The organism is Paenibacillus sp. P32E (assembly GCF_001909085.1).
Lineage (GTDB): Bacteria > Bacillota > Bacilli > Paenibacillales > Paenibacillaceae > Paenibacillus_AQ > Paenibacillus_AQ helianthi.
The window spans coordinates 1-57,671 of sequence record NZ_LVYY01000018.1 but is presented as its reverse complement, the minus strand read 5'-3'; the positions used below and the strand labels follow the sequence as shown (position 1 = coordinate 57,671).

Sequence of the window (57,671 nt, the reverse complement as noted above, 5' to 3'; positions counted from 1 at the left end):
TCTCCAGTGCTTCGCAGGTATGCAGCACCGCGTGATGCTCAACAGCTGTCGTAATGATATGTTTCCCTTGTTGGGCAGAGGCCGCAGCCGCTCCGAACAGGGCAAGATTATCGCTCTCCGTGCCGCCGCTGGTGAACACCCATTCATCTGGCGCACAGCCCAAAAAGCCCGCGATGGTATCGCGCGCGCCATTGATAATCTTTTTGGCGGAACGTCCGTACGTGTGCACACTGGACGCATTGCCATATTGCTCAAGCAGCATATTATACATGACCTTGGCCACCTCCGGATGAACCGGGGTTGATGCAGCGTGGTCCAAATAGATCGGTTTCATAACGATGATCTCCGCTTCTGGTTATTCAGGATTTTCATACAGGACTACTCGATTATACTGCTGAACCTGGTCTTTTACCACCTGTCAATAAACACAATATTGTAACATTTTAGGAGGGCCAGAACCAATACTTTCAGCTGGGCTTCAGCTTTTTTTCAGCTTTCTTTCCGATATAGTAATGTGGGCTTTTAGGAAAATAGAGGAACATCTACTGAGAGGGGACAGCAAATGTCACTATCCATTAACAACTATTACAATAAGAAGTATTACGAGAACTACGGTCTCACCAGTGGCAACACAACCGCTGCCCGGACACGTTCCTCCTCCATCGGAGAAGTAAAAGGCACAGGCCGTACAGATGCTGCAGATTTCAATGAAATCGCCAAGCTGTTCTTCAATTTGGATGGAACGGATGAAACTGGAGGGGAAGACTTCACGAATAACTATTCCCCAGCCTCGCTGGGCTCCATACAGAGCTCCTTGTACGGCGGCGGGGATATGAAAGCCCAGTTAGCACAAATTCAAATGGGCTTAGGCTCTACCGGTATGGATTCAACCGCTTTGGCAGCTACTGATGAATCCGGCAGCAGCCTGAGCTCATTGCAGAATCTGCTCGGCAGCAATGGTCTCTCCTATTTAAGCGGAGACGCGCTTTCTTCACTCCTTCAATCCGTTTCATCTGATTCTTCTGTGGCCGGTTATAACGGTGTCAATACTTTGAATAGAGCCAATGCATCTACCGGAATTCCTGCAATGCTGCAAGCCATGGGCGGATTCACCCCTGCTTTTGCCTGGGGTCTGAATAGCTTGGACAACTCAGACAGCTCTGATCATGCAGATAATATGGCCCGTACAAACGGGCTAAGCGGGTTAACATCACTGGAGGCGGGTCTGACTTCAGAGGATATGAAGTCCGTACTGGCCCATCTGAAGAGCAGTCTTGAATCGGCTGCAAGCAACAGAAGCACATCTGCGGGCAAATCCAATCCACTGGCCACAGTCCAAACGATGTTGTCCCCGGTGAACTTCTCCAAGGTGACAAACAGTGAACTGTCTAACCTGTTCGGCAAGGTCTTGGGGACGTTGGCTTAAGCAGGATCGGAACAGTTTGCAGAGGGAAAGTGAAGAGTAAAAGAAATTAATAATGATTTCCTCCAGTTGATCAGGAGCCCACTTCCAAAAAAGGCCGTTGCACAGGTTCGAAGCCTCTGCAGCAGCCTTTTTGTGCAGAACCCGCAGCTTATTTCTATAGAGGGTCCAATTCCTTCAATCTGGAAGCAAGCTGTTCCTCGGAAATGACCTCAATGCCACTGCGTCTAAGCAGCGCAGAGGTCACACCCTGGCCGGGAATCTTCAGGCCGGTGAAAGTCCCGTTGTAAATCATGGAGCTGCCGCAGGAAGGGCTGTTCTCCTTAAGAACTACGATTGTCGCCTCAACCCTCCGTGCTTGCTCAAGTGCCTCATAGGCACCTTGAATATACATTCCGGTGACGTCATTTCCGAGCCGGTCTATGACCTTAGCCATTCCGTCAAGCACCGCATCCCCGTCTCCGCCGACCATCTCTGCCGGTTCTCTCGGAGTGGAGAACCCGCCAAGGAGCTCAGGGCAGACGGCAACCGCCTGATTGTTGTCCAGCAGCTTCTGAATGGTCTCATCCAGGCAAGCCGTGCCGTTGTATCTTACTTTCATGCCTGCCAGGCAGGAGCTTACTATAATCATAGGATGCACTCCTTCGCTATTATCCGCATCTTCCTTTATAATGGATGCTGAGAAATACAAAGAGCATAGCATGAGGGCTTCAACACTGTAAACAAGCCCCTGCCATAACTTCATAAATCTGGGGAGGCCACTGCAAGATGTGCGGAAGATATACCATTATGGTAAGCATGGAAGAATTGATGCTCCATTATTTTATCGAGGAAACCACCATTGTCTATTATGCACCGAAATACAATGCAGCCCCCATGCAGAATCTCCCGGCAGTCATTCATGACGGTAAGCAGAACAGACTCGGAGAGCTGCGCTGGGGGCTGGTGCCCTCCTGGTCAAAAGATGACAAGCAAGGCAGCAAAATGATTAATGCGCGCCAGGAGTCGCTTCAGGACAAACCCTCCTTCAGGAACCTGATCAGCTCGCGCCGCTGCATCATTCCGGCAGACGGCTTCTACGAATGGAAACGGCAAGCCGGCAACAAACAGCCGATGCGGATCGTGATGAAGAGCGGTGAGCTTTTCTCTATGGCGGGTCTGTACGATATCTGGATGGATACCAGCGGCAACCGGCTTGGCACCTGCACTATTATTACCACCGGGCCCAACCGTCTGATGGCAGATATTCATGACCGAATGCCGGTGATTCTCAGCCGTGAAGCGGAATCGGAGTGGCTTGACCGTAATAATCATGAGGTTCCGAACCTGATGAAGCTGCTACGGCCCTATGCTGCAGAAGAAATGCGGGCGTATCCGGTATCAGCGGCGGTAGGCAATGTGCGCAATGACTATAAGGCATTGGTTGATGAAGTGAATGAAACGGCAGGATAGAAAAAACAGCATGTTTAGCCCCGCAACGCCAAGGGTATTTAATTACACACTCCGATGAATACCGGTCGCATGGATTGCAGAGTCCCGGTTTACCATCTGGATGAACAATTCGCTGCATCCCCTGACCCTCTCGCAGGAAATGACCTTTATCAAACAAATTTTGAAAAATTCTCTCGGGTAAGTTATCTTGATACTTATCGACTAGCAAATTAGCATGTAAATGTAGCTGATTAATAACAATGAGAATTTTTGTGTTTTACTCGTTGAATTCTTGCCTTGAATGGAGGATGTCATGATTCGCCCGATTCTTAAAGAAACCCATTTTCATGAAGTACCTGAAGAAAACAAGGATTTTTGTACATCTGTCGTGCTAGATATTGGAGTTGAACAAAAATCTGGATCTGATCATTTTTATGCTACTGTAGCAACAGCTAATGGACTTAAAGACTATTTTGCTGATGAAGCCGTAATTGTTATTCGTGGTCTACTTCTTGTTAATTCTTTTGATTTTGATTAAGGCTGAAATCCAAAAAATTTTGGACCGTTGTTCCAAAGCTACTTGGGATGAAATTGCTATTTCATTTAACAGATATTTCCTTCGGGAAATGATGAGATGAAATGAAATTAACAAGATGAGGTGAATCAAACAAGAATAACCCGTCGGGTCCACCGGCTATCTTGATACTTTCCGGGGAATACCCCTCTATATTCCTCTGTAGTCCATTACACGCGCATCCGAAGCGCTCCCTTTAAGCTATGTATCCAATTTGTTCATTATTTTCCATTTGAGGACTTTGCTGTCGTTTGTTAATAGAGAAGCAGCGATGTCCTTTAACTTCAATTCACCACCGCTCTCCAGCCACATCTGCTTTGCCTTATCCCGCTCGGGACTACGTTCTCTGGTCATGCTAATGTCACCACCAAAAAAAATAACGAGCACACCAAATGGTACACTCGTTATTATCATTATTTGACCGTATAGAATAAATCAGTTCTGATTAATTTGCGCTTCTTCTTTGTCTTTAATTACCTTCAGATATTCTCCCCATGCTTCGACATGTTTCTCCTCTCTTATCTCACGCTCCTTAATAACCAGCATCAATAATTCGTTTATTAGATTTAATTTCCTTGTATTCATTGAAAACCCCTTTAATACTTTTAACAAGGCAAGCAAGAGTCCCCCTAAATATAATACAAAAAAAACAATTGCTCCAGATTGACTGACCTCCATAAAATAGTCTTTCATGATATTCACAATAAGTGTAAATATTGCAATGACCATAGTCAGTGTTCCAGTAATTAAAGCAGTCTGTTTATTGTCTTCTACGAGTGTACTTACCTCGGTTTGAATTACTTTTAAATCAGTTAAGCTTTTTAGTAGAAAATTATTTTTACCTTTTTTTAATTTTTTCACGGCTTCCTCGAGATCAGGTTCCTTCTCTAATTCTAAATCCTTAACTATCCTAATGTATTTGTCAGCTGGGGTCTTATTAAACAAACGTACTCACTCCTAATCCATTTGTATCCCTTTCTTTTATGTATCGTCCTGTGAAACCATATACTGAAGATTAAGTGTTAAAACTGCTTGAATCAGATCCTACAGAGGAGGCTATTATTCCCAAAGACATCAGCCAGCACAAAAGCCAGTAGAAAAAAGACAAGTCCTTCCCAAATTTCTTGAGAAGGACTTGTTAAAAGCATTTCTTTAATTATTCAGGTTTGTCCTTACCACCATTATGTGGGCTTTGTTCGTAGTCTTGGCCTACACAGGCCTTAGAACCAGTGAAGCAGCCGGTCTGCAGTGGGGGGACATCGACATGAAGAAAAGAACGATAGATGTAAACAAACAGCTTTAAGGTTCGAGTGTCCAGAACTACTCTTTCATCGCGCTTAAGAACGAACAAAGCGAACGAGTGGTAAGCTTTGGAGACACCGTGGCCATAGCGCTCAAACTATTTAAAGAATGGCAACAAGAAGAAAGCTTATTTAGTGTGCGATGAATAACTAAACGAACCGTTGCGGATAAATTACGGGTAACGTTTCGTGAAAAAGCTTCATATCCCCTTGAACAACGCGGATTTTCTGATATCTGTTAAATGTAAAACATGTAATTATCCGCTTGACTTTCTTCTTTAAAGTTGATCAGGTCGGACAAGGTTGTCGAATCCAGCACATCAGCGATGCTGTCGCGGATGCGCAGCCAGAGGTCGCGCTTCGCCGGGTCGTCCTCTTCAGTGAAATCCACAGGTGAAATAGGTCCTTCCAGCACGCGGATGATATCTCCAGCGGTGATTGTGCCGGATTCACGGGACAAAATATATCCGCCGTAGGCTCCGCGGATACTCTTCACCAGTCCCGCGTTGCGCAGCGGTGCGATCAGCTGCTCCAGGTAATGCTCGGATAGTCCGTTTTTCTCGGCAATGCTCTTAAGGGATGTGGGACCTTCGCCAAATTTCAGGGCGAGCTCCATCATAATGGTTAATCCATAGCGTCCTTTTGTCGATATTTTCAAAGGTGCACCTCTTTCGGTTTAGTTGCTAGCGTTAGTTAATCTAATCGTTGCATCACATGAGAAATGTCATATCAACGTATTCCGATGTTTGCTCTCAGCTTATGTTATCATATCCTTGGACACATTTGGAGCGGAAACCGTAATTTTTTGCAAGAATGTTCGCCAGTGGTGGACAAATTGTCAATTATTCCGTTAGATCTGCTACAATTTGCAGTTGGCTAATGCAGTCTGGGGTAGACAGGTATGTTATAATACACATTGAACCGGGTTCTGCAACCTACCGGTATTTTTTGCATAGAAAATGGTGATTTCGATGACAAAGGCAAATCAGGATACACGTGTCGTTGTCGGCATGTCGGGAGGCGTCGATTCCTCCGTTACGGCACTTCTGCTCAAGCAGCAGGGCTATGACGTCATCGGCATCTTCATGAAGAATTGGGACGATACTGATGAGTTCGGCGTATGCACAGCCGAGACCGACGCCGAGGATGTCCGCCGCGTATGCGAGCAGATTGATATTCCTTACTATACCGTTAATTTCGAGAAGGAATACTTTGATAAAGTCTTTTCCTATTTCCTCGATGAATATAAGGCTGGGCGGACACCCAATCCGGATGTCATGTGCAACCGCGAGATCAAGTTTGGGGAATTCCTCAACAAAGCGCTTCAGCTTGGTGCGGATTATGTTGCCACAGGCCACTACGCACGGGTCATTGAAGAAGACGGCGTCTTCAAGCTGCTGCGCGGCGTGGACAACAACAAGGACCAGACCTATTTCCTGAATGCGCTGAATCAATATCAGCTCTCTAAGGCCATGTTCCCGATCGGACATCTGCCGAAGCCTGAAGTGCGCCGGATTGCCGAGGAAGCCGGTCTCTACACCGCGAAGAAAAAAGACAGCACCGGCGTCTGCTTCATCGGCGAACGCAACTTCCGCGAATTCCTCAGCCAGTACCTGCCGGCTCAATCCGGTGACATGGTGGATATCGCCACCGGCGAAGTCAAAGGCCGGCATGATGGACTCATGTACTATACGCTGGGCCAGCGCCAGGGTCTTGGCATCGGAGGTTCCGGTACAGGAGAACCCTGGTTCGTTGCCGAGAAGGATCTGGAACGCAATGTTCTATATGTGGTTCAAGGAGACAAGCACCACAGTCTGTACTCGACAAGTCTGATAGCTTCCGGTGTGAACTGGATCGAAGCAGGCACACTCGGAACTGCCCCGGTGAAGTGTACCGCGAAGTTCCGCTATCGCCAGCCTGATCAGGGTGTAACCCTGACCGCGCGTGAAGACGGTACGGTACATGTAGCTTTTGATGTGCCGCAAAAGGCGATCACACCAGGACAGGCTGTCGTGTTCTACCTTGGCGAGCAATGCCTGGGCGGTGGGATTATCGAGACTGCCGAGAAAGTCGTGCCGCAGCCGCAAGTGTAATTTTGCCGCATTAATGATATAGCCGTATGCAAAAGAACCTTCAAGACCACAGAACTGTGGGTTGAAGGTTCTTTTGCATGATTTTACATAAAAATGTGCTGGCTCTTCATCCCTCTATCGGGATTCCAATCCAATTATGGCTGGAGCCCCCATACCAATACGCCATTCAAATACAGCGGCACCCGGTTCCAGTCGGTATAGGCTGTTTTGGTTGGATCGTAAGAATAATCTCCTGTCTCATTGTAATTGCTCCAGTCCGTTTTGTTGATCCGCAGCTGAATCTCCCCGGTGTTCGCACCAGGTGCCAGGCTGCCGGCTGCCGAACTGAATGAAATCTCAACGTAATAATCCGCTCCGGCTACAGCAGGAACAAGCTTCACGAAGCTGCCCTGCACATTACCGTTGCCTACCGTAGCATAATCCACATTGAACTGCTGGGCCTTTTCCCCGTCAATGGTGTAATAATAACGAAGCTTGAGTTTGCTGAGATCAACCGCTGTAGTTCCGTTATTGATGATCCGCAGTTGTGGACGGAACTGTGAGTCGCCGGCATTCGTATCCGTTGTGCGGTACTGTACCACCAAATCTCCCACTGTCGGTACAGGCACAGCTGTAGGTTTGGCAGAGACTTCCGGAGAATCCGGGCTGGTCCCCACTTCGTTAGTGGCGCTCACTACATAATAATAGGTTGTATCATTATGCACATTAATATCGCTATAGGTGGCCTGAGTGACAACACTAAGTGTAGTGTAAGGTCCGCCGCTCGTGGTTGACCGCTTAACCGTATAGCTATCTGCACCTGTCACCTTGTTCCAGCTAAGCGCAACCTTTTTGTCGCCGGCTGCTGCCGCTGGTTTGGATGGGGCTTTTGGTATAGTGGGTTCCACATTGCCATTGTTGATCAGACGGTCATATTCGGCATAGGCGGTGGCCATATCCACCTGTGACCAGAACCGGTGATAGGTGAATTCAGGGGCTCCATTCTCCCATGTCTTGGTTACTGGATTGTAGGAGCTGTTATATTTCGATTGCAGATAACTCCACTTCGGATCATTTTTGATGTCCGGAAGTACATCCGTATAGCTTGCATATACTCCATTTCCGCCTTTAGCCGGATCAGAGGCTACGGTAGAACTGCCCGGTATGGTGTTTCCCTGTCCAAAAGTACCCGTCCAGCCCGCAGGGAAATACACTTCTTTGGTGAAGTAGCGGGAATAATCCGCCCGCTTCTCTACTGTAGTGATACCAACCCCGTCATTATAGCTCCATGCTGTATCCAGCAGTGATTTGGCCAGCTGTGAAGCCGTTCCGCCAAGCGCAGTATTGCTGCCATGCTCTGCTTTATTTCCAGCAGCAAAGAACGTGAGTGCTTTGATATAGCTGCCCAGCACGCCTGTATCCTGGCCCGGATTCTTGGTGACGGCCTTCAAATTGCTGTTGCCGCTGAAATTACTGAAGCCGTTCCAGGTATTCGGCTGTCCCTGCCACTCCACATTGCCCGGAATCCAGAACTCACCGGGTGCGGATACAGTAGCCACTTGCGGGTTAGCACCGCCCATAATCCGTTGTCCTTGTTTGTTCAGATAATACCCCTCGGAATCTGTCACCGGACGGCTGCCGGCAAAAGCATAGTCAGTAGACCAGTCGATCCAGTTCTCTACGACGCGTTTGGCCATTTGGAAATTAGCCGAAGTGGTATCTCCGCTGGAAGCCAGAATATAATATAGTTCAGCTACCCGCTCTACACTCCATGCCTGCATTCCGAACCAATTATTGGACGGAGGATCATGGTAGACGGGCGCTTCATCATAGGCCATGCCATAAAATGTGCTTGTACCCGCTGGATAAGCGCTGTATGAGCCCTTATAGCTGTTAGTGGCTCCACCCGCTATTGCCCCTTCGGACGACTGCAGCCAATTGTAGAATTCCAGTTGGCGGGTCAGCGATTTGCTCCAATCCTGTCCCGCCGTTGCTGAAGCCGGGACGAGGCCCCCGGCCGGATCAGAAAGGGCATACGCAGCAACTACGTTCTGGTAGCCCTGATGAGTATGACTGGCGCCAATTCTCCACGCCCAGTTCCCGTTTGCGCCAAGGCCGCCGCCCCATGCGGTATACCAAGCCATCAGATAATGGCTGGCATCCTTGCCGGTTCCGGCTTCCGGCGTACCGTCTGCCGCACTGCCGATCTTTTGAAAATACTTGTCGTACATGCCGTAGCGCAGATAGTCGCCCATTTTTTTGGCTTTGTTCAAATAAAGCGGATTGTTGTAGCCAAGCTCTTTAGCCCAGTACATAGCCTGTACTGCTCGTGCGTCAGCGTCCGTCGCATCGGTGTACCGCCACTGTGCCGAAGGGACATTGCTTTCTTTGGTGAACAGGCTCATGAAGCCTTCATTGGTTTTGCCGAATGATTTGTCATCCTGAGATGGATGCGGGACCGCCTCCCACACGGATTCCTGCTCGCCCCGCTGAAAAGTATTCACATAAGCGGCTGTATGCGAAGGATTCAGTAAATTGCCGAACCCGTACCAGTTGTCCACGTCTACAAGCCAGTGCATCAGATAGGTCTGATTGTTGCCATAGGTAGACTTTAGTTCGGTATCCAGCGGATCTTTACCCGCAGTGTACTTGCCGTTCAGGGGGCTTGGATATTGATCCGGCTGACCGAACTCGGAAGCGTAAGTCGCCGGACTGTTCGGGTTGTAGTTGCTCATTGTCGGCTGTTCCTGCACACCATCGCCTTCATTAACAGGTATGATGTATTTCTCCATGTTGTCCCAGGCAGCCTCCAGCTTGCTCCAGTCCCCGGTATGATAGCCATACAACACCTCAAGCCACATCCAGTAGCTGTAGGCCTCCGAGGTAGTCATATGCCCATAATTGGGCGCTTCGCTGAGCAAGGTCTCTACCGAATGATACGGGACGCCTTCAGCCGAGAAATAGCCGCTTGCCGGGTTTTTCAGTTGGGTGTAAAGTTGCAGGAACCGCGTCTGTTCCACCGAAGCAGCTTTTGCTGTTGCGGGTCTGAAATTAAAGGTACCGGTCATAAGGGTGAGAATCAGGACTGCAGCCATGGCCAAGGAAATAGGTTTCTTGATTGAACTTAGCTTTATCATTTTGGCATGCTCCCTCTCTGGATCAATTTATGGTTCCAATCCCCAAACCAATTTCCCTTCATGGTGAAGCGTGACTTTATCCCAATCTGCGAAGGTCTGCTGGGTTCCGCCATAGGAATAATCGTTGTTTTCATTGTAGGCTGTCCAATCTGCTTTGTTGAAGCGCACCTGGATTTCACCGGTATCCGCGCCTGGAGCAAGATTTCCGGCACCTGCAGCAAAAGAAATCTCCACATAAGAATCTGCCGTCGCGCCAGGAGCAGCCAGCTTCGCAAAGCTGCCGCTTAGATTCCCGCTGCCCACGACAGCGTAGTCACAATGAAATTCCTGAGGCTTGTCTCCGTCAACCGTGTAATAGTAGCGGAGCTTCAGTCCGCTAAGTGCTACCGCCTGGGTTCCTGTATTCACGATCCGGAACTGGCTGCGGATCTGCGAATCCCCGGGACTCGTATCATTCGTGCGGTATTGCACCCGCAGATCTCCCTTGGCAGGTATCGGAGTCTCACGCGGCCGGGCAGAGGCCTGTGAGGATGCTGTACTCTCCCCTACTGTATTTGAAGCGGTTACAACATAATAATAATCCACTCCGTTCACCAGCCCGCTGTCACTGTAGGCTGTTCCTGTTACTGTTCCAATAACCGTATATGGTCCGCCGCTGACCAGTCCACGTTTGATGTTGTACTGTGCTGCGCCGCTAACCGCATTCCAGGTCAACGAAACACTGGCATTTCCTGCGGCTGCCTGCAGTCCAGTTGGACGGCCCGGAACCTTGGGTTCACTGGGATTTCCGCCGGACGGCAGCTCTCCGTAGACCTTAACACCTGCGTCGAACACCGGAATATACGGATTCTTCACAGGAGCGGAGGCACTTGAAGCCACGCCCTGGAAGGAGAAATCATTTGTGTTATCCCAGAAAGACGTGTTCAGTGGAGCACTAATCCGGAACTGGATCTCCTTGTGGTAGGCCGATTGCCCACCAGGATAAACCGGTGTGCCGGTGAAGTCAATTTTCGTGTAATAAATATGATTCGCTTCGTCAAAGGGCAGCAGCGGCGAAACGGTCCCGCCCTGGTTGTAGCCTCCTGCTTTGACCGTGATATCCTCCGGTCCATACCCTGCGGCCTGAGCTTCACTTAGGTCCACATAGTAATTAAATGACATCGAGCTGCTGGAACGTGCCGGCCAGCCGGAACGGTTATTGATCAGCGCCCGGATTTCCACAAAATTGCTGCCGCTCGCATTCACCGAAGTCTCGGCGAACATTTCATCCTCCCGCGTTTCCGCCGGAGGGAAGTTGCTAAGCGGCTGCTGCCCCTGCCCGTGCAAGAGCATCATTTTGGCCAAAGCGCCTGTAAAAGCTGAATTGTAATCCGTCGCAACTTCATTCGAGACATAATCGCCGATCGAATCCGTATAGCTGTCGGTCTTGGAGGGTCCACCCACCAGTGCACCATACAGAACATGGCGGTGGTTGACAGGGGTTGTCTGGCTGTCGCTCCAGGAGCCATGTGAAGTCCGGTGATGCGGATGCTGCGGTGCATTACTGCCGAAGCCGATGACATAGCTGCTGCTGCGCGGATTATCACCCAGCATATAGGTCATCTGCCGCTCGGCAAACGTCCGGGTTGTATTCCGCTTTACCGGATCGGTTACCCAGTCTGCATAGACAAAGGCCAGAAACGCCTGATTTGCCGCATATCGCAGTGCCCCCCACTGGTCCAGATGCGCAAGCCCCCCCGGTGTATAGGCTACACGGTCGGTTGTCCCGTTCACCCCAGTTGTCCAATACTGCATATTCCGTTCAGTAGATTGAATGAACCGGGGATCGCCTGTGATACGCGCGAGCAGCAGCTGTGCACCATAATGCTTGTCATCCCAGGACTGGGTCCACTGATAGCCCCACTGACCGGATTGATTGGTGCCCCACGAGTTGCTGGCGGCTACGGCTTTGTCCAGATAAGTCTGTTCACCAGTCGCCATATAGAGCCAAACTCCACCCCAGCTTAGTTCGTCGGCATAGCCGCTCCAGGAATTGTAATACTGCTTGGCGTCAGTGATACTATCGGAGTATACCCCACGGTACGTATCGGCAAAATTGTACAGCTGCTTCGCATGCAGCAGCAGCTTGTCCGCATATGCCGCATCCGAGTCCCTGAAAATGATTGATGCCGATGCTAAGGCTGCAGCAGTTTCTGCCGCCAGATCCGAGCCGGGATGAGCAGCATCAATCTTGTACGACGGACGCGCCATAGGCATGACCTCCGCCGGCCCCCACCAATTGTGATCCGCCGTACCGTTACCGACCTGTCCCCACAGCTCATTGGGAGCGGTATGCGCTTTCACAAAATAATCTGTTGCCCAGCGGATGTTGCCAAGAATCTCATCCAACTGGCCTGATTGCACATAACCATCCTTGTACTCATAGACTGACCATGCCAGCATGGTGGCTGTGTACGCCATAGGAAACCCGAATTTAACATGGTCTCCCGCATCATACCAGCCTCCGGTCAGATCGTGACCAACATCCGCACCGTCCTGCAGCCCGGAGTCACCTCTCCATTCCACACGGTTATTACCCGGCAGGTCCCCGGATCGCTGAGCTTCATAGAAATAGATAGATTTCTGCAGTGCCTCTGCATAATTGAATCCACTTCCCTCCGCTTTGCTGACTGACGGGTGAAATGCTGCTCCTGAGACCAACGTGCATGATAACATTACACATAATGATAAGATTAGGCCTTGCTTCCGTTTCTTCAGGTTCATCCAAGCCCAGCTCCCTTCTTCTTCCTCATCTTACATGCCTGCTCGATCCCTTTCATCACGGACCAATACCTCCCCAGTGTCCAGACTGTAATCGTGTTCATTCGCCAGATTCATCTCCCACCTCCCACAATCATGTCAGGATATACTCATCCCATATACACATATACCATATACAGGGATTTAATTCTATATATTTACAATAAAAAATCTCTCGAAAACAGTATTTTTTGTAAAAATATTTCCATTTCGATCATATTTTCGCGTGGATATTCGACTTCTATCCAATCTCCACAAAAAAAACCATTCTCTTACGAGAGGCCATGCTGCCCCATTTCGTAAAAGAACGGTTCTGTGCAAATATTTTCTACCTCTTGATGTACGCTACTGTCCGCGCCGCAACCCTTGGTTATGGCGGATCTTCGCCTCATTACCCTGTTCGGTAGCCTGATAAAAGACCCTTCGGGCAATCGCCTTCGGCAAATATTCCTGCTTCACATAATGGCCGGGAAAATCATGCGGATACTGGTATCCTTCGTGGCCAAGCACCGATGATCCCTTATAATGCGTATCCCTTAGATGGAGCGGTACCTCGGCGGATTTCAGTTCCTCAATACTATCCAGCGCGTTCGAAATCGCCATCACGACGGCATTCGACTTCGGACTCTCCACGGCGAACAGAATGGCCTGTGCGATGTTCAGCCTGGCCTCCGGCCAGCCATTATTGCGGTAGGCCTCGAGAGCACTGACCGCCTGTACCATCGCCTGCGGATTGGCCAAGCCGATATCCTCGCTGCTGGCCGCAATCAGGCGCCGGATGAACGTCATCGGGTCCATGCCAAGCTTCTCCACGGCATAGAGGAACCAGAACAGAGCAGCATCGCTGGACCCGCGGATGCTCTTATGAAAAGCCGACAGGATGTCGTACTGCGTCGATTCATCGGCTTTGACAATCGGACGGCGGATGGATTCCTCCGCTACCGCAAGGGTAATATGAACGCTACCGTCAGCCTCCGGTGCTGTTGTCATGGCAGCCAGCTCCAGCGCATTCAGTGCGCGCCGGATGTCGCCGTTGGCCATGCCGGCAATATGCTGCAGCGCTTCTTCATCCGCCTGCAGCTGCATGAATCCCAGCCCCCGCTTCTCATCAGCCAGCGCTCTGTGCATCGCAACCAAGCTATGCTCACTTGTCAGTGATTCCAGCTGAAACAGCGTGGAGCGGCTCAAAAGGGCTCCGTTTACATAATGGAACGGGTTCTCGGTAGTCGCTCCGATAAAAATTATCGTGCCCTTCTCTACAGCAGGCAGCAGCGCATCCTGGCGGGAACTGTTAAAACGGTGCACCTCGTCCAGGAACAATATCGTCTTCGAGCCGTACAAAGATTTATTGCTCTGGGCACGCTCAATGACCTCACGCACATCCTTAACCGATGCCTCCACCGCATTAAGACGTACAAATTCCCCCTGCGTATGATGGGATATAATATGGGCCAAGGTCGTCTTGCCGCAGCCGGGCGGGCCATAGAGCAGAATGGAAGACACCTGGTCGGCTTCAATCGCACGGCGAAGCAGCTTGCCTGGTCCCACAATATGCTCCTGGCCGATATATTCATCGAGATTCTCCGGGCGCATCCGGTCTGCAAGCAGACGTCCGCCCGCGGGTTCCTCACCGAAAGAAAATAAATCCATGATTCCACTTCCTTGCTATGATCTTGTAGGCGTTGTAAAGCATTTCCGCTCTCTATCATACCACACGGCAGCAGCAAGCGAAGTGGAAACGGCTTCGTCGTCCTATAAAAGGACGATATCCGTTTCAGCGAGAAATAGAAGGATCATTTATAGCGTGAAACATATAAATACTTATATTTAAATAAAAGAGCATGACCTCGCTCTCCTGGCGGGTGCCATGCTCTTTGTTCAAAGTTCAGGCTAGCGGTTCATCGCCAGCCGTGTTTTTGAAATAATCTTGCGGATGCTTTCTTCAGATAAGTGATACCTCTTCTGCAGCTCGTTCACCGAGCAGCCGCTGCTGTGACTGCAGAAAATTTCCTCGTTCCGGCTGGCAATCTCTTGCCTGGAGCCGCTGTTCTCGCCCCATTTTACCCGCTCTTCCGTTTTCTTCGGGATGTAGAGCAGTTCACCCTGGATGTATCCCTGTAGCTCTTCGAGCAGACCCGGGGGGAGCACATCCTTTCCATTTACATAACTCACGTACCGTTTCCTCCTTCAACAGGTGTGTTCCCTTGTGTCCGATCACTGCGCTGTTCATCAGCTTCATGTCACCTGCCTCCTTTCTTCTCCTCAAATTTGGTAAAACCGTAATTTCATTATATAAAACCCTGTGGTTAGCGTCTACATTCAATGTAATATACTCTTCATAAATGATAAGGAGGCCTCGCGGCCTCCTCGTATACAGGCTTCCGCACTAGACGGAAACCACCTCGTATTCTGAAAACATTCCAATCAGCCTCCTTCCAGAAGTAATCTTGCCCGGCCGGACACTTATTATTAAGCCATAGGGAAGCCCCGGTTACAAGTTCAAGAATAGTTATAATCGTTCTCCACCAGAACGGAGGGGAAAGAAAATTACGGAATTTCTTATTCAGGCCACCCTAGTGCAGTCCCATCCCCATTCCGAAGATATGGCGGAAGACTGCCGCCGTGGAGCATCCACAGCTCGTGGAGAGCACGGGTACAGCCTACATACATCAGCTTCGCATCCCAAGCCGCGTCACCGTAATGGTCTGAATCCGCATCAGCGAGGATTACAGCGTCGAACTCCAGCCCCTTGGACAGGTAGACCGGCAGCACGGACAGCCCGCCCCGGTATTCGGTCATGCTGCCGTCGATCAGATGAATATCATCGAACGACCCTGCAAGCTCTGTGTACAGCTCTGCGGCTTCCCGCAGGCTGCGGGTCAATACAGCCACTGTCCTGTATTCCCGGCCCGAGAGCGATGCCAGCGCCGTTCTAACGGCCTCCATGCGGCTGTCCCCGCCTGCTGTATGCTCCGGCTTCTCTTCTGCGTATGGAATCAGCCGAACCGGATTTCCGCTGCGGAAGACGGGTACGGCCAGCAGGCTGCTGCCGACTCCGGCGGACAGAATGCCGTTGGCGAATTCGATAATCTCCATGGTTGAACGGTAGCTGCGCGTCAGCGCATGGTAAGCCGTGTGCTCAGGGGCGAACAGAGTCTGCATTTCTTCCCAGGCATGCACGCCTTTATAAGCATGAATCCCCTGGGACAAATCGCCCAGAATGGTAAAGGAATGACCTTTTACATACAAATCCAGTACTGCAATCTGAAAAGGTGAAAAATCCTGCGCTTCATCAATAACAATATGGTCAAAGCGGCTGCTGCCTTCATTTCCGTTCAGCAAATAATGAATGTACAGCAGCGGCGGCAGATCCTCTTCATGCAAAATGCCTTTTTTGAGGTCCTTGACCGTCAGCTTCAGCACACCTTGCGGAATTCTGTCCGGCGCCTCTGCCGGCCAATCCTCAGGGACCTTTACGGCACGGAAAATCTGCTTGTAGATCATCAGCGGATCATACTTCGGCCATTTTGTGCTGTAGGCCTTTTCGCGCGCCGCACTTTTCTTCTTCCGGTCCTTAAGTGCCGCAGCCGAGGGACTCTTCTTCAGCTCCATTTCAATCCAGCGGTGAATCCGCGCCATGACCCGTTCCTTGCGCTTGGCTGGCGGATACGGAGCGTACTCCTCATTATGCCAGCGCAAAATCATGGACCGGCGCAGCACTGAGCCTTCCCAGGGACTGAAGTCGCCTTCCGGCACCGCACCGTTCTCCAGGAGGCCAATAGCAGACTCAATAATTCCCATCAAGGCAGTCGATCCCTTGAAACGGCCTGGTGTTTCTTCCGTAATCTCCGGCATACCGCCTTCGCGTTCAAACCAAAGATTCATAGTATCTGCTGCATTCTGCTCGGGCAGCACAACCCCCAGCACATCTGCTGCCCAGTCCGGGAAGGTGCTCTGGGCGATATTGCCGACGCCAAGCTCCGGCAGCACATCCGAAATATAATCCAGGAACATCCGGTTTGGCGCAAAAATAATCATTTTCTCCGCTAATACCTGATCCTTGTATTGATACAGCAGGAACGCCAGCCGGTGCAGAGCGACCGTGGTTTTCCCACTGCCCGCCACGCCTTGGATAATGAGCGCGGTGTTCTTTGCCGCCCGGATAATCCTGTCCTGCTCCTCCTGAATCGTTGAGACGATGTCACGGAGCCGGTTGTCCTTGTTCTCACCCAGCCGGTAGACTAGAAATTCATCCGATACGGCCGGAGCGTCGCTGTCGCGGTTATAGGTATCTGCTACCCGCTCCAGAATCTGCTTGCGGATCACTACGTTCCGCTTCAGGTACACCAGCCCTTCGATCAGCCCCTCCGGAGCTTCGTAGGAGGCTGGTTCCGTCCCGCCGGTAAACGAATAGAACAGGCTCGCTACCGGAGCACGCCAGTCGATCACCAGCGGACGGTCGCTTACCTGTTCCCGGTCTACACCGATTTTACCGATATAGAGCGCCTTGCGTTCATCCTCATCCTTGCCCTGAAAATCAAGCCGTCCGAAATAAGGCTCCTGCCGCAGCTTGGCAAGATCTTTGCGCCGCTGCTCTCTTGAGTCCTCCAGCACCTGCTCCGTATACTCATGCCCAGTGTATACCGGAATGCCCCGCAGTCTCTCAAGAACGGTGTCAATCTCCGTAAGCGCGCTGTTCAGCCTGTCTTCTTCCTCTTGATAGGCACTTTGAAAGTTGTCCTCCAATTTCAGTTACCTCCTAAAAGTCTATGGGTTACGCCTGCTCCCGGCAAGCGCACACCCTGATTTGCCCCGTGCAAGACTGGCTTCACTCACACAAAAAGGATATTCATCATATCACAACAGATTCTGGAATACCATCCCTTTTGAACCAAGCAGAAGCGGGGTCCGTTTCTGCTTGGAATAGACCTATCCCATCAAAGCATGCAGCACAAAGTTAGCCACAAACAAACCGGCGATGCCATACAGCGCGGGCGGAACCTCTTTGCCTTTGCCCATAGCCAGCTTCACAATCGGATAGGTGATGAAACCAAAAGCCATACCGTCCACGATACTGTAGGTGAACGGAATCATCACCATAATCAGGAATGCGGGGAACAGCTCGGTCAAGTCGCTGAGATCCATCTCGCGTACACTCTGCACCATCAGGCCGCCGATGACAATCAGAATCGGCGCAATGGCGCTGTCCGGCACGTAGGCCAGCAGCGGAATGAAGAGAAACGTGGCACTGAACAGGAGGCCTGTGACCAGTGAGGTCAGGCCGGAGCGGCCGCCTGCAGCAATCCCTGCCGTAGATTCAGCAGCCGCAACCACAGGGCTGCTGCCGAACAGTCCGGCAGCGATATTAGCGATGGATAGCGCACGGAGGCTGCTTTTGAAGCGCTCCGGACGGCCTGCCATCAGCGTCTGGGACGAGATGAGTCCGATATTTTCAAACACGACAATCAGCAGCAGTAGGAATACAGCGATCCAGAAGACCAGGCTGATCCCCCGGCTCCAGTCCATTCCGACAAACACATCACCATATCCAGCAAAAATATGCCCTGAATCTGCCTTTTCCGGTGCATGTGCCGCCCCCAGCAGGTAAGCCAGCCCCGTACCTGTCAGCATACTGATCAGCAGTCCGCCCCTTGTACCACGGATGAACAGCACCAGCGCAAGAATAAGAGTCACACAGGAGGTGATAACAGCCGGATTACTAAAGTGGCCGATGGCGACAAAGGTCGTGCGATGGGCAATAACGATGCCGCTTTTTTGCAGACCGATAAACGTCAGAAACAGCCCGATCCCGACCGTAATCGCATGCTGCAAATTATGGGGAATCGCATCGCTTAAAATCCGGTACAGCGAGGTAAATGCCACAATGGCGAACAGCACTCCTGTTACGACTACTACTGCGAGCGCTTCACGCCAGTCCAGCTTCATGGAATGCACCAGCGTATAGGTGAAAAAAGCATTGATGCCCATACCCGGCACCACTATAATCGGCGTTTTGCCACCAAAGGCCATCAGGAGACAGCCTGCAACTGCCGTCAGCAGTGTTGCCACCATCCCTGCCCGCAGCGGCATCCCTGCATCATGCAGAATTGCCGCGTTGACCATCACAATATATACAGAAGCAAAATAGGACAGAATACCTGCCGAGAGTTCCCTTTTCCAGTTGTCGCCCGGCTCCAGGCCTACACTATTTCGCCAAACCTTCGATTTCATAAAAAAACCTCCACTAATCATTGAATCACGGGTAAGCCTCTGTTGCATTAATAAACCGCAAGTGGAAACGGCTTCGCCGTCCTTTTAAGGACGGTATCCGTTACAGCGAGAAATATAAGGATAATTTATAGCATGAAACATATAAATTCTTATATTTCAATAAAAGGGCGTAAACAGCCGGATGGCGGCTGTACGCCCTTTGTTCTACAAATCATTCATCCCCTAGTACCTTGCGGTCATCCTTCACAATCAGCGTTTCTTATACAGTGATGCCGCCTGCCTCCAGCAAGTCGCGTACGGTGACACTAACCATAATGAGACCAACGACCGGGGGCACAAACGAGTTGCTGGCCGGAGGTTGTTTGGCTTTGCGCCGGTCCGGCGCATTGGCGGGAACAATCTGTTCTGTAACATCCTCACGCGGCTTCACCGGTTCTTCCGTTGAGAACACAACCTTAACGCCTTTCTTGATACCTTCCTTGCGCAGCTTCTGGCGTACGACACGGGCAATCGGGTCCATGCTGGTCTTTGAAATGTCAGCCACCTGAAAACGGGTTGGATCCATTTTGTTGGCTGCGCCCATGCTTGAAATCATCGGAATTCCCCGGGCCAGGCATTCCTTGATGATATGAATCTTATAGATAATGGTATCCGAAGCATCGATTACAAAATCAGGATTATACTTGAACAGCTCCTCATACGTTTCGTCCGTATAGAACATGTTCAGCGCAATCGCTTCGCATTCCGGATTGATCAGCTTGATGCGCTCCACCATCAGATCCGTTTTGTTCTGGCCAACGGTTGTGGTCAGTGCATGGATCTGGCGGTTGATATTCGTGATATCTACCGTATCCTTGTCTATCAGGATAATCCGGCCGATTCCGGTGCGGGCTAGAGCTTCAACAGCCATAGCACCCACACCGCCGATCCCGAGCACTGCCACTGTGCTATTTTTCATGATCTCCAGACCTTCTGGTCCAATAGCCAGCTCCGTACGTGAGAACTGATGCAGCATAACGTACAGCCTCCTATCAAAGTTTTGTAAGCATAAGCTTACAGAACTTCAAAATGATTTATTTCTTTTCTTTGTCTGGCTTAGGAGCCAGTCTAATATGAAGCTGCTCCAATTGACTAGCGTCTACCGGTGCAGGTGCATCCATCAGCAAATCGGTTGCACTTGCTGTTTTTGGGAAAGCAATTGTTTCACGGAGATTGGTACGGCCTGCCAGCAGCATAATCAGACGGTCGAACCCAAACGCGATTCCGCCATGCGGAGGCGTGCCGTATTCGAAGGCATCCATCAAGTAACCGAATTTCTCATAGGCTACTTCTGTTGTGAAGCCAAGGGCATCGAACATTTTCTCCTGAACATCGCGCTTGTATATACGCTGCGAGCCGCCGCCGACTTCATAGCCGTTAAGTACAATATCATAGGCTTGCGCGCGGATAGCACCAGGATCTGTGTCGAACAAATGCAGGTCTTCGTCCATAGGACGGGTGAACGGGTGGTGTTCCGCTACATAACGCTTTTGGTCTTCATCATAGCCGAGAAGCGGGAATTCAGTTACCCAGGCAAATTTGAATACACTGTCATCGATCAAGCCAAGCTGGCGGCCGATCTTCAGGCGCAACGCCCCAAGAACATCTGCCACAACTTTCTTATTGTCAGCCGAGAAGAGCAGAAGGTCACCTTCTTCAGCGCCTGTGCGCTCCTTCACAGCAGCGATCTCTTCTTCCGTGAAAAATTTGACGATTGGGCCTTTGAACTCGCCGTCTTTTACTTGAATCCAAGCCAGGCCCTTCGCGCCGTAACGTGCAGCATAAGGTCCCAGGTCATCGATTTCCTTACGGGTCCAGGTGCCGCAGCCTTTGGCGTTGAGGCACTTCACTTCTCCGCCCTTTTCAATGACAGAGGCGAACACTTTCACTCCGCTGGCGGCTACGATATCGTTCATTTCTACCAGTTCGAGACCAAAACGCAGGTCCGGCTTATCGGAGCCATATTTGCCCATAGCTTCGGCATAGGTCAGGCGCTGGAACGGAGTGGAGACTTCTACGCCAATTGTTTCTTTCAGGAGACGCTGCATCAGCGATTCCATCATGGACAGGAGTTCGTCCTGAGGCATAAATGAGGTCTCGATGTCGAACTGGGTGAATTCCGGCTGACGGTCCGCGCGAAGGTCCTCATCACGGAAGCAGCGGGCCATTTGGTAATAGCGTTCAATGCCGCCAACCATCAGCAGCTGCTTGTAGATTTGCGGCGACTGCGGAAGCGCGAAGAATTCACCGTCATGCACCCGGCTTGGCACCAGATAATCACGTGCGCCTTCCGGGGAGCTTTTGGTCAGTATTGGGGTTTCGATATCGATAAAACCTTCGCTGTCCAGGAAGTCGCGGAAGATTTTGGCCGCTTTGGAACGGAGCAGCATGGTCTTGTACATTTCCGGACGGCGCAGGTCGAGGTAACGGTATTTCATTCGGAGGGACTCATCGACTTCCACTCCATCTTCAATGAAGAATGGTGGAGTCTTGGCTGCATTCAGTACTTCGATTTCTGTAATCTGTACTTCAATCTCGCCGGTAGGCAGATTGCGGTTAATGGTTTCTTCATCTCTCTTCACAACTTTGCCTGTAACGGACAGCACATATTCACTGCGAACCTTGTCAGCAGTCTGCAGCGCTTCACCGGAGTAGTCCGGGTTGAACACGATTTGCACAATTCCGCTGCGGTCGCGCAGGTCGATAAACAGCACGCCCCCCAGATCGCGGCGGGTCTGCACCCAGCCGTTCAGTGTTACCGTCTCGCCAATATGCCCTAATGTCAGCTGTCCACAGTTATGACTTCTACTCATAATTTATCCTACCCCTTTATGGTTAAAATACCTATTTGGTCTCATTAATTGCTGTGCATTCCTATCCATGTCAATCCTAAGTCAGTGATGCTGCCAGGTCTTCCAGCCTTACAGTCCGCTGTTCACCTGTTTCCATCGATTTCAGGGCTATGACGCCGCTGCTCAGCTCATCTTCGCCCAGAATCGCTGTATACCGTGCATTCATACGGTCTGCCGATTTCATCTGCGCCTTCATCTTGCGTCCAAGGTAATCCCGTTCCGCAGAGTACCCCAGGCTTCGCAACGTGAACAGCTGCTTTGTAATTTCCATGTCTGCAGCTTCCCCGAGAGCGACAAAATACACATCCAGCGGCTTGGCTGGCTCCAGTTCTACACCCTGATTCTCCAGAATCAGCAGAATCCGCTCCAATCCGATTCCAAAGCCGATGCCCGGCTGATCCGGCCCGCCGATTTCTTCCACCAGACCGTTGTAACGGCCGCCGCCGCCAACAGTATCAATCGAGCCGATACCAGCCGCTTTATATTCAAACGCGGTATGCGTGTAATAATCGAGACCACGTACAAGACGGGGGTTAATACTGTATTCAACACCCATAACATCCAGATGTGCTTTGACCTGCTCAAAATGTGTGGTGCACTCCTCATCCAGACTATCGAGAATGGATGGTGCGCCGCCAAATTTATCCTGGTCCACCTTGCAGTCCAGCACGCGCAGCGGATTGCGCTCCATCCGGCGCTGACAGTCACTGCACAGGGTATCCCGCATTGGCCGCAGGAAGTTCAGGAGTTTCTCGCGGTAAGCCGCACGGCTGGGCGCATTCCCTACAGAATTCAGCTCCACCTTTACATCCTTCAGTCCCAGATCCTTGTAGAACTGATAGCCCATAGATACTACTTCCGCGTCAATAGCCGGGTCTACCGCTCCAAAGGCTTCAATACCAAACTGGTGGAACTGGCGGTATCTTCCTGCCTGCGGCCGTTCGTAACGAAACATAGGTCCGATATAGTACAGCTTGCTGACATCCGGTTCACCATACAGCTTGTTCTGAACATAGGCACGCACTACACCGGCTGTTCCTTCCGGACGAAGCGCCAGATCGCGGTCTCCCTTATCCTTGAAGGTGTACATTTCACCTTCCACGATGTCTGTTGTTTCCCCCACGCCGCGTTCAAAGAGCCCTGTGTGCTCGAACATCGGTGTGCGGATCTCACGGTAATTGAACCGCCGGCAGAGATCTCTCGCCTTGCTCTCAACAACCTGCCATTTCTCCACTGCACCCGGAAGCACATCCTGCGTGCCCGTAGGCTTCTCAAATCTTTCCTTTGCCACAGCCAATCCCTCCTGAAAATAACAAAAAATCCCTCGTCTCTGTTTGTTACAAACAGGGACGAGGGATTATCATAACCAATAATTCACCCGTGGTACCACCCACATTCCGGATTCAGGATAACCATCCCTAAACCCGCTCTAAGCGGTTAACGCCCGCCTACGCGCTCCGGCTACTGACCTGCGGCAATCCTGTGATTGCCTGCTTTCGCCGTGCGTTCTCGGGGAAGTCATTCATCCGTTCATCAACAGAATCCTTACAGCCAGCGCGTAAACAGTGTGTTAATCCTTCTAATGGACTACACTGATTCAGCGGGGATTCTTCTCTGGGGTTGTGGGTTACGGATTACTTGGTCCCGTCATCAAAACACTATAACATATCGTATATTGTTAGATTCTACTGAACCACTGCGCTAAAGTCAAGGCATGGAACAAAATACATCCTCTCTATATGCCTCTGGACACGCGGGTAAAAAAAAATGACCTGCAGCCGATTGCTGCAGGTCCATCATCATATATTATAAAAAAGGGGGTCATGCCTCTATTATAAACACGCTATATTAAGGAATCATGAATGGAATATTACGGTTACATTACAGAAAAGAAAGCGTTCTATTGCCCAGGACATTCCCCAATTCTTGCCCACAAATCACTTTACACTACAACATTATTCTCTGTCTAGAGATATAGTACATATTTTGGGTATTAACCAATAAAAAAACTCCGCAAGCCCTTTACGAAGGGTTACGGAGCCTTTCAGATGTTCAGCAACCTTCTTTCCCTAATCACGCTCTTGTCCGGAGACCGTTAGCCTGAACCTACATTAATCTTCAAAAATCTCCACAAAGGCATGTTTGCCGCGCAGAACCTCAACGACCTCATTATGCTTTTCTTCAGGTACCTTGAGGGCCATCACATAATGCAGATCGTCCAAATTACGGTCATCTGCATCCGATCCGCTGCGTACATCACCGGCACTACGTGCATCTGTGTTGTCGTCCAGATCATCGTCCACCCGGATGCCCGGTACGATGGCCGCTCCAGAAAGCGAACCTGTCGCGCCTGCAACCCCAAAAGCCCCCCCGGCCATGGATGAATTGTTGTAAGGCACCAGCGGCAGCAGAATATTACGGCTGCGGTGGTCTCCTTTGTCCAGAGGATCTGTTAATGGAGATACTTCTATGCCTTCCACACCGTAAGGGATCAAAGCTGTCTTCGCACCTTCCGCTTCACTTTCGGTTCTGAAATACGCCTGAATTCTTGTACTCATGGTCGTTCCCTCCTTATGAATGGTAAGATCACTGAATTCCTGGCACTGATCAGGATTTGCGGACCATTACAGATGGATGCAATAAGTTTCGTCTTCGTCTTCGTCTTTCTATTACCCGCATTAACAGGCTTTCTAACGACCCGGGTACAACTCCGGGATATTTACCTTCAAGAACGAAGCTGTGAACTGAAGACACACACAGGAAAAACCGCACTCCCTAATCCTCAGGTGCGCGGCAAAAGACTGCGGCTGTTTCCTTTTAACACTTGAGGTTCTCTATAATCATCGGAACCCTTGGCTGCCGCCATAGCTTCAGCACAGCAGCCTGCACTGCATGCAGGAATGCTGCTCCAGCTCCGCGACTTTTCTGATTGTCTCATGACCTGATTCCCCGCTATCTGCATATACTCGATCCCTTCTAGTTTATCCAGCCCAAGTAGGGTCTATCCGTACGAAAGAAGGGGGGGCCCATGAAACCAGATTCCTTTACAAAAACAAAAAAAGTGCCTCACGCCAATTCCTTACGGAACTTCGTATGACACTTTGGATCATTCAATACCTATTGTTCTGTGGTTCATTTTGATACTAAGGATTAGCCACGGCTGTCGAGCAGAAGCGTTACCGGCCCCCAGTTGGTCAGCGACACATCCATCATAGCGCCGAAGACACCGGTCTCCACCTGCAGCCCTCCGGCTCTCAGCTCTTGATTAAAGTAATCATATAGCCGCTCTGCCTCGGCAGGCGCAGCTGCGGCCATAAAGTTCGGACGGCGGCCTTTGCGGCAGTCCCCATATAGCGTGAACTGGGACACGGATAATATAGCTCCTCCTGTATCGGTGACACTGAAGTTCATTTTACCGGCCTCATCCTCAAAAATGCGAAGTCCGGCTATTTTATCTGCCAAATACTTGGCGTCCTTCTCTGTATCCTCATGGGTAACGCCGACCAGCAGCATCAGGCCTTCACCAATGGCTCCGGTCACAGCACTGTCTACGCTCACCCTGGCTTCCTTGCAGCGCTGCACTACAACTCTCATTAGCCTTTCAGCTCCTTGCCCTATCCTGAAATAACGATGTCCGAACGGAGGACATTGTTATGAAAGCCTCGAATTTGGCGAAGCCAAATGGAGGGCACCATCTATGAAACCTCATCGTCTGAAGTACCGCGAAAGAGCGGCATGGATGTCTACTGCATAATCCGGTTTACTGTGTATACATCCTTGACCCGCTTCACCTTATCGACCACAGACTGCAGATGATCGGTGTTGCGAATCAGAATCGTCATATGAATCATCGCCATTTTGTTCTTGTCGCTTCGTCCGGTGACAGCCGAGATATTCGTCTTGCTCTCCGACACGGCCTGCAGCACTTCATTGAGAAGTCCATTCCGGTCATGGCCGGTAATCTCAATATCCACGCTATAGTTGGCCTCCATGCTGCCTTCCCAATCCACTTCGATCACCCGTGCCGATTCTTCGCCATCCCCTTCGGCAGGAATATTCGGGCAGTCTTCACGATGGACGGAAACGCCGCGGCCGCGGGTCACATAGCCGATAATATCGTCGCCTGGTACCGGATTGCAACATCGCGCAAAACGCACAAGAAGATTATCAATGCCTTTTACACGTACTCCGTTGGTCGGCTGATTGCGCTTCTCCCCACTTGATTTGATTTCTTTCATTTGGGAAGTTAGCTCCAGATGGCCGGCTGCTTCTTCCTGTTCCTTACGCAGCTTCTCTGTAAGCTTGGAAGCAATTTGGGCGGCGGTAATTCCGCCAAATCCCACTGCCGAGAGCATATCTTCTACATCATTGAACGCGAATTTTTTGGCCACTTCCGACAATTTGTCTTCCGTGAGCCAATCCGAAACTTCCACGTTCAGACGTTTCAGCTCACGCTCAATCGCTTCCCGGCCCTTTTCAACGTTCTCCTCGCGTTTCTCCTTCTTGAACCATTGCTTGATCTTGCTGCGGGCATGAGAGGATTGGGCAATCTTCAGCCAGTCACGGCTCGGGCCGTAAGAGTTCTTCGAGGTTAGAATCTCCACGATATCCCCGGTCTTCAGCTTATGGTCCAGCGGCACAATACGCCCGTTCACCTTGGAGCCGATCGTCCGGTTCCCCACCTCTGTATGAATCCGGAAGGCAAAGTCAAGCGGTACAGAACCTGCCGGGAGCTCTACAACCTCACCCTTAGGGGTAAACACAAATACGAGATCGGAGAAAAAGTCCATCTTGAGTGATTCTACAAACTCCTCGGCATCCTTCGCCTCATGCTGGAGCTCCAGAATCTCGCGGAAAAATGGCATACGGTTCTCCGGATTGACATTATTACCGCTGCCTTCTTTGTAAGCCCAGTGGGCCGCAATCCCGAACTCAGCCGTACGGTGCATCTCCCATGTGCGGATTTGCACTTCAGTCGGTTCTCCGCCCGGACCCACCACGGTGGTGTGCAGCGACTGGTACATGTTTGCTTTGGGCATGGCAATATAATCCTTGAAACGGCCAGGCATCGGCTTCCAAAGAGTATGAATAATGCCGAGTGTGGCATAACAATCCTTAATATTGTCGACGATAATGCGGATGGCAAGCAAATCATAAATTTCATTGAACTGCTTGTTCTTCGTACTCATCTTGTTATACACGCTGTAAATATGCTTCGGACGGCCCGAAAGATCGCCTTCGATGCCCATTTCGTCCAGTTTGGAACGGATACGGCCGATAACGCTATCGATGAACTGCTCCCGTTCTGCACGTTTCTTGTGGACCAGGTTAGCAATACGGTAATACTGCTGCGGGTTCAGATACCGGAGGGCAATATCCTCCATCTCCCATTTGATCGCAGAAATCCCCAGCCGGTCCGCAATGGGACAAAAAATCTCCAGCGTTTCATAAGAAATACGTCGCTGGCTTTCTTCCGACTGGTACTTAAGTGTACGCATATTGTGCAGACGGTCTGCCAGCTTGATTACAATGACCCGGATATCCTGAGCCATGGCGATGAACATCTTGCGGTAGTTCTCGTTCTGCTGCTCTTCCTTGGAGCGGAAACGAATCCGTTCCAGCTTGGTCAGTCCGTCTACCAGCATCGCGCAGGTATCGCCAAATTTCTCACGGATCTGCTCCAGGGAAACGGTCGTATCCTCTACAACATCATGCAACAGCGCTGCAATAATGGAAATGACATCCATTTGCATATTGACGACAATATCTGCGACCGCGAGCGGATGCAGAATGTATGGCTCCCCCGATTTCCGAACCTGCCCGTGATGAGCCTGATCGGCAAATTCATAAGCTTCCCGGATGCGGAGAAGATCTTTTTCTTTTATATAGGCGCCGGCCTTTTCGGTTAATTGCTCTATGCCCATTCTCGTCGTATCCGTTTCCTTTCTATAATAAAATGAACCCGCAAGCGCTCGCTGAATTTGCAGGTTCCATATGTTTCAAATCTGCGCTACCCGCAGTGTAAAGTTGTCTATAATTATGACGCTTGTGATGGATTACGTCAACACTTGCCATAGCGTGGCATCCGGGTAATGAATGGTATCAAGAATAGACAATTTCGTGGCACTTGCAAAAATGTTGTTGTAAAAAGACGCCGTTCTATTTAATCTAGTAAAGGCGGTTTTTTGGAACCTCACATAAATTAGACATGAAAGAGAAGTGAATACCATTGCAACGCGAAATTCAAGTTAACCAAAAGCTCCCTTGGGGCCCGGGCTTTCTGCTGAGCCTTCAGCATTTGTTCGCCATGTTCGGCAGCACGGTGCTTGTCCCTAATCTGTTCGGGGTAGACCCCGGCATGATCCTGCTGATGAACGGTATTGGCACACTGCTGTACATCCTGATCTGCCGCGGCAAAATCCCAGCATACCTCGGATCAAGCTTTGCCTTCATCTCACCGGTGCTTAGCGTATTGGATAAACACCAGGCGGATCACCAGCATGGATATTCGCTTGCTCTGGGTGCTTTTATCGTTACAGGGGTTATTTTCATTCTAGTCGCATTGATCGTCCGTTATGCCGGAACCGGCTGGATTGATGTGGTATTTCCTCCGGCGGTTATGGGCGCTATCGTAGCAACCATCGGACTGGAACTGGTACCCGTAGCGGCGCGCATGGCTGGACTGATTGCCCCTGAAGGCGTGAGTGTGACCGACTGGACCCCTGATACCAAAGCTATCACCCTTTCCATGGTAACTCTGGGCGTAACTGTCATTGGCGCAGTGCTATTCCGCGGCTTCCCCAAAATCATTCATATCCTCATCGGTATCGTAACCGGTTATGTTCTGGCCTATATTATGCAAGTGGTGAATACAGACGCAATCTCAAAAGCGCATTTCTTTTCCCACCCCACCATTATTACCCCTTCCTTTGACTGGCAGGTTATCCTGACCATTATTCCAGTCTCCCTTGTAGTCATTGTGGAGCACATTGGCCACTTACTCGTTACCAGCAACATTGTCGGCAAAGACCTGACCAAAGATCCCGGGCTGGACCGTTCACTGATGGGCAACGGGATTTCCACTATTTTTTCCGGCTTCTTCGGTTCTACCCCAAATACGACTTATGGTGAAAATATCGGCGTTATGGCGCTGACCAAAGTATATTCGGTCTATGTGATCGGCGGCGCAGCAGTAATTGCAATTCTGCTCTCGTTCTCCGGAACATTCTCCTCTATTATTGCCAATATCCCGCAGCCTGTTATGGGTGGCGTCTCACTGCTGCTGTTCGGTGTCATCGCGGCTTCCGGTCTGCGCATCTTTGTCGAGCAAAAAGTTGATTTCTCTAAAGCAACCAACATGATTCTGGCTACTTTGGTCCTTGTGGTCGGCATTAGTGGTATTTCACTTACTATTGGCGGTGTAGTGCTTAAAGGTATGGCGCTAGCAACCATTGTCGGCATGGTTCTGTCCCTGCTATTCAAATTAATTGAAGTACTCGGCTTATCCAATGAACAGAGCAGTGACAAAACAGCACATTAACAATAATTAATACGATAAATATACTCTATAAAAAAGCGGACTGCTGTCTATAATCGACAGCAGTCCGCTTTTTATTTCCCGGGAAAAGAACACTGGTTTTAATTAGTCTTCGTAGGTAAGGAGCGAATGAACCCCGATACCGGAGAGCTTATTCCGTCCGGCAAGCTGGGTCAATTCGATCAGGAAGGCCGCTCCGACCACATTGCCGCCCAGTTGCTCGATCAGGCTGACCGAAGTGGCAATGGTGCCTCCCGTTGCCAGCAAATCATCAGCAATAAGTACGTTTTGTCCAGGCTTGACCGCATCCGTGTGAACCGCCAGCGTGTCTTTACCGTATTCCAGATCATACCCTACCTCAATCGTTTCATACGGCAGCTTGCCGCTTTTGCGGATCGGTACAAAACCGACACCCAGCGCGTAAGCAAGGGGGGCGCCAACCACAAATCCACGGGCCTCTGGACCGGCAATCACGTCGATCTGCAGATGTGATACCAGAGCCTTCAGCTCATCAATCGCCCGGCGGTAAGCTTCGCCATCCTTAAGCAAAGTAGTAATATCTTTGAAGCTGATGCCCGGTTGCGGGAAATCCGGAATCACACGAATACTGTCTTTAAAATCCACACTATCATCTCCTCAAAAGTTTGTGAGCGTTACCTCACTGAATTGACTTCGAATTAACCCGGTTCGGAAAGCATTTGACTTATCCCACCCGGGATACATCCGGGCGGCGGGACAGCATCCACTCCTGCAGCTCGCTGCGGCTGCTTTCCATGAAATAGCGTTCCATTTCCGCAGTCTGACCCAGTCTCACAAATTGCTGTGAAGCAGTAAGACTCTTGGCGGCGGGCTGCGTAACAAAGGTAACATTCCCGTAAGTACGCTCGATAAAATCAAGCTCCTCGAATACATCGAGCATTTTGGCCAGCATTCGCATCCCCATGGAAGACTGCCGGGTGAGCCGAAGCAGCAGTTCATGCTCGGGTATTGGAGCTGCTGCAAGCGCAGCCAATGATTTATATAGCACTTTGAAGTGGTCTCTTGTCGGCATCTGCAGCCGGTCCCGGCCATCCCTGATCGAATGCAGTAAGGCAATATTATCCACATGGGGGAAAGCGGCGAACAACGCATCCAGCTGCTCCGGTGTTTCCGGCATATCTAGCAGGCATAGTAGAGATACCTGTGTGTCTTCTGAAACTGCCGGTTCATGCCGAACTGGTGTTATACCAGCATCCTCATCATATACCCATAGTGACATGCCTTGGAGCGCGCTCATTGGCGACAAGCGGCTGTTCTGGAATACAGCAGCTGTTCTGAGCGGCTCACCACCACAATAGGGCTGCAGGAGTTCTGTAAGCTGTGAGGCTTGCTTCACCGCATCGGCTGCACCGCGAAGGTCAAAGAGCTGCGGACTGGGCACCGACAGATCCTGCAGCATGAGCTGCGGTTTCCGTGAGCCATTCCACTCATTGACCGACAGCTCAGCCAGAATGTCGATCAGCGTTCCATCCGGGAGCAGTTCAGCAAGCCCTCCTTTGCCAAAGGCAACCACTTCAATGGTATGGTTGCCCTGCTGGAGGACAAGCTTTAGATGCTTGCCTTCCTGCCCCATCTTTCGGGTCTCCTTCACCGCAGCACCACGAACAATGAATTTCGGCACCGGGTTGGCCATTCCAAATGGAGCCAGCCGGTCCAGTTCAAGTGCAGCCTGCAGGGACAAATCAGCAATGGCCGTCTCTTCATCTGCTGAAGTCACCGGCAGAAAGTGCTCCGGCTTCAGTACCTTCGCAGCATAATCATTTAGAGCCGCTGCAAAATCCTCAATTTTTTCCTGATGCAGACTCATCCCGGCCGCAGCCGGATGTCCCCCGAAATGATCCATTAAGTCCGCGCAGGAGGCTAAGGCTTCATAGATATCCAGGCCGGGAATAGATCGGGCCGAACCCTTGCACATACCTGTCTCCGGGTGAATATCCAGAATAATCACAGGGCGATAATAACGTTCCAGCAGCTTGGAGGCCACTATGCCTACTACCCCTACATTCCACCCCTGATGGGCAAGCACTATAATATCAGGCAACTTGTCCTTCTGAACCTGTAGTTCCAGCATAGCAGTGGCTTCGGTCACAATTCTCTCTACAACCAGCTGGCGTTCTTTGTTCAGCAGATCCAGCTCTCCGGCAAGCTTCTCTGCCTCATCCGTTTGCTCTGTAGTCAGCAGAGTAACAGCGCGTCCAGCGTGATCCAGCCGTCCACTAGCATTGATTCGCGGAGCCATGCCAAAAGCAATATTCATTGCACTGACTGTATCCATCGTTATCCCGCTAACCCCAAGCAGGGCACGTATTCCAGGGAATGGTGAGTTCCGCATGCTGGAGAGGCCTCTACGAACAATACTGCGGTTTTCGTCCAGAAGAGGCATCAAGTCAGCGACTGTTCCAATCGCAGCGATCTCGCTCCACTCCTCAGGCACCTCGTCCCCAAGCAGTGCCTGAGCCAGCTTGTAGGCCACCCCTACACCAGCCAACCCTTTGAACGGATAAGGGCAGTCTGGCAGCTTGGGATTGATCAGCGCATAAGCTTCAGGCAAAAGCTCCGGCGGTTCATGGTGATCCGTAACGATCACATCCATCCCAAGCCTGCTAGCGTATGCAATTTGATGATAGGCACTAATACCAGTATCTACCGTGATGATAAGCGATACTCCTTGCTGCTTCGCCCAATCCAACGCATGATTATGCAATCCGTAGCCTTCATTTGCGCGGTGCGGAATATAAATATCAAAAGAAGCGCCCAGGTAGCGCAGCAGATAGATCATCAGCGCAGTACTGGACACTCCGTCCGCATCATAGTCGCCATATACAAGGATATGCTCTTCTTCTTGTAGAGCCTTTCTAATCCGGGGTACCGCTTCGGTCATCCCCTTAAGCAGAAAGGGATCATGCCCTTCCTGGTCTCCGCCTTCCATGAACATAAGCGCCTTGTCCGGCGTGTTCATTCCTCTCTTCACAAGCAGCGACGACAGGAGTGGAGAAACCGAAAGAGTCCGGGCCAAATCCCGAACTTCATCAGGATCGGCTGCCGGAGATTGCCATCTTGTTTTTGAATGAAGCAATAGATTTCACCTTTCTCTCCCGTAGCAGCTATTGAAGCAACGTTGGGATTTCATTGTCCACAAGCTCATGGTTGCTTTTGTAAGGATAACCCGGATCATACGGTACAACATCCATATGAACCTCGCCTACATGCACAAAACGGTGCTGCAGAAGCTTTCTGGCGCATTCCGAAATATCCTGGGCTTCCATAACCGTAATACGCGGATTCACGCTAATTTTGACCTGGAGATTTACATAACTTCCTTGTTCCAATGCCTGCAAATATTCTACCCGGATCACGCCATGCACCCGCTGTACCGTTTCAATGAAGTTGGCTGCTTCTTCGGAAGGAAGCTCCTGAAGTTTCTTACCATATACAGAAGCAGTGATCAGCGAAAACCCTTTGCGGATAATAAAACATCCGGTTAACAGTGCTGCAATCGGGTCCATATATAACAATGGATGCCAGTTTAAAGATCCGCCAGCCATCGCTAAGGAAATCCCGATAACTACAGTAATTGAAGTATATAGACTGAAGCGGTGGTTATCTGCATATGCAGCATGGCTGCCATCGCCCTTTTTTTTGAAATAACGGTACTGGTACTGAAAAATGGCCTCTTTCATAACAATGGAGATGAGCACGGCGACAAGCGCGGTTTGTTCTGGTGCTGACAAATGTCCTCTGGTCAGATCACGAATCGCTGAGAAGGCGATTTGAAGCCCGCCCATTAGAATAAGTACTGAAAAAAGAATGGCTATAATCGGCCCTTTATTGCTCTCCTGATTGCGCTGAGCTGCTCTATTCTTCTGATCCCGCACTGTCCGCCATGGAAGCGGTAGAATCTCTGCCAGCTTGGCGGCTGCATCCGACCCCGAATATAATGCATCACCAATTAATGCTTTGCTGCCCGAGACATAACCAATGGTCCCTTTGGCTACCGCCAATGCAAGATCACCGGCAACTCCGGTCCAGACAACTTTATCACTTGGTGGTGATTGTTTGTCATACATTACGAGTTCCTCCTTACCACTAGCAAGTAATCTCATGATGACTGCTTGGCCTGACATTCCACTCCAAAGATTTCGAAAAGCCGCGTCGTCTTTGACGCGGCTTTTCAAGTGTACCTGACTTTAGGCCTTTGCCGGATTGCTCTTTCCAGCCGACTTCTGGCGCTTCTTCAGCAGCAGCCAGAGCGGACTTGCGATAAAGATGGATGAATATGCTCCAGAGAGCAACCCGATAACCATCGCAAGGGAGAACATTTTGATTGATTCTCCGCCGAGAATAAGCAGGAAAAACGCGGCAATAAACACCGTAAATGCTGTATACAGGGACCGCATAAGGGTCTGGGACACACTTTTGTTGACCAGCAACTTAAGATCCTCATATGTTTTCTGCTTGCCGAACCGCAGATTCTCTCGGATCCGGTCAAAGATAACAATCGTATCGTTGATCGAATAACCAATAATGGTCAGGACCGCGACAATGAAAGTCAAATCGACCTCCAAACGGAAAATAGAGAATACGGAAACGACGATAAACGCATCATGGATAAGCGCCACAATCGCAGCCAAGGCAAAACGCCATTCAAAACGGATACTTACATAAATGATAATCCCCAGACAGGAAAGGAGCACAGAATAAATGGCATTGCGCGCCAGCTCTTTGGCCATTTCGGTATCCACCGTATTGACCTCGAAGGAGGCTTTATCATCCAGCTTCGAAATCGCGGCCTTTAATGCCTCATCCTGGGTATTGTCAAGTTCCTTATCGTAGCGGATATTTACGCGTTTCTCGCCCAATGTGATCTGCGGTTCGTTCGAGATTCCAAGACCATTTAGAGCGGGCTTAAGCTGTTCCAGTGTGATGTTCTTCGACATTGCCACATCAACATTGGACCCGGCTTTGAAATCAACACTGTAGTTCAAGCCCATTGTTGCCAGAAAGATTAGACCTGCAACTGTAATAGCAATGGAAAAAATATAGAAAAATCTGCTCAAATGTACAAAATCAAGCTCTTTCTTAAAGCGCACGGATGTCACTCTCCTTTACCCCAAATTGCTTCGGCTTTTTCAGCGCACCGGCTTTGACCAGCACGGTAAGCAGCCAATGGGCAAAATAAAGGTTCGTTACGATACTAAGCACAATTTCCACAATCAGGATCAGTGCAAAACCTTTGACCGCACCGGTACCAAAAGCGAACATTACAGCCGCTACAATAATAGTGGTTACATTCGCATCCATTACCGTACGGAAAGAGGTTTTGTTCCCTGCTTTGACAGAAGATAATATGCTCTTGCCGCTGCGCATTTCTTCCCTTATCCGTTCATTGGTAATGATATTGGCATCAACCGCCATCCCTATACCGAGAATGAATGCGGCGATACCGGGGAGAGTCAAGGTGAAGTCGGCAATGACGAACACCGCAATTAGCAGCCAGGTATGAAGGATCAGCGCGAAGCTGGCCAGAGCGCCCGGCAAGCGGTACATACCGATCATGAAGATCAGAATAATTACGGAACCCACAAGTCCGGCTTTCACCGTCTGGTCAAGAGACTGTTTACCAAGTGTTGCGCCTACGCTTTGGGAGTATTTCTCTGTCAGCTTAAGCGGCAAGGCACCGAGGTTAATCGTATCAGCCAGTTCACGGGCTTTATCCAGCGTATAATTGCCTGAGATCGAAGCATTTCCATCGGGAATTTCCATATTGACATCAGGATCCGACAGCTTTCTGTCATCAAGATAAATCACAAGCTTCTGACCGATCAGACGTTTGGTAATCTCAGCAAATTTGGATTTATCTTTGACCTTAATGCTGATTTCCGGCCGGTTCAGTTTGTCGCGTTGAACATCTGCCGCACCCTCTACAAAATCACTGCCCACAAGCTCAATCTTGCTGTAGGTTCCCACAGCATCGCCTGGAGCGGCACTACGGAAAGTAAGAACAGCAGGCTCTTTCATTTTCTTGCGGACTTCGGCCTCGTCGGTAACGCCCGCGATCTTCAGACGGATGCGGTCCGTTCCTTCAGTAGTAACCTCAGGCTCACTTGTTCCGAGGGCATTGGCCCGTTTTTCCAGGCTCTCTGCTGTCTTTTGGAGTGAAGCACGAGATAATTCTGCACCCGCCTCCATCGGCTCCGCGTGATACAGAATCTCGAAGCCGCCTTTTAGGTCAAGACCCAGACGGACCTTGTCCAGCAGCCCGGGAGTGGTAAACACCATGACCCCTGTCAATACGAGCACGGTAATAATAAAGCTCAACATTCTCTTCATGCTCTTGCTAGTTCCCCTTTCATTACTCAATATTCCTATTATAGCTACGTGCGAAATCACCGTCAATTCAGGCAGGAATGACGGTACAAATATCACACAAAGAAACGGCCGGCTCTGCTCAAGCGGCAAGCCATCCGTTTTTGATAGGAAATGCTGAATTGCTCTTCTCTTACTTTAACGTTTCCAGTACCCGTTTGCAAAAGCAAATCGTTCCTTTTATCCGTTCAAACCGCGATAAGCGGCAATAGTCAGATAGTTCATATAACTATTGGCCTTGAGTGAATAGATATCATTCACCAGCTTATGCAGGGCAGGTCTGCCTTCCTTGGCATAATTGCGGCTGACGCAATCCCAAATATCCTTGCCCTTCACATATTCATAGCCGAGGAGCCGGAATTCCTCCGCTTTACTGCGGCACATGGCTTCGATTTCATCACTAAGCTGTTCGTAATTCCATTGTTCCGATTCCACGTGTTGACACCTCCAAAGATCGCTCGCTTATGCATGTTCACAAGTATGTATTCGACCATATTTCCTTGTTTCCTTCTTCCGGCTGAAAAGTTGTCACAACTAAAGCTTGTCATGGAAAACCCCACCTGCCGCATATCAATGTAGGAGAGACTACTTTGGGAAGAAGGAGTGCCCTTTGAGGAAACAGAGCTTTATTCAAGGAACCTTGATACTGCTGGCCGCAGGCATTATTAACCGGATGCTCGGTTTTATTCCGCGAATTATTTTACCGCGTGTGATCGGCGCCGAGGGCGTAGGTCTCTATCAGCTCGGTTATCCGTTTTTCATTGTGCTGGTTACCATTATCACAGGAGGGATCCCGCTGGCAATTGCCAAAATGGTTGCTGAAGCCGAAGGGGAAGGACGCCCGGAGGAATCCCGAAGGATTCTGCATACCGGGCTCGCCCTTAGTCTGGGACTGGGTGTTTTTTTCACAATGCTTGCCCTGTTCGGGGCCTCATGGGTTTCGAATGTGATTCTGACAGACAGCCGTGTCTATTACACCTTTGTAAGCATGACACCCATGATCGCCATTGTGGCCGTATCTGCAATCTACAGAGGTTATTTTCAGGGTAGGCAGAACATGATCCCCTCTGCGTTGTCCTCAGTGCTGGAATCAGTGGTCCGGATTGTATTTATGCTGTGGTTCTCCTGGCTTCTGCTTCCGAGAGGGATCGCTTATGCGGCAGCTGGAGCCATGCTGGGTGTGACTGTAGGAGAAATCGTCGGTATGCTGGCGCTTCTGTGGCAATATTATTTTATCGTAAAAAAGGACAAGAACGCGGGCATATCTCCTGCTGCAAACCCTGCTGTTTCTATGCCGGAAATGAAGCTGCATCCAAATCCAAGCCCTTCCACTAAGGATCTTTCCATTTTCAAAAGGTTGATAAGAATTTCGGTTCCTGTCACTGCGGGACGGCTTGTCGGTTCATTCTCCTATTTGCTGGAGTCCATTATCACTGCCCGCAGCCTCGCGCTTGCCGGAATCGCCACTGCTGCTGCCACCGCCCAGTACGGCTCCCTCCAGGGGATGGTTATCCCCTTGCTGCTGCTGCCTGGGGTACTCAGCTCTTCACTGGCCGTGTCTCTCGTCCCTTCCTTATCTGAGGCTGCGGCCCGGCATGATCTGCCCACGATTCACAAACGAATGCATCAGGCGCTACGCCTGGCCATGGTGACCGGTGCGCCTTTTGCCGCAATAATGTACATTTTTGCTGTACCGTTATGTACATTAATGTACGGTAATGCCGATACAGCGCCAATGCTGCGGATGATGGCCCCTTTCGCCTTGTTTTTATATGTCCAAGCCCCTCTTCAAGCGGCCCTCCAAGCGATGGAACGCCCGGGCAGGGCATTAATTAATACCCTGATCGGAGCGGTGATCAAAATTTTACTGATTCTCGGACTGGCCTCACAGCCGGAGTATGGAATCTACGGGGCAATTATCGCCATTATTGCCAATAGTATTCTGGTGACTCTTCTGCACGGGATCAGCGTAGTCAAGCTAATATCATTATCACTGAGATTGGCTGATCCGCTCAAAACGTTTGCCGCAATGATCATTATGGCTGCAGGGATGTCTTATATCTATACCTCTGTGCCAATCGCGTCCGCAGAGTGGATCCAATTCATGTTAGCCGCAGGAAGCGGAATGGCCCTCTACTTTGGAATTTGTCTGTTATCCGGCTTAATCTCCGTACATGATCTGGACCGGGTGCCTTTTTTTAAAAAATGGCGCTGAACATTCAATGAAGCAAACGGTCTACATATATTTTGCCTTTATGGTCGATGGAGCATAGGAACACATCCCGAAAATCCGAGGCACCCTTTTGACGGATCTGGGTTCTCAGCCAGAATCGTGTCTTGCCGATCATCTCCAAATTCTGGTCCTGAACCTTACCGTCCATAATAAGCGGAATCGGCAAGCCTTCATACCTGATTTTATGGCTTGGCAGCTTCACACTATCTGAAGTATTCCCTTCAGAAATCCCGTTACGCTGTCCCGTTTCAGCCGCAGAACTGCTATTACCACTTTGATTACTGGAAGATACGCCCTTATTTTTTTCGATTACAGTGAGCTGACCGCTCGTTTCCAGAATGGCAAATTCCACATCTGCCGGACTATCGATATTCTGGCCCCTTAACTGAAGCATCAGATCGTCAATGTTATACCGCTGTTTACGCATCTCACCACGGTGCAGCTTGCCATCCGAAATCAAAATGCTTGGCTTGCCGTCGATCAGCAGCCGGAGCTTTCTGCTCTTTAGGCTTAGCTGCGCGGCTAGAATCTGAATCAGCACCAGTGTTGCCATTGGTACCAGACCATCATAAATCGGCCGTTCTATATCTTCAATGGAGAAGACAGCAATCTCGGCAATCATAATGGAGATTGTCAAATCAAATACCGAGAGCTTGCCGATCTCCCGTTTACCCATAATCCGCATGCACAGGAAAATGAAGATATACATCAGCACAGTCAGAAAAATATGGGCAGAAATATGCTGGAACATATTCTCTTCGCTCCCCTTCCATATTCACCCCCGCCTGATGTGAGGGCAGATTAATGTACCCCTATTCTGACCCCTCAGCTAAGGGAACATTCGGAAGACGGTTTATTAATTAATGGTAAAAAAGGCTTCATGACCATTCTTGTACTATTGGGGCAAGCCTCCCCATACAATAGTTAGTAATAAATCTCTTGCGTATTGTATTGCTCAAAAAACTTAGCATATGCTTCCGGAGCAGTTTTTTCACAGCTGAGTCGGGGTGTATTGCTCAAAAAACAATTAGGAGGTTGTACCATGTATCTCATCCGGCGACTGTTCTCGTGGAGAATATCGAGTCCTGTATTATCCGGTTTATGCCAATCCTTCCTGTGGATGCTGCTGGGCGCGGTTGTCCTATCCCTATTCCTGTGGGGAAGCGGACTGGAAGAACAGGATCTTACCATGTACACCTATATTGTCCACGGTATTGCTGCCGCCCTCGGTGGATTGACCGCAGGACGGAGATCATCGAGCAGGGGCTGGTATCATGGTGGAATTACGGGAGCTTTCTACGGAATAATTATATTACTGATTGGTTTTTTGGCACTGGACAGCGCACCTGCCGGCAAAGACTGCTTATGGATACTGGGTGCAGCAGGCATCGCAGCATTCGGCGGAATGTTTGGGGTTAATTTGCATAAATCCTAAATAATTTAATTTTGCAAAAAATCGAATCCCACTCCTTAAAATATGGTAAACTGAATTTATATGACTTCATACGGGATCAAGGAGGCTTCGATTGTTTTGCTTTACCAATCCATGAATTATGTAATGCTGTACACAGTTGTCATTGTTGCTGTATTGATGTGGCTTAGTGCCCTCCGCAATCCTCTGCTGGCTTTTGTTGAGATCGGAAGAGAACTTCTGCACTCTTATAAATTCCTACTGCTGGTTGCAGGTATGTTCGGTGTGCTGGCTCTGAATAAATACGAATTGCAGATTGAGAGGAAGCTACATCTCACTTCTGATTACACCTCTTTCGTCTTTGGGCTTGAAGGCCATTTTGTGAGGGATTTACAGCATCTGTTCTTTATGCCCTGGCTGACGCCGATTATTGTTTTCTTCTATATCTTCATGCTTCAATCCGTCCTGGCCGCTTCACTCGGCGTTTATCTGCTGGATAAGAACCGTGTGATGCTCTATGCGACTTGCTATACGATTATTCTGAATTATGCAATTGCCATTCCGTTTTATCTATACTTTCCGGTGAACGAGGTCTGGTCCTACGTTCCGGCGGGTGTCCGCTTTACCATGCTGGATGTTTTCCCGAAGTTTGAGCAGGAATACAGACCTCTCTCAGGACTGAACAACTGTTTTCCAAGCCTGCACACAGCGATTTCTGTATCAACAGCACTGCTCGCCTTCCGTTCCGGCAATCGCCGCTGGATGGCAATTACCACCGTGTCAGCGGTCATCATTGTGTTCGGCATATTCTACCTGGGCATTCATTGGCTGACCGACATGCTTGGCGGCACAATACTGGCCGTTGTATCGACTACTGTTGCTGTTCAGCTTGCCAAGTTGACCCTACGCAGCGGAGAAGGCAAACTGGCTGTCCGCAGCCGTGCAACTGAACTCCGCTAATTAACTTGGTCTCACATAATAAAAAAGCGGCGTCACTCTTAATTAAGAGGACGCCGCTTTTATGTACCTTTTACTTTAATAAACTACTCTTTGTCTTCTACTTCAACAACAGAGTGGCTGATGGAGCCCCGGTCGAAGGTCAGCTTGGTTACATCATTTACCCGTAAGACCACGATATCATCGGAAATTTCCATGATCGTGCCGTGAAGGCCACCAATAGTTACTACCTTATCGCCTTTTTTCAAAGATTTCAACATTCCGTTGCGCGCTTTGGTCTTCTTCTGCTGTGGACGAATCAGCAAGAAATAGAATACCACAAACATCAGCACGAATGGGCCTACGAGACCCAGAATGCTTCCGCTCCCTGAAGCTGCTGCAAAATGAAATTGCTGTACCATAATTCTCCCCCCTTTCAAAAAACAATAAAGCACAATCCAGTTGTACTAAAAGCCTTTGAGATTATCATATAATCCGTATTGTGCAAAAAACTCATCGCGAAAATCAAGCAGCCGATCTTCCCTGATGGCTTCACGCACTTTACGCATCAATTCCAGCAGGAAGTGCAAATTATGGTATGTCGTTAACCGCAAGCCGAATGTTTCGTCGGCTTTGATCAGATGGCGCAAATAAGCACGGGAATAATTCCGGCAGGTATAGCAGTCACATTCCGGATCAAGCGGCCCGAAATCACGTGCATACTGTGCGTTTCGTACTACGAGTCTTCCCTGACTGGTCATTGTTGTTCCATTGCGGGCTATACGCGTAGGCAGAACACAGTCGAACATGTCTACTCCGCGGATCGATCCTTCCAGCAGCGCATCCGGTGACCCCACGCCCATTAAATAACGCGGTTTTCCTTGCGGCAGCAGTGGAACCGTATAATCCAGCACTTCATACATAAGCTGCTTGGACTCTCCGACGCTGAGTCCTCCAATAGCATACCCCGGGAAATCCATGGAAGTCAAATCAGCTGCGCTCTGGCGCCGCAAATCCTCATGCATGCCCCCTTGAACAATGGCGAACAGCCCTTGGTCCTCAGGACGGGCATGGCTTTTCAGACATCTTTCAGCCCAGCGCGAGGTGCGTTCGAGTGACTTTTTAACGTAATCATACTCTGCCGGATACGGCGGACATTCATCAAAAGCCATCATAATATCGGAACCCAAGGCATTCTGAATCTCCATCGCCACTTCCGGCGAAAGAAATTTCTTATCCCCGTTCAAATGGGAACGGAAATGCACACCTTCTTCGGTGATTTTACGCATATCACTCAGTGAGAAAACTTGAAAGCCGCCGCTGTCTGTCAGGATCGGCCGGTCCCAGTTCATGAATTTGTGCAGGCCGCCAGCTTCACGGATAATATCATGCCCTGGCCGGAGGAACAGATGGTATGTGTTGCTCAGAATAATGTGAGCATCCATTTGCTTCAGCTCTTCTGGACTCATTGTTTTGACGGTAGCGAGTGTGCCCACAGGCATAAATGCAGGTGTCTCAATTACACCATGAGGGGTATGAACCCGGCCGAGCCGCGCTCCCGATTGTTTACAGGTCTTGATGTGTTCATAAGTAATTGCTGCCATATGTTTAACCCTTCCTCTTGCTTAATAAATAAACATTGCGTCGCCGAAGCTGAAAAATCGGTACTGCTGCTCAATCGCAGCCTCATAGGCGGCAAGGATATTCTCCCGACCGGCCAGAGCGCTAACCAGCATTACCAATGTAGACTTTGGCAGGTGGAAATTGGTAATCAATGCGTTTACGACAGTAAACTTATACCCGGGATAGATAAAAATATCCGTCCAGCCGCTGCACTCTTCAATTGGACCGCCTTGAGATTGTCTGCCCACCGTTTCCAGTGTCCGGCAGGACGTTGTACCAACAGCTATGATTCGTCCGCCCCTAGCTTTGGCAGCATTAAGCACATCTGCTGTCTCCTTAGACAATACAAAGTACTCAGCATGCATTACATGCTCCTCGACCTTCTCAACAGACATGGGCCGGAAGGTTCCAAGTCCGACATGAAGCGTAATATACGCAATCGTGACGCCTTTAGCCTTGATTTGCTCCAGCAGCTCCCGGGTGAAATGCAGACCCGCAGTCGGTGCGGCGGCCGAACCTTCATGCTTGGCATACACGGTCTGGTAACGCTCGCGGTCATCAAGCGTCTCCTTGATATATGGCGGAAGCGGCATGCTTCCCAGCCTGTCCAGAATCTCCTGAAATATCCCTCTATAGATGAAATGGAGCGTCCGTCCCCCCATATCAGCCTCGTCCTCAATAACTGCACGAAGCTCATCACTGAAAATAATCACCGCTCCGGTCTTCAGTTTCTTACCAGGCTTTACCAGCGCTTCCCAGCGGTCCTCCCCCAGACTCTTCAGCAGCAGAACCTCAGCCTTCGCGCCGGTGTCTTCCTTTACGCCAAAGAGCCGGGCGGGAATCACTCGTGTATCGTTCAGAACCAGTGTATCACCTGGCTGAAATTGCTCCAGTATATCCGTAAAATGCCGATGCTCCAATTGTCCATTTTCCTTGTTCACGAGCAACAGCCTTGACGCACTGCGGTCAGACAACGGAGTCTGGGCTATAAGTTCTTCCGGCAAATGAAAATCATAATCGTCTACATTCATGGTCAGTCTTCATTCCTTAACTATAGTAACGTTATTAAAATAGTGTTGCAATATTTTCGTGTAATCATACCCCTTGTCAGCCATGCCCTTTATCCCCCACTGGGACATGCCAAGCCCGTGGCCATTTCCCCAGCCGATGAAATAAAAGCCCGGACTGTTTGTAACTGCCCTGGACGAAGTATCTGCCCCCATAACAACCGTGCCGCTGCCGTTCACCGTCACTTTGCCGGATGCGGACAGTACGTCCGTGCTCTGGGTACTGCTAACAATTCCCTTTGAGCCGTCAGCGCCTAATACAGTATAACTGCCGGCAGGTACAATATCAAACAAAGTACTGGGCAATCCGCCCAGCGCTGAACGGAACAGATCAGGGTATTTCACCTGTAAAATCTCGCCGTTGGCTTTTACCTGTGTTACTCTTCCGGATGGCCCGCGCTGCGTAACCTCCAGACTGGCGATAGAAGACGGCAGTGAATTGCTGACCTTGCCTGATAGGCTTTTGAGCAGATCCGCTGAGGTGTAAGGTCCTTTAACCCAGCTGTAGCTTCCGTTCTCATAGAACTGGTCCAGAATTACAGCATTCTCGCCGGGATTCAGCTTGCCCAGCGGACTTGCACCGCTCTCAATGACAGGCAACGGACGGATATTCACATCTTTGGTGCTCGCTGTGGCCATATCCAGGCCAGCCGCCGTTTTACTGCCAGTCAATTTGATATTGTCCTCACGAGCATACCCAGTGATCCCGCTGTCAAGCAGCAGGTAATACCACTTCTTCGAAGCTGCTACAGCTGCAGCATCCTCTGCGCTGGCTACACTGACGAAAGTAGTGCCGCCATTGCCCCATACCTCCGACGGATCAGCTGTCACACCGCCGCTGTTGGAGGAGAATACAGCTTCAACTATTTTACCTCCGCTCATCAACACTTCGCCCGCGGTAGCATCTACTGCCTTGGTAATCACCGGTGCTTCAGCACCTATGCCGTTATACACCTGGCTGAGCGTGGTATCCACCACATTGGCCACGTCAAAGCGGGTGCCCTGCGTCAGTGCATAGCTTCGAGCTGCTACAGCCTGAGCCTTGAGCGCCTCTTCCGGCCAGCCGGATGATACTTCTCCGCCGACAACCGCATACAAATACTGTTCAAGCGGAACTTCATTGATTACCGCGAGGGATCCAGCGAGACTGCTGAGTTCCAGATTCCCGCGGTAAATACGCTTGGAACGCTCAGCCAGTTGAATGCCCGCAGAATTGCCGGAGGCCATAAACTTGGCTCCTGTGCCGGACACCTGATAGTGAAACGCCTGGCTCTCGCTGCTCCAGTCCAGTCCCGCATCAGTACGGATCATCATTCCCGGCTTGGCTGTCGCCCCGTCCCCTATGCTAAGCTGCGGAAGCGCAGCGGTTACTGCTGCTCGCAGAGCAGCAAGATCGCTGTCGCTTGCCGCTTCGCCCACCCACACTTCTACTTGTGCGCTGCCGTCTGTTCCGCTCACCAGAGTCTTCCAGGCGTCGAATCCGGCAGCTGTGATCGTGTTCATGACAGCATCCGCTTCCTGCTGGGAAGCAAAGGTTCCGGCAGACAAATGTTTACTTCCCGTCAAAGCCGGAACCTGACCCTGGGGTAGATTTAGGCCGGCTTTGCCTACCCGGTTCAAGCCTTCCTTAGCCGCATTTTCACTGGTATAGGGGCCTGTATACAACTGATAGACCGTTGCCCCATTCCGCGAGGATACGAAGAGCATCGGTTTATCGGAGCTCGATTGAAGCTGCTTGGCAGCTTCTGCGGCTGCCTGCCATGTTGGGCTGTCCATTACCTTGACCTTATACCCGTCGAGACTGATCCGGATTTTGTTATTGGCCGGAATGGGCAGCAGCTGGGCACTGCCTGACATCAGACTGAAGCCCATCGTCGAACTCAGCGTCACGAAAGGGACGGTAGATTTATATTTGCTGCCAATATCGGCATACAGCGCAACCCGGATGGTTGCGTTCGGATCGGCATGGCTGTCAGCTGCTGGAAGAAGAAGGCCGGCTGCAATCAGGGCACCTGCAAGTAAGGTCACTCCTGTCTTTTTCCACCTGGCAAAATTCATCTTGATGCCTCCTAAGAATAGAGATGATAACAAAACAAGGCTTATTGCGGCTGTGGAGGAACTGGTAGGCCTAAATGCTGATAAGCGGCAGGAGTCACAACTCTCCCCCGCGGCGTCCGCTGCAGAAAGCCAATCTGCAGCAGATAAGGCTCATACACATCCTCTATGGTCTGACTCTCTTCTCCGATCGTTGCTGCAATGGTATCCAGACCTACTGGTCCGCCCCGGAAGGAACTGATCATCGAATGAAGCATCTTGTGATCAATACTGTCCAGCCCGCGCGGGTCCACCTGCAGCATCTTCAGTGATTCTGCAGCAATCTCAGGTGTGATAATTCCGTCACCGCGCACCTGTGCATAGTCGCGGACCCGCTTCAGCAGGCGGTTAGCAATCCGGGGAGTTCCCCGGGCCCGCAAGGCGATCTCCTCAGCAGCGTCGCCGAGAATCTCGATGCCTAGCAGTTCTGCATTGCGGGAAACAATGAAGCTCAGTTCCTCAATGTTATAATACTCCAGCCGGCTGACTACACCGAAGCGGTCACGCAGCGGTGCAGACAGCAGCCCGGCACGGGTTGTGGCGCCGATAAGCGTAAAGGGCGGAAGATCCAGACGCACCGAGCGGGCACTCGGCCCTTTGCCGATCATAATATCCAGCGCAAAGTCCTCCATCGCCGGGTACATGACCTCCTCAACCGTACGGTGCAGCCGGTGAATCTCGTCAATGAACAGTACATCTCCCTGCTGCAGATTGGTCAGCAGCGCGGCCAGGTCTCCGGGCCGTTCAATGGCTGGACCGGACGTTGTCCGCAGATTGACGCCAAGCTCGTTGGCAATAATATTCGCCAATGTTGTTTTACCCAGCCCTGGCGGACCGTAGAGCAATACATGATCAAGCGCCTCACTTCGCATTTTAGCGGCTTCTATATATATTTTAAGATTCTCTTTTACCTGGTTCTGTCCAATATATTCCCCCAGATAACGGGGGCGCAGACTTAATTCGACCGCCTGCTCGTCCATCATCAGGTTAGCCGATATAATCCGGTCATCCATTTATCCATCACTCCGTTCTGTCAAGCAGCCTATTTGGCTATAAACAGCAGCCCCAGCGCCTTCTTCATCAGCACATCAACTGGTCCTGTATCTGAACCCTCTTTTTTCATAGTAAGCCATACCCGATCCAGTTCGGCTTCGGTATAACCGAGGGCCTTCAGTCCGTCCCGTGCTTCCTCCCATGGCAGCGCTTCTGCTGCAGCCTGTGCCTCAGCCGCTACGGCGAACAGTCCGGTCTGCATCGCTACTCCACTCAGGCCGTCCAGCTTGTCACGCAGATCCAGAATCATCCGTTGGGCCGTCTTCTTGCCGATCCCGGGAAGCTTGGTCAGGAAGGTGATATTCTCCTGGTAAATTGCTGAGATCAGCTGATCAGGCGTCCCTCCGGTCAGAATGCCCAGGGCTACGCGCGGGCCGATGCCGGATACTTCTATCAGTTTGCGGAACAGCTTCTGTTCTTCCCTTGTGGGGAACCCAAATAAAAGGGTCGCGTCCTCACGCGTCTGGTAATGAATATAAACAGTCACCGGACCCTCCACCTTGGCAAACGCATATGGATTCGGGCAGAATACCCGGTACCCTACCCCCTGGACGTCCAGGACTACATAGTCCGACTCCAAATGTACAACCGGTCCTCTTAAGTAATCTATCATTTTCGCAATACCTCATTTAATTTAGAATTAAGACTGACGGAATGGGCGTGGCATACCGCCACCGCCAGTGCATCCGCCACATCATCGGGCTTCGGGACAGCGGACAGCTTCAGCAGCAGCTTCACCATCTCCTGTACTTGCTTCTTCTCCGCTTTGCCATAACCAACCACGGCCTGCTTTACCATCATCGGTGTATACTCTGCGATGGAAAGTCCAGCTTGAACAGCTGCTAGAATCACTACACCTCTTGCCTGTGCTACCGGCAGGGCTGTGGTTACATTACGGCTGAAGAAAAGCTTCTCCACTGCAACCGCATCAGGCTTATATTTATCTATCAGCTGCACCATGCCTTCATAGACATGCAACAGACGTTCTGCCTCCGGGGTGTGCGCCTCGGTCTGGATGCATCCGTACTGAACCGGAGTTAATTTATTTCCTACCTTATCTACAAAGCCGAAGCCGACAATCGCCAGCCCCGGGTCAATTCCCAGGATGCGCAAATCCAATCTCTCCTCTTCAGCAGGCAAGATATTCCTACTGTTTCATCCATTTCTCCGCCGTGAAGCGAACATATGTATTCCTTCTAACCATTATAGCAAAAAACCTCCTCCCCGGAGTATAAAAGTTTACCACCCCCCGAGAACATTTTCAGCTAACCAAAAAAGCCCCCCCGGCTGTAACAGCAGCCGGAGAGGCGACCTTCGTTTCGTCAATGTTATTCTTCGCTTTGCATAACCTGTTCCGATGAATCCCGGGCATAATCGCTGAAGGTGGACAGGACACTATTGTATTCTTCAACATCCTGCACACGGATGCCTTCATGAAGCTGATTCAGAATATCTTCCGGCAGCGAAGACTTCATTGAGCCCATATCCATTTGAAAAAAGGTCTTCAGCACCCTCTCATCCGCCGGCCGACCTTTGAAGAGAGTCAGATTTCCATGCTCATCCACTCCAATAAACGCATCTTTCTTGATTTGCGGAGATAAATCATTGACACTGTGCTCCATCCACAGATCGCCATCCGCACTAATCCAGCCGTTCCAGTCCGGGTGTGAAGCGATGACCCCCTTGAGCTGCGCAATCGATTCCTTCCCTGGAGTGGTCAATATCTCCTCACCGGAAATGTACGTTGTTTTAAAGTGAACCGTTCGGCGAATCGGCTCCGTACTTATCGCCTTCAGCAGCTGTTTATGATCCATTACAGCTACCCCTTCACGTCCATTCTCTTCAGCATGGCTGTACACAGCCGCAGTAACAGGAACACTTCCGCCAGGATTACCGGTTTGTGCCTCATGGCTTAACTCGCTAAGATTGCCCGGTACAGCCCATTCCGAACCACGCAGCAGGCTGCTGAGCTCCTCCGGAACCTGCATACCGCGCCAGGCCAGCACCGTCAAGACGATACAGGCCGCGCCTACCCAAGGAGCCTTTTTCCAACGTCTCCAACGCCGCCACAGTTGTTTTTTTAAACGAAAAGCATTCACGTTGATCCCTTCATTCTGCTTTTTCCCTATTGTGACCTGTGATGGGAACATTTATGCGCAGGAGGTGAAAGTTTGACGAATCGCCCCATTTTATTTAGACAACGGATTCTCAACGGCACCGATGAACAGCCAGACCCCGGTCTGACGGTCTTCGATCACAAATAAAAACGGCCGATTGACTGTCATTTGAAAGGGAAGGTCGGGCGTAGGAGCAGCGCCCATTTCCATTCCAACAAGCGTAGAGGCTGACGCTTCCGTCCCTTTTTCGTTTACATCAATATAGGTTTTATGAATGATATTGCTGATGAAGATGGGATCAGAAGTATCAGCCAGCTTGGAGAAATCGCCCTTATCCGGATCAAAGGCGAGCTTCACGCCCAGTGCCTGAAGAGCTTCTTTCAGGTCCGTCCCGAAATTGGCCTTGAACCGCGGCAATCCGATGGTCCCCTGCTTCTCCACAAAGTCCTCTTCGGCTGGAAATCCGCCTGCCTCAAACTGGCCCTCCAACTCTTCCAATGAAGAATGTACACTTGGCAGAATAACCAGCATATCCATTTGCTTGTCACCATAAGGAATGCGTATGGCTTGCCATTCTTCATGTTCAGAGTACGGGAAGTATCCCTTTTGGCTCATCATTGGTACTTGTACCGTTTCATCCGTGGAGAGTCGAAACTCGGCCTGCCGGGTATTCTCCACCGGAAAAGCTTCCTTCCATCCACCTTTGAAATACAGCGCGTTAACAAGCACAGCTACCGATTGTGGCCCAGGAGGTTTGTCCAGCATCTGCGTTATTTTGTGCTCTGTGTGCTTGGATACCCATCCATTAATCTCGCTGACCGACCGCTGTGCCGCCAAATCTACTTTGCGGATCTCTGCACCATAATAAGTCTTGCTGGTTGCCAAGTATTCCTTACGCAGCGGAATGCCGGCGGTACCCCAGACAGAATTGGCCAACTTCAGATCAACCCCCTGCCCGGCATCCTGCATTAACCGCATGAGGTCCTGATGGCTTTTATTCAGCTGCTTCCGTTCATCAGGGGCATAGCCAAGCAGTCTTCCCAGTTCTTCCGCAGTTTCACCGGCGCTGCCATTGTAGGCTAGAGCCAGGGCGGTGGCGATACTGTACGGTGAGATGGTCAGATTGCCGCCGCTCTTGTCCTTTAATTGGCTGAAAAGCTTAAGCCCCAGCAGGTTGCTCTGCTGCGCCAGCCGGAAATCCAGCTTGGCCGCAGAGCCTTGCCTTTCGGCATAGCTTATCGGTGCCTCTCCTTGGCTGCAGCCTGCCAGCAGAAAGACCGCCAGCAGGAGCTTGAGTATTTTTTTGCCCATATCTATACATTCTCCCCTTTCAACATCGTCTTCAGCAAACGTATTCACACGAGTGCCATTTACTGTTTAAGACGCAGTTGTTTGGAAAATGTTTCAAATCGTCTTTTTACAAATTACACGCTGGGAATCACGGGCAGCAGGATATAGCTCGGATAATAGCTGTCGTGGTAAAGGGTCTGCTGCACAATCACCGCTTCGGTATCCTCGTAAGGGTTATTACCGGTATTGTTGTTAGGAAAAGCTACGAAAGCTCTCCAGCAATGGCTCGCTCGTATATACCACAATATCGCTGCGCAGCTCATGTCTCCGCATATTCTCAGGCTCCCTCTCCCCGCTGCCATCTACAGGTTCGGCCGGATTATAGATGTAGGTATCTGCCGGTGAAGCCTCTTCTGGCTGAGGTCCTAGCCTACCATCACCCAGAGAGGAATTTGCCCGGCCATCACCGCCAAGATAGAAGGGAGTGATCACCGCCTCAACCGGTGTCAGGTCCTCCATATTTCGCTCCCCGATCCAGTTTGTTATCCTGCATTTGCGTACGTCTGCGGGTGTCTACCTTGGCGTGCATCACTTCCTGGTCTGTAAAATAAATCCTCCCGCTGTACTCACCCGAGCAGTAGAAGTTAAACAAACTATTATGTAAAAGCGACCAGTCCAGATCACTCATGTGCCAGTCCGTACCGATGCCTGCATGGTCAACGCCGACAAGCCGGATCACGTATTCATCTTTTGGACAGTGTATTTTCCAACCCATTGCTCCTGCCCTTAACACTGCCGCACAATAATCCGCAGATTTCACCAACAATATGTCCGGAGGTGATAGCCCCCTCCGCCAGCGAAATCAGATAATCTCCCGCTTCATGGACAGCGGACTCCAGCCGGTCCACATAGAGCCGCCTCCCTCCGCAAATAACCCGGCATCAGACCCATAAGATTCCCCTCAAGCAGGGGCAAGACCTGCCGCAGGCTCTGCACCGCCTCCCCGCGGGCGAGATCCGTCAGCACATCTCCCATTACCCGGATCACTGCCTTTATTGTCAAGATTTCCGCTGCTTCGCTTCTGCTAATAATACGCATTCCTAATCCCTCCCTCCCACCTGTTTACCTAGTAATAACAGACTTCGCTATTCTGCAATCATTCTAATAACTATAAAAATGCAATCATACTTATCTTTCTAAGCCATCATTTGCTATACTCTATATTAGTGAAAAAAGTTAAAAACTAAAACAAAGGGGTAATCCTTGATGATCATTCAGCCAAAAACGCGCGGCTTCATTTGCACAACCGCCCATCCGGAAGGGTGCGCCAAACAAATACAGGAACAAATTGATTATGTAAAAGCACAGAAGAAGCTAACCGGCCCCGTGAACGTGCTCGTTATCGGCGCCTCCACCGGGTACGGTCTGGCTTCGCGGATTGCTGCCGCTTTTGGAGCTGGAGCCAATACGATCGGCGTATTCTTTGACAAAGCTGCTGAAGGGATTCGCACCGCTTCTGCAGGGTGGTATAATTCTGCCGCTTTTGAACAGGCAGCCGCAGAGCAAGGCCTCAAATCTCACAGTATCGTTGGGGATGCCTTCTCAGATGCCATCAAGACGACAACAATTGACCTAATCAAGGCAGAATATGGGACGGTGGATCTTGTAGTGTATAGTGTCGCTTCCCCGCGCCGTACCCATCCTGTAACAGGCGAAACCTTCTCCTCTGTAATTAAACCGGTAGGCACTGCCTATACGAATAAGACCATGAACTTCCATACCGGAGAGGTCTCAACGGTGACTATTGAGCCTGCGACAGACGATGAAGTCCGTCAGACAATCGCCGTTATGGGCGGGGAAGACTGGGGAATGTGGATCGATCAGCTGCAGGCAGCCGGCGTACTGGCAGATGGGGCAACCACAGTAGCCTATTCCTACATCGGGCCAAAAATCACCCATCCAATCTACCGGGACGGAACCATTGGACAGGCCAAAAATGACCTGGAGCAGACAGCTATCGCGCTGAATCAGAAGTTGGCTGTCTTAGGCGGACGTGCTTTTGTATCGGTTAACAAAGCACTTGTCACGCAGTCCAGCTCGGCAATTCCAGTGGTTCCACTGTACATTTCTGCACTGTATAGAGTGATGAAGGATAAGGAACTGCATGAAAACTGCATCCAGCAAATGTATCGTTTGTTCGCAGAGCATTTGTATAATGGCGGCAAAGCGGCGGCAGACGGCAGCCACCTGATCCGTATCGATAATTGGGAAATGCGCGAGGATGTGCAAATCGAGGTTATGAGACGCTGGAACGAACTCGAAACCGACAATGTCCCTGAACTGGCAGACCTTGAAGGCTATCGCAAAGACTTTTTCCACTTGTTTGGCTTCCAGACCGAAGGTGTGGATTACGAGGCCGATACCGATCCTTCGGTAGAGATTCCCAACCAGGTTTAATGCTTTTGAATATTCCGCCTGGCACATGATAAATAAGCCGCTCCCTGAATTTCTGGGGGGCGGCTTATTTGCGTTTGCTATTTTTCACAACTACTTGTTCCAGCTCAATTGCTGACCGTATCAGTATTTTTCAAAACATGAATATCGCTCTTGTCAATTATATACCTAAATGATATATTACAATACGATATAGATCATGTTGGTATATAAAAGGAGATGTTATCATGTCTATTTCTTTATTAAAAAGGTTTCTCAAGCAGCCCGTCACTATTGTCGGAATTATCACTGCACTCTTATTTCAGGTTTTCTTTAGCTTAATTTGGGTGACGGGGTACGATCATGTTACGGACCGTGTAAACCAAATGTCCATTGCTATTGTTAATGAGGATGGTACCACCGCTCAGCCAATTATGGATGGAATTAGCAGCTCATTGAAGTTCCGGCTCGAGACAGACCTGACTTTGCAGGAGGCAAAGGATGCGATGAACCGCCGTGGTATCCGTATGATTATCAATATCCCGCAAGGGTTCACCAAGCAGCTGAGTAATCCAGGGGAACAAGCCGAGCTGGACTACTTAATCAACCAGTCCAACCCGCAGATGGTGTCCAATGCCATGCAAACGGTAGCCGCTCAAATCACTGCCGCATTGAACAAGCAGACTACTATGCAAGGCCTTCAGCAGGCACTTGCAGCCATGCAGCTTCCGGCTGCACAAGCTGATATTTTGAAATCCGGCATCTCGTCGCGCATAAATGCCAATGTGAAGATCACTAACCCCACCACTAACTTTGCCCAAACCATGGTTCCTTTGATGATTGTTACAGCCTCCTTCACCGGCTCCATGCTGCTTGCTATGAACCTGAACCGTGCTTCGGTGAATCTCTCTGCTCAGGCAGGCAAATGGCAGCGGTTCGCCGCACGCTTTATAATTATGGGTACCGTAGCATTCCTGGCCTCTCTGATCAGCACTACATTGATCAATAGCCTGGGCATCCCGTTCACTACAGGATATTTCGCTACCTGGATGTTCGAATTCCTGATCATTCTTGCCTGCATGACCCTTGCGCAGCTAAGTCTCGTTCTCTTTGGAGATGCTGGCGCCTGGATGAACATCGGGCTGCTCTCCATTCAGATGCTGTCCTCCGGCGCGACCATTCCCCGCGAGATTCTGTCACCATTCTATGTCTGGATCGGCCAATTCTTCCCGGCCCGTTACGCCGTGGATGGCATGCTGGATCTCGTGATCGGCGGTCAGGGAATCGGGCACGACGTGCTCGCCCTCGTCTATACCGCAATCGCCTGCACCCTGCTCTCGGCCGTAGTGACTGCAGTCCGCCGTGCCCCCAAAAAGATTCTTGTAGAAGCAACAAGCCCTTCGTCCCCCTAAAAACAGAAGAACAAGCCCATGTCTCCTATACGGGCTTGTTCTTTTTCATAACAACATATGAATGCTACTCTTGTTCTAGCCCATAATTAAACTGCCTTCTAATAGTGAGGGCCATTCTCCATAAAGATGCTTTCGGCACACATCCAGCAGGGCATTATAACTGTCCATAAAATCAAGCTGCCTCAGAATCTCCAGATAGCTTTTTAATTTCGTGGTGTCCTGGCTTCGCTTTAGGCAGACTAATGTAATTTCATATAACACAGAGGTCACGATCTTATCGTACAACAGATTTGTTTTGTCAGCTAACGGTAATGCCCTCTTGAGAAAGAATAGGCTTTTCTCATAATTCCGCTCAGCAAGACAGATATTCGAGATATTTTGGAGTAAATGCTGTTGAATGGTCCTACTCTCGGCAAAGGAATGATATTTATCAAATTCATGCACAGCCCTTTGTCCAAAGAAAATGGCATCGTCACTGCTTAACGTGAACAGGAAGTTGTTGAGCAATTTGAATTCATACAAATACCAGGTATCCACCTCAAGCAAATACGGCTTGATAGTATTGGCTACTTCACTTATCCGCTTGATTTGATCTTCATGCCCATACTGGATCAGCACTCCCTGCCCAAGTAAATACAAATGGTAAAAGGCATCTGTTCCCGTACTCCGATACATAGCAAGGCATTCATGGCTGATCTCCCTAAGCTTTTCAAAATCATACCGGTTCCCGGCTTCAACCAATGTAAGATGCAGCGTCCGTTTGATCGGCTGAGCGAGATCCTGATGCAGAAACAGCAGCTCCTCAAGAGACATCTCCAGTTTATCCAGAAGTAGAATCAGCTTATCATAACCCGGATAGTACTTCCCTCCCTCAAAGCGCGACAGGTTGGAGCGGCTCATAACTCCCTGGGCAAGCTCTGTTTGATTCATCCCTTTGGACCTGCGGATCTGTTGAATCGTTGTACCTAGATACATCCGTTCCCTCCACTCATGTTGTGAGTATACAGCACAATTCTCCAGTCTTTTTTTCATTGTATGCTACATTCGACGCAATGAACATACATAGGCAGAGAAGGAAGAGAATAAGAATGAACATACCTCGGAACCTGAACAGCAAAGTTTGGAATATCCTCATAGGAACCTTTTTTACGAGAACAGCACTTTTTATGAGTACTCCTTTTCTGGCGATCTTTTTGTTTGAAAAGAATTGTGGGGTACATCCCCATTATCTGGGGAACCGTGTTTATTCTCTTTTATTTTGCCGGCAGTTCATGTCATTTTCTCCTGCTTAGCGCTCTTAACGGATTGTGTTACTCGATCTTTGAGCCAGCAAGCAAAAAAATACTCTCTACCCAGACTCCACCGGAGAATCGGCTGCTGGTATTTAATCTGAGATATGCAGCAATTAATCTCGGTGCTTTTGTGGGTCCACTGCTAAGCCTGCTATTTAACATGAAAATGACATTGTTACCTTATGTATTCCTGGGCATTCTGTACATTCTATACGGGATATCCACACGATTCTTTTTCCGGGATCTGCCGGGTATAGAAGCGTCTGCACCGCAAAAAGCGAAGTACAGCCCCCATGTCTTCAAACTGCTCCTACAAGACCATGTATTCCTTCTGCTACTAGCTGGTATGAGTTTCTCCTTCTTCGGCTATTCTCAGCTGAACGCGACAGTGTCACAGTACCTGGCCAACACCAGTTCCTTAACTAACGGCATTCAACTATACTCAACCTTGTTATCGGCAAATGCCCTTATTATTCTCATCGTCCAGTTTGCAATGCTTCACTGGATATCCAACTGGAACCCCTTTAACGTTGTACTGCTCAGCAATATACTGATCAGCATAAGTTTTTTGTCCTTTCTTTTTCACACCTCATATATAGTTCCTCTGATCTTTATCCTACTTTTCAGTCTGGGAGAATTATTAATAGGTGCCCGCTTCGACACATTAGTAGATGAGCTTGCTTCAGAATCTGCCAAAGGTTTATATTTCGGCTGCTCCGAGTTCGTCAAAATCGGCACTATCGAAGGTCCTATCCTGGGAACGTTCCTGTTGAATCAATTCGGCTTCCAATCCGGATTCTCTATATTCGGACTAATATGCCTCATATGCATAATCGGCTCCGGGCTCATTAGCCTATCCAAATTCAAGCATCAGCGCAACATATTCAATAAATAAGATAATCCCAGAAAATAAAAATAGCCTTGCACACCGCTAAAAGCGATTTACAAGGCTACTGAAGTATACCGGCGAGAGGACTCGAACCTCCACGGTTTCCCACTCGATTTTGAGTCGAGCGCGTCTGCCATTCCGCCACGCCGGCGAATTATTAGTTGAAAAGATAAATGGCGCGCCCTGAGAGATTCGAACTCCCGGCCTTTTGATTCGTAGTCAAACGCTCTATCCAGCTGAGCTAAGGGCGCAAATTATGGAGCGGACGACGGGAATCGAACCCGCGACCCTCGCCTTGGCAAGGCGATGCTCTACCGCTGAGCCACGTCCGCACACGGTATGTATTGCATTCATTTCTTAAGTAATAAGCATCAACGAACCCTTAATGGATTATCGTCTCTGAAGCAGTGTAAAGATGGCGGAACCGACGGGATTCGAACCCGCGATCTCCTGCGTGACAGGCAGGCATGTTAGGCCAACTACACCACGGTTCCAAATTGGTTGCGGGGGCAGGATTTGAACCTGCGGCCTTCGGGTTATGAGCCCGACGAGCTACCGGGCTGCTCCACCCCGCGTCAGTAATAAAAAATTCTATATAATAATGTTTCTCTGGTGGAGGCTGAGGGGTTCGAACCCCCGACCCTCTGCTTGTAAGGCAGATGCTCTCCCAGCTGAGCTAAGCCTCCATTGAAAGAAGCAACTTAATGATCTTAACACATCCTCACGCAAAATGCAAACATTATTATAACCTTCAAATTAAAACAATGACTCGTATGGGATTCGAACCCATGTTACCTCCGTGAAAGGGAGGTGTCTTAACCCCTTGACCAACGAGCCTTAGATATTATTATTCTTTTCGACAACAAAAAATATTATATCAAGTTTAACAGGATATAGCAATATAAATATTTCATTTTGATTTCAACTGGTCCTTGGCAATAGTGTGATATCCAACTGCGATGCAATACACTCTACCACATCTTCTATTGACAGCCACTCTGTGTCCAAATGATAGTGGAACACCTCATGGTTCAAGCCCTCAACACATCTATCAATTTGTTGGGCAGCCCATGAGTTTTCCTCCTCTCCACGGCTGCGCAATCTTGTTAACAGCGTTTCACGGGAGGCCCGTAAGGTGAACTGACTAATCAGTATTCCCTCCTCCCTTAGTCTTCCAATGATCTCCATGAAATATATTGGATCAGCCACTGTCATCGGTACGTTAACCGTCCCACGGTATTCAGAGTCTATGTATTTCAACATTTGATAATTAATTTCCCGCCAGAGAGTATAATCCTGGAAGTCTACTTTTGACATGACATGCGGGATGCTTTCTCTAAGATAATATCCAGTATTTTCAGGGTCAAAAACAAAGGACTGAGGCAGCCTGCGATGCAGTTCATAAGCAACTGATGTCTTACCGGAACCAAACGCGCCATTCACCCAAATTATTATAAGAGCCACCACCAAGATATCATATTTATTAATATGTACAAAAAAGCCATTGTCGATTGCTCAACAATGGCTTCATGTGCTTGGCGGCGTCCTACTCTCCCAGGACCCTTCGGTCCAAGTACCATCGGCGCTGGAGGGCTTAACGGTCGTGTTCGGGATGGGTACGCGTGGAACCCCTCCGCTATCGCCACCAAACGGGCATTTGCGGTGCAAATGCATCATTCAGGTCTCAGCATCGCCAAATGCTGAAAACAAATCTTTTTCATTTAACCTCTTGGGCCTCATGAATCAGAACTTGATTCCTGAAAACTGAATCCGAAACGAATCTGCGTTTTATGATTTGGATAAGCCCTCGACCGATTAGTATTGGTCAGCTCCATGCATTGCTGCACTTCCACCTCCAACCTATCTACCTCGTCGTCTTCAAGGGGTCTTACATACTGGGAAATCTCATCTTGAGGGGGGCTTCACGCTTAGATGCTTTCAGCGCTTATCCCGTCCGTACGTAGCTACTCAGCCATGCTCCTGGCGGAACAACTGATGCACCAGCGGTACGTCCATCCCG

Annotated in this window: 52 protein-coding genes, 7 tRNA genes and 2 rRNA genes (1 of these 61 running past the window's edge); 12 read left to right on the top strand and 49 right to left on the bottom strand. The window is 49.9% G+C overall.

Features of this window, described 5'->3' with window-relative positions; genetic code table 11:
- A protein-coding gene (locus A3848_RS17965) for a cysteine desulfurase family protein (RefSeq protein ID WP_074086288.1) crosses the window boundary here: on the bottom strand, positions 1–334 show its 5' end (the start). It extends 818 nt beyond the left edge of the window; only the first 334 of its 1,152 coding nucleotides appear in the window; the start codon lies at positions 332–334; its stop codon lies beyond the left edge, outside the window.
- Between the two features lie 228 nt (positions 335–562).
- Here A3848_RS17965 and A3848_RS17960 point away from each other — a divergent pair, with 228 nt between their 5' ends.
- On the top strand, positions 563–1,426 hold the full coding sequence (locus A3848_RS17960) for a hypothetical protein (protein ID WP_074086287.1): 864 nt from the start codon (positions 563–565) through the stop codon (positions 1,424–1,426).
- A gap of 154 nt (positions 1,427–1,580) precedes the next feature.
- On the opposite strand, the gene A3848_RS17955 is transcribed toward A3848_RS17960, so the two are convergent.
- Positions 1,581–2,054, bottom strand: coding sequence for a 2-thiouracil desulfurase family protein (locus A3848_RS17955; RefSeq protein ID WP_074086286.1), 474 nt, complete (start codon positions 2,052–2,054; stop codon positions 1,581–1,583).
- Positions 2,055–2,191: 137 nt separating this feature from the next.
- On the opposite strand from A3848_RS17955, the gene A3848_RS17950 reads away from it, so the two are divergent.
- Entirely contained in the window at positions 2,192–2,875 is a 684-nt protein-coding gene (locus A3848_RS17950) for an SOS response-associated peptidase (RefSeq protein ID WP_074086285.1), read from the top strand.
- A gap of 292 nt (positions 2,876–3,167) precedes the next feature.
- The gene (locus tag A3848_RS17945) at positions 3,168–3,392 is read left to right on the top strand and encodes an Imm8 family immunity protein (protein ID WP_074086284.1); all 225 of its coding nucleotides are present in this window, start codon (positions 3,168–3,170) and stop codon (positions 3,390–3,392) included.
- Between the two features lie 237 nt (positions 3,393–3,629).
- Here A3848_RS17945 and A3848_RS17940 read toward each other — a convergent pair whose 3' ends face one another.
- Positions 3,630–3,782, bottom strand: a complete 153-nt coding sequence (locus tag A3848_RS17940) for a phage terminase small subunit-related protein (RefSeq protein WP_074086283.1) — start codon at positions 3,780–3,782, stop codon at positions 3,630–3,632.
- A gap of 81 nt (positions 3,783–3,863) precedes the next feature.
- Positions 3,864–4,373, bottom strand: a complete 510-nt coding sequence (locus tag A3848_RS17935; RefSeq protein ID WP_074086282.1) for a hypothetical protein — start codon at positions 4,371–4,373, stop codon at positions 3,864–3,866.
- A gap of 238 nt (positions 4,374–4,611) precedes the next feature.
- Between A3848_RS17935 and A3848_RS33450 the strand changes: the two genes are divergently transcribed.
- The gene (locus A3848_RS33450; protein ID WP_074086281.1) at positions 4,612–4,731 is read left to right on the top strand and encodes a tyrosine-type recombinase/integrase; all 120 of its coding nucleotides are present in this window, start codon (positions 4,612–4,614) and stop codon (positions 4,729–4,731) included.
- A gap of 236 nt (positions 4,732–4,967) precedes the next feature.
- Here A3848_RS33450 and cymR read toward each other — a convergent pair whose 3' ends face one another.
- Positions 4,968–5,387 (bottom strand): cysteine metabolism transcriptional regulator CymR, encoded by a 420-nt coding sequence (gene cymR / locus A3848_RS17925; RefSeq protein WP_074086280.1) that lies wholly within the window; start codon positions 5,385–5,387, stop codon positions 4,968–4,970.
- Positions 5,388–5,700: 313 nt separating this feature from the next.
- Here cymR and mnmA point away from each other — a divergent pair, with 313 nt between their 5' ends.
- Positions 5,701–6,822 carry a tRNA 2-thiouridine(34) synthase MnmA gene (mnmA, locus tag A3848_RS17920; RefSeq protein WP_074086279.1) on the top strand — a complete coding sequence of 374 codons (1,122 nt, stop codon included), beginning with the start codon at positions 5,701–5,703 and terminating at the stop codon, positions 6,820–6,822.
- 134 nt (positions 6,823–6,956) lie between these two features.
- Here mnmA and A3848_RS17915 read toward each other — a convergent pair whose 3' ends face one another.
- The 13 genes from A3848_RS17915 to A3848_RS17855 form a co-directional block, all read right to left on the bottom strand.
- Complete coding sequence (locus A3848_RS17915; protein WP_074086278.1) at positions 6,957–9,938, bottom strand: glycoside hydrolase family 48 protein; 2,982 nt, start codon at positions 9,936–9,938, stop codon at positions 6,957–6,959.
- A gap of 27 nt (positions 9,939–9,965) precedes the next feature.
- On the bottom strand, positions 9,966–12,653 hold the full coding sequence (locus A3848_RS17910) for a glycoside hydrolase family 9 protein (RefSeq protein ID WP_256701705.1): 2,688 nt from the start codon (positions 12,651–12,653) through the stop codon (positions 9,966–9,968).
- Between the two features lie 429 nt (positions 12,654–13,082).
- Positions 13,083–14,387, bottom strand: coding sequence for a replication-associated recombination protein A (locus A3848_RS17905; protein ID WP_074086276.1), 1,305 nt, complete (start codon positions 14,385–14,387; stop codon positions 13,083–13,085).
- Positions 14,388–14,627: 240 nt separating this feature from the next.
- Positions 14,628–14,909: a CD3324 family protein gene (locus A3848_RS17900; protein WP_074086275.1), complete on the bottom strand. Its 282-nt coding sequence runs from the start codon at positions 14,907–14,909 to the stop codon at positions 14,628–14,630.
- A gap of 387 nt (positions 14,910–15,296) precedes the next feature.
- On the bottom strand, positions 15,297–17,483 hold the full coding sequence (locus A3848_RS17895; protein ID WP_074086274.1) for a HelD family protein: 2,187 nt from the start codon (positions 17,481–17,483) through the stop codon (positions 15,297–15,299).
- A 183-nt stretch (positions 17,484–17,666) separates the two neighbouring features.
- Complete coding sequence (locus A3848_RS17890) at positions 17,667–18,968, bottom strand: NCS2 family permease (RefSeq protein ID WP_074086273.1); 1,302 nt, start codon at positions 18,966–18,968, stop codon at positions 17,667–17,669.
- A gap of 259 nt (positions 18,969–19,227) precedes the next feature.
- A complete protein-coding gene (locus A3848_RS17885; protein ID WP_074086272.1) occupies positions 19,228–19,983 on the bottom strand; it encodes a tRNA threonylcarbamoyladenosine dehydratase in 756 nt (251 codons plus the stop codon).
- Positions 19,984–20,041: 58 nt separating this feature from the next.
- Positions 20,042–21,820 carry an aspartate--tRNA ligase gene (aspS, locus tag A3848_RS17880; protein ID WP_074086271.1) on the bottom strand — a complete coding sequence of 593 codons (1,779 nt, stop codon included), beginning with the start codon at positions 21,818–21,820 and terminating at the stop codon, positions 20,042–20,044.
- A gap of 76 nt (positions 21,821–21,896) precedes the next feature.
- Complete coding sequence (gene hisS, locus A3848_RS17875) at positions 21,897–23,150, bottom strand: histidine--tRNA ligase (protein WP_074086270.1); 1,254 nt, start codon at positions 23,148–23,150, stop codon at positions 21,897–21,899.
- Positions 23,151–23,970: 820 nt separating this feature from the next.
- Positions 23,971–24,417 (bottom strand): hypothetical protein, encoded by a 447-nt coding sequence (locus A3848_RS17870; RefSeq protein WP_074086269.1) that lies wholly within the window; start codon positions 24,415–24,417, stop codon positions 23,971–23,973.
- Between the two features lie 224 nt (positions 24,418–24,641).
- Entirely contained in the window at positions 24,642–24,797 is a 156-nt protein-coding gene (locus A3848_RS32400; protein ID WP_167374628.1) for a hypothetical protein, read from the bottom strand.
- Between the two features lie 212 nt (positions 24,798–25,009).
- A complete protein-coding gene (gene dtd / locus A3848_RS17860; RefSeq protein WP_074086267.1) occupies positions 25,010–25,453 on the bottom strand; it encodes a D-aminoacyl-tRNA deacylase in 444 nt (147 codons plus the stop codon).
- 149 nt (positions 25,454–25,602) lie between these two features.
- Positions 25,603–27,783, bottom strand: coding sequence for a RelA/SpoT family protein (locus A3848_RS17855; RefSeq protein ID WP_074086266.1), 2,181 nt, complete (start codon positions 27,781–27,783; stop codon positions 25,603–25,605).
- A gap of 305 nt (positions 27,784–28,088) precedes the next feature.
- Here A3848_RS17855 and uraA point away from each other — a divergent pair, with 305 nt between their 5' ends.
- Entirely contained in the window at positions 28,089–29,399 is a 1,311-nt protein-coding gene (uraA, locus tag A3848_RS17850; RefSeq protein WP_074086265.1) for a uracil permease, read from the top strand.
- A gap of 102 nt (positions 29,400–29,501) precedes the next feature.
- Here uraA and A3848_RS17845 read toward each other — a convergent pair whose 3' ends face one another.
- The 6 genes from A3848_RS17845 to A3848_RS17820 form a co-directional block, all read right to left on the bottom strand.
- Positions 29,502–30,020 (bottom strand): adenine phosphoribosyltransferase, encoded by a 519-nt coding sequence (locus A3848_RS17845; protein WP_074086264.1) that lies wholly within the window; start codon positions 30,018–30,020, stop codon positions 29,502–29,504.
- A gap of 79 nt (positions 30,021–30,099) precedes the next feature.
- Positions 30,100–32,511 carry a single-stranded-DNA-specific exonuclease RecJ gene (recJ, locus tag A3848_RS17840; RefSeq protein WP_074086263.1) on the bottom strand — a complete coding sequence of 804 codons (2,412 nt, stop codon included), beginning with the start codon at positions 32,509–32,511 and terminating at the stop codon, positions 30,100–30,102.
- Between the two features lie 28 nt (positions 32,512–32,539).
- Positions 32,540–33,502, bottom strand: coding sequence for a cation diffusion facilitator family transporter (locus A3848_RS17835; RefSeq protein WP_074086262.1), 963 nt, complete (start codon positions 33,500–33,502; stop codon positions 32,540–32,542).
- A gap of 120 nt (positions 33,503–33,622) precedes the next feature.
- On the bottom strand, positions 33,623–34,525 hold the full coding sequence (secF, locus tag A3848_RS17830; protein ID WP_074086261.1) for a protein translocase subunit SecF: 903 nt from the start codon (positions 34,523–34,525) through the stop codon (positions 33,623–33,625).
- Positions 34,515–35,765 (bottom strand): protein translocase subunit SecD, encoded by a 1,251-nt coding sequence (secD, locus tag A3848_RS17825; RefSeq protein ID WP_074086260.1) that lies wholly within the window; start codon positions 35,763–35,765, stop codon positions 34,515–34,517. Before secD ends, secF begins: the two co-directional genes overlap by 11 nt.
- 216 nt (positions 35,766–35,981) lie before the next feature.
- The gene (locus A3848_RS17820; protein WP_074086259.1) at positions 35,982–36,236 is read right to left on the bottom strand and encodes a post-transcriptional regulator; all 255 of its coding nucleotides are present in this window, start codon (positions 36,234–36,236) and stop codon (positions 35,982–35,984) included.
- A 175-nt stretch (positions 36,237–36,411) separates the two neighbouring features.
- Here A3848_RS17820 and spoVB point away from each other — a divergent pair, with 175 nt between their 5' ends.
- A complete protein-coding gene (gene spoVB, locus A3848_RS17815) occupies positions 36,412–38,016 on the top strand; it encodes a stage V sporulation protein B (protein WP_074086258.1) in 1,605 nt (534 codons plus the stop codon).
- Between the two features lie 4 nt (positions 38,017–38,020).
- Here the strand turns inward: spoVB and A3848_RS17810 are convergent, their stop codons facing one another.
- A complete protein-coding gene (locus tag A3848_RS17810; protein WP_074086257.1) occupies positions 38,021–38,785 on the bottom strand; it encodes a YetF domain-containing protein in 765 nt (254 codons plus the stop codon).
- Between the two features lie 291 nt (positions 38,786–39,076).
- Here A3848_RS17810 and A3848_RS17805 point away from each other — a divergent pair, with 291 nt between their 5' ends.
- Positions 39,077–39,469 carry a TIGR04086 family membrane protein gene (locus tag A3848_RS17805; RefSeq protein ID WP_074086256.1) on the top strand — a complete coding sequence of 131 codons (393 nt, stop codon included), beginning with the start codon at positions 39,077–39,079 and terminating at the stop codon, positions 39,467–39,469.
- Positions 39,470–39,565: 96 nt separating this feature from the next.
- Positions 39,566–40,405, top strand: a complete 840-nt coding sequence (locus A3848_RS17800) for a phosphatase PAP2 family protein (protein WP_244169682.1) — start codon at positions 39,566–39,568, stop codon at positions 40,403–40,405.
- A gap of 83 nt (positions 40,406–40,488) precedes the next feature.
- On the opposite strand, the gene yajC is transcribed toward A3848_RS17800, so the two are convergent.
- From yajC to A3848_RS17740, 13 genes are all read right to left on the bottom strand, one after another.
- Positions 40,489–40,803 (bottom strand): preprotein translocase subunit YajC, encoded by a 315-nt coding sequence (gene yajC / locus A3848_RS17795; RefSeq protein ID WP_074086255.1) that lies wholly within the window; start codon positions 40,801–40,803, stop codon positions 40,489–40,491.
- A gap of 45 nt (positions 40,804–40,848) precedes the next feature.
- A complete protein-coding gene (gene tgt / locus A3848_RS17790) occupies positions 40,849–41,985 on the bottom strand; it encodes a tRNA guanosine(34) transglycosylase Tgt (RefSeq protein WP_074086254.1) in 1,137 nt (378 codons plus the stop codon).
- 21 nt (positions 41,986–42,006) lie between these two features.
- The gene (gene queA, locus A3848_RS17785) at positions 42,007–43,035 is read right to left on the bottom strand and encodes a tRNA preQ1(34) S-adenosylmethionine ribosyltransferase-isomerase QueA (protein WP_074086253.1); all 1,029 of its coding nucleotides are present in this window, start codon (positions 43,033–43,035) and stop codon (positions 42,007–42,009) included.
- A gap of 9 nt (positions 43,036–43,044) precedes the next feature.
- Positions 43,045–45,129, bottom strand: a complete 2,085-nt coding sequence (locus A3848_RS17780) for a SpoIID/LytB domain-containing protein (protein ID WP_074086252.1) — start codon at positions 45,127–45,129, stop codon at positions 43,045–43,047.
- A 41-nt stretch (positions 45,130–45,170) separates the two neighbouring features.
- Positions 45,171–46,178 (bottom strand): Holliday junction branch migration DNA helicase RuvB, encoded by a 1,008-nt coding sequence (gene ruvB, locus A3848_RS17775; RefSeq protein ID WP_074086251.1) that lies wholly within the window; start codon positions 46,176–46,178, stop codon positions 45,171–45,173.
- A 29-nt stretch (positions 46,179–46,207) separates the two neighbouring features.
- A complete protein-coding gene (gene ruvA, locus A3848_RS17770; RefSeq protein WP_074086250.1) occupies positions 46,208–46,831 on the bottom strand; it encodes a Holliday junction branch migration protein RuvA in 624 nt (207 codons plus the stop codon).
- Positions 46,828–47,331, bottom strand: a complete 504-nt coding sequence (gene ruvC / locus A3848_RS17765) for a crossover junction endodeoxyribonuclease RuvC (RefSeq protein ID WP_074086249.1) — start codon at positions 47,329–47,331, stop codon at positions 46,828–46,830. Before ruvC ends, ruvA begins: the two co-directional genes overlap by 4 nt.
- Before the next feature lie 215 nt (positions 47,332–47,546).
- On the bottom strand, positions 47,547–48,368 hold the full coding sequence (locus A3848_RS17760; RefSeq protein WP_074086248.1) for a BofC C-terminal domain-containing protein: 822 nt from the start codon (positions 48,366–48,368) through the stop codon (positions 47,547–47,549).
- 39 nt (positions 48,369–48,407) lie between these two features.
- Positions 48,408–49,646 carry a serpin family protein gene (locus tag A3848_RS17755; RefSeq protein WP_074086247.1) on the bottom strand — a complete coding sequence of 413 codons (1,239 nt, stop codon included), beginning with the start codon at positions 49,644–49,646 and terminating at the stop codon, positions 48,408–48,410.
- Positions 49,647–49,877: 231 nt separating this feature from the next.
- Positions 49,878–50,144, bottom strand: a complete 267-nt coding sequence (locus tag A3848_RS17750) for a hypothetical protein (protein ID WP_074086246.1) — start codon at positions 50,142–50,144, stop codon at positions 49,878–49,880.
- Complete coding sequence (locus A3848_RS17745) at positions 50,122–50,400, bottom strand: hypothetical protein (protein ID WP_143192422.1); 279 nt, start codon at positions 50,398–50,400, stop codon at positions 50,122–50,124. The genes A3848_RS17750 and A3848_RS17745 overlap by 23 nt, the downstream gene beginning before the upstream one ends.
- Positions 50,369–50,533 (bottom strand): hypothetical protein, encoded by a 165-nt coding sequence (locus A3848_RS32395; RefSeq protein WP_178382032.1) that lies wholly within the window; start codon positions 50,531–50,533, stop codon positions 50,369–50,371. The genes A3848_RS17745 and A3848_RS32395 overlap by 32 nt, the downstream gene beginning before the upstream one ends.
- Complete coding sequence (locus A3848_RS17740) at positions 50,505–50,723, bottom strand: hypothetical protein (protein ID WP_074086244.1); 219 nt, start codon at positions 50,721–50,723, stop codon at positions 50,505–50,507. Before A3848_RS17740 ends, A3848_RS32395 begins: the two co-directional genes overlap by 29 nt.
- A 168-nt stretch (positions 50,724–50,891) precedes the next feature.
- Between A3848_RS17740 and fabV the strand changes: the two genes are divergently transcribed.
- Both fabV and A3848_RS17730 read left to right on the top strand, forming a co-directional pair.
- On the top strand, positions 50,892–52,082 hold the full coding sequence (gene fabV, locus A3848_RS17735) for an enoyl-ACP reductase FabV (RefSeq protein ID WP_074086243.1): 1,191 nt from the start codon (positions 50,892–50,894) through the stop codon (positions 52,080–52,082).
- A 224-nt stretch (positions 52,083–52,306) separates the two neighbouring features.
- On the top strand, positions 52,307–53,470 hold the full coding sequence (locus A3848_RS17730) for a YhgE/Pip domain-containing protein (RefSeq protein ID WP_074086242.1): 1,164 nt from the start codon (positions 52,307–52,309) through the stop codon (positions 53,468–53,470).
- Between the two features lie 75 nt (positions 53,471–53,545).
- On the opposite strand, the gene A3848_RS17725 is transcribed toward A3848_RS17730, so the two are convergent.
- The gene (locus tag A3848_RS17725) at positions 53,546–54,445 is read right to left on the bottom strand and encodes a helix-turn-helix domain-containing protein (RefSeq protein WP_074086241.1); all 900 of its coding nucleotides are present in this window, start codon (positions 54,443–54,445) and stop codon (positions 53,546–53,548) included.
- 222 nt (positions 54,446–54,667) lie between these two features.
- On the opposite strand from A3848_RS17725, the gene A3848_RS17720 reads away from it, so the two are divergent.
- Entirely contained in the window at positions 54,668–55,657 is a 990-nt protein-coding gene (locus A3848_RS17720) for an MFS transporter (RefSeq protein ID WP_074086240.1), read from the top strand.
- A gap of 66 nt (positions 55,658–55,723) precedes the next feature.
- On the opposite strand, the gene A3848_RS17715 is transcribed toward A3848_RS17720, so the two are convergent.
- From A3848_RS17715 to A3848_RS17670, 10 genes are all read right to left on the bottom strand, one after another.
- Positions 55,724–55,802: transfer RNA gene (locus A3848_RS17715), tRNA-Leu, on the bottom strand.
- 23 nt (positions 55,803–55,825) lie between these two features.
- A tRNA-Arg gene (locus A3848_RS17710) sits at positions 55,826–55,902 on the bottom strand.
- 6 nt (positions 55,903–55,908) lie between these two features.
- Positions 55,909–55,983 (bottom strand) — tRNA-Gly (locus A3848_RS17705).
- Between the two features lie 84 nt (positions 55,984–56,067).
- A tRNA-Asp gene (locus A3848_RS17700) sits at positions 56,068–56,145 on the bottom strand.
- Between the two features lie 4 nt (positions 56,146–56,149).
- A tRNA-Met gene (locus A3848_RS17695) sits at positions 56,150–56,226 on the bottom strand.
- Between the two features lie 35 nt (positions 56,227–56,261).
- Positions 56,262–56,337, bottom strand: a tRNA-Val gene (locus A3848_RS17690).
- 79 nt (positions 56,338–56,416) lie between these two features.
- Positions 56,417–56,488 (bottom strand) — tRNA-Glu (locus A3848_RS17685).
- Positions 56,489–56,572: 84 nt separating this feature from the next.
- Positions 56,573–57,094, bottom strand: a complete 522-nt coding sequence (locus tag A3848_RS17680) for an AAA family ATPase (RefSeq protein ID WP_256702440.1) — start codon at positions 57,092–57,094, stop codon at positions 56,573–56,575.
- A 90-nt stretch (positions 57,095–57,184) separates the two neighbouring features.
- A 5S ribosomal RNA gene (gene rrf, locus A3848_RS17675) occupies positions 57,185–57,301 on the bottom strand.
- A 145-nt stretch (positions 57,302–57,446) separates the two neighbouring features.
- Positions 57,447–57,671 (bottom strand): 23S ribosomal RNA (locus tag A3848_RS17670); the annotation flags it as partial.

What these genes read in the sequence shown, in the direction of transcription:
- A3848_RS17960 (WP_074086287.1), top strand. Translation starts at nt 563, where the DNA reads ATGTCACTATCCATTAACAACTATTACAATAAGAAGTATTACGAGAAC.
- A3848_RS17955 (WP_074086286.1), bottom strand. Translation starts at nt 2,054, where the DNA reads ATGATTATAGTAAGCTCCTGCCTGGCAGGCATGAAAGTAAGATACAAC.
- A3848_RS17950 (WP_074086285.1), top strand. Translation starts at nt 2,192, where the DNA reads ATGTGCGGAAGATATACCATTATGGTAAGCATGGAAGAATTGATGCTC.
- A3848_RS17945 (WP_074086284.1), top strand. Translation starts at nt 3,168, where the DNA reads ATGATTCGCCCGATTCTTAAAGAAACCCATTTTCATGAAGTACCTGAA.
- A3848_RS17940 (WP_074086283.1), bottom strand. Translation starts at nt 3,782, where the DNA reads ATGACCAGAGAACGTAGTCCCGAGCGGGATAAGGCAAAGCAGATGTGG.
- A3848_RS33450 (WP_074086281.1), top strand. Translation starts at nt 4,612, where the DNA reads ATGTGGGCTTTGTTCGTAGTCTTGGCCTACACAGGCCTTAGAACCAGT.
- mnmA (WP_074086279.1), top strand. Translation starts at nt 5,701, where the DNA reads ATGACAAAGGCAAATCAGGATACACGTGTCGTTGTCGGCATGTCGGGA.
- A3848_RS17915 (WP_074086278.1), bottom strand. Translation starts at nt 9,938, where the DNA reads ATGATAAAGCTAAGTTCAATCAAGAAACCTATTTCCTTGGCCATGGCT.
- A3848_RS17910 (WP_256701705.1), bottom strand. Translation starts at nt 12,653, where the DNA reads ATGTTATCATGCACGTTGGTCTCAGGAGCAGCATTTCACCCGTCAGTC.
- A3848_RS17905 (WP_074086276.1), bottom strand. Translation starts at nt 14,387, where the DNA reads ATGGATTTATTTTCTTTCGGTGAGGAACCCGCGGGCGGACGTCTGCTT.
- A3848_RS17890 (WP_074086273.1), bottom strand. Translation starts at nt 18,968, where the DNA reads ATGAAATCGAAGGTTTGGCGAAATAGTGTAGGCCTGGAGCCGGGCGAC.
- A3848_RS17885 (WP_074086272.1), bottom strand. Translation starts at nt 19,983, where the DNA reads ATGCTGCATCAGTTCTCACGTACGGAGCTGGCTATTGGACCAGAAGGT.
- aspS (WP_074086271.1), bottom strand. Translation starts at nt 21,820, where the DNA reads ATGAGTAGAAGTCATAACTGTGGACAGCTGACATTAGGGCATATTGGC.
- A3848_RS17870 (WP_074086269.1), bottom strand. Translation starts at nt 24,417, where the DNA reads ATGAGTACAAGAATTCAGGCGTATTTCAGAACCGAAAGTGAAGCGGAA.
- A3848_RS32400 (WP_167374628.1), bottom strand. Translation starts at nt 24,797, where the DNA reads ATGAGACAATCAGAAAAGTCGCGGAGCTGGAGCAGCATTCCTGCATGC.
- dtd (WP_074086267.1), bottom strand. Translation starts at nt 25,453, where the DNA reads ATGAGAGTTGTAGTGCAGCGCTGCAAGGAAGCCAGGGTGAGCGTAGAC.
- A3848_RS17855 (WP_074086266.1), bottom strand. Translation starts at nt 27,783, where the DNA reads ATGGGCATAGAGCAATTAACCGAAAAGGCCGGCGCCTATATAAAAGAA.
- A3848_RS17835 (WP_074086262.1), bottom strand. Translation starts at nt 33,502, where the DNA reads ATGTATGACAAACAATCACCACCAAGTGATAAAGTTGTCTGGACCGGA.
- secD (WP_074086260.1), bottom strand. Translation starts at nt 35,765, where the DNA reads ATGAAGAGAATGTTGAGCTTTATTATTACCGTGCTCGTATTGACAGGG.
- A3848_RS17810 (WP_074086257.1), bottom strand. Translation starts at nt 38,785, where the DNA reads ATGTTCCAGCATATTTCTGCCCATATTTTTCTGACTGTGCTGATGTAT.
- A3848_RS17805 (WP_074086256.1), top strand. Translation starts at nt 39,077, where the DNA reads ATGTATCTCATCCGGCGACTGTTCTCGTGGAGAATATCGAGTCCTGTA.
- yajC (WP_074086255.1), bottom strand. Translation starts at nt 40,803, where the DNA reads ATGGTACAGCAATTTCATTTTGCAGCAGCTTCAGGGAGCGGAAGCATT.
- tgt (WP_074086254.1), bottom strand. Translation starts at nt 41,985, where the DNA reads ATGGCAGCAATTACTTATGAACACATCAAGACCTGTAAACAATCGGGA.
- queA (WP_074086253.1), bottom strand. Translation starts at nt 43,035, where the DNA reads ATGAATGTAGACGATTATGATTTTCATTTGCCGGAAGAACTTATAGCC.
- A3848_RS17780 (WP_074086252.1), bottom strand. Translation starts at nt 45,129, where the DNA reads ATGAATTTTGCCAGGTGGAAAAAGACAGGAGTGACCTTACTTGCAGGT.
- ruvB (WP_074086251.1), bottom strand. Translation starts at nt 46,178, where the DNA reads ATGGATGACCGGATTATATCGGCTAACCTGATGATGGACGAGCAGGCG.
- ruvA (WP_074086250.1), bottom strand. Translation starts at nt 46,831, where the DNA reads ATGATAGATTACTTAAGAGGACCGGTTGTACATTTGGAGTCGGACTAT.
- A3848_RS17760 (WP_074086248.1), bottom strand. Translation starts at nt 48,368, where the DNA reads ATGTTCCCATCACAGGTCACAATAGGGAAAAAGCAGAATGAAGGGATC.
- A3848_RS17755 (WP_074086247.1), bottom strand. Translation starts at nt 49,646, where the DNA reads ATGGGCAAAAAAATACTCAAGCTCCTGCTGGCGGTCTTTCTGCTGGCA.
- A3848_RS17750 (WP_074086246.1), bottom strand. Translation starts at nt 50,144, where the DNA reads ATGGAGGACCTGACACCGGTTGAGGCGGTGATCACTCCCTTCTATCTT.
- A3848_RS17745 (WP_143192422.1), bottom strand. Translation starts at nt 50,400, where the DNA reads ATGGGTTGGAAAATACACTGTCCAAAAGATGAATACGTGATCCGGCTT.
- A3848_RS17740 (WP_074086244.1), bottom strand. Translation starts at nt 50,723, where the DNA reads ATGCGTATTATTAGCAGAAGCGAAGCAGCGGAAATCTTGACAATAAAG.
- fabV (WP_074086243.1), top strand. Translation starts at nt 50,892, where the DNA reads ATGATCATTCAGCCAAAAACGCGCGGCTTCATTTGCACAACCGCCCAT.
- A3848_RS17730 (WP_074086242.1), top strand. Translation starts at nt 52,307, where the DNA reads ATGTCTATTTCTTTATTAAAAAGGTTTCTCAAGCAGCCCGTCACTATT.
- A3848_RS17725 (WP_074086241.1), bottom strand. Translation starts at nt 54,445, where the DNA reads ATGTATCTAGGTACAACGATTCAACAGATCCGCAGGTCCAAAGGGATG.